Below are 50021 nucleotides of genomic sequence, written 5' to 3'. Positions count from 1 at the left end.
GCACCACCTTAACTACTTAACTCATTGAATCTCAAGGAGTTTGTCGTTCCGATGTCGCTGGAAGTGGGGCGCATTATAAGGGGATCTGGAAACGGGTCAAGGGTTAATTTCTGTTATTTGAAATATTCCCGGCGAAGGCCGTATCAAGGCCACCAAGTGCTCGGCACAACACGTTCAGCGCCTAGGAGATCGAGCGCCGCCCGCGCGGCGCATCGCGGCTGAAGCCGCTCCTACATTTGTTGCAACGTGCCATGGCCTGATAGGCCATAGTTGTCAGCCTTGTTGGCACGGCGCGATATTTCGGCTGGCGCTAGCGCCGCCCCGCCTGTCTTCAGCCATGCGCCAAGGGCGAACAACCATGGCCTGACTGGAATGGCACGTTGCAACAAATGTAGGAGCGGCTTTAGCCGCGATGCGCCGCGCGGGCGGCGCTCGATCTCAAGGGCGCTGAAGATCCCAAGGCAAGCGCTTCGCGATGCGCCGCGCCGGCGGCGCCCGATCTCATAACCACTGGAGATCTCAAGGCACACACCTGCCAGCCACCCCACTGTAAAAATGCCAAGCCCCCCTAAGAAGCCACCCTCCCCCGCCGCCCCAGGATCCGAGGCACTCGCCGCGCCACCGCAGGGATTCGCAACATCATCAACAAACCACCAACGCCTGCATAGATAGCCCACTCGCGCAGTTCCGAACGCACGATCCACAAGAAGTGCAGCAACCCCAACCCTAGAATCACATAGACCAGCTTATGCAGCTTTTTCCAACGCGCCCCCAGGCGTCGCTGGCTATAACGATTGGACGTGACCGCCAACGCCAGCAACCCCACGAACCCCAGCGCTCCCACAATAATGTACGGCCGCTTGCGCAGCTCGACCGCAAACTGCCCCCAGTCCAGCCCCAGAATGAAGAACAGGTAGCAAAGGATGTGCAGCACTATATAAGCAAAGCACCACAACCCCAGCTGCCGACGCACCACGACCCAGCCCGACCACCCTGTCAATTTCTGCAGCGGCGTCATGCTCAGGGTGATCAAAAGGAAGATCAACGCACCAAGCCCAAGTCGGTCCATGAGAATTTTCCCAGGATCCGGCCCCAGCAGGTTCATCGCCGCCTCATATAACCACCACAACGGAAACGCACATCCCACGATGAAGATGGCCAGGCGAAACCAGGGGTAACGCATCAGTAGTTTTTCCTCAGGTCGAGGCCGGCATACAGCGAAGCCACTTCATCGGCATAGCCATTGAACATCTGTGTTTGCCGCACATTGGGGCTGAACAAGCCACTGGGCAAGCGACGCTCACGCGCCTGGCTCCAGCGTGGGTGGTCGACTTCAGGGTTCACGTTGGCATAGAAGCCATACTCATCCGGCGCCAGCCCTTCCCAGGTGGTTTGCGGCTGCTCGGCCACCAGGCTGATACGCACGATCGACTTGATGCTCTTGAACCCGTACTTCCACGGCACTACCAAACGCAACGGCGCACCGTTCTGGTTGGGCAGCTCCCGCCCATACATGCCAACCGCAAGGATGGCCAGTGGGTTCATGGCCTCATCCAGCCGCAACCCTTCCTCGTAAGGCCACTTGATCAACGCAAAGCCCGAGCGCTGGCCGGGCATGTGCTGCGGGTCCTGCAGCGTTTCGAAGCGCACGTAACGCGCCTTCGAGGTCGGTTCGACCTGCTTGAGCACCTGGGCCAATGGAAAGCCCAGCCAAGGAATGACCATCGACCAGGCTTCCACGCAGCGCAGCCGGTAGATGCGCTCTTCAAGCGCGTAAGGTTTGACGAAGTCTTCCAACGCATAGCGCCCTGGCTTACCCACCTCACCATCGATAACCACCGACCAGGGCTCGGTCTTCAGGCTACCGCCATTGGCAGCCGGGTCGCCTTTATCCGGCCCGAACTCATAGAAGTTGTTGTAGTGGGTGGCATCCTTGCAAGGTGTGATCGCCTCATCCTTGACCGTTACCGCCTGCCAACGCGTGGCCGCCAGCTTGTCGCTGAACCAGGCCGGCGGGCTGCCCGGCTCGACATCCGCATACCGCGATGCCTCGGCAGCATGTGTTGCGAATGGCACAGCGCCCAAGGCCAGACCGGCGAGAGAGCCACCCAGCAGCGTGCGACGGGAAAGATAGATGCCTTCGGGGGTGATCTCCGATGCCTTGCAGTCGGACGACCGGGGAAGCTTGATGAGCATGGCGGGCTCCATAGCACTGGATAACGGATGTACCAGTAAGACTATGGAGCCGGAGGGTTATTCCACCATTAAATCATTGTCACGCTTTGCGACGGCGACCACGCAGCAGGTACTGGACCGGCCCGGATGCCGCGTAGGCAAGGAAGATCAGCAGCAGAATGCGCGGCGGGTCGCTGAACACCACGGCGAACACCAGGACCACGGCCAGGATCGCGACAAAGGGCACACGCCCCTTGAGATCCAGCTCCTTGAAGCTGTTGTACTTGATGTTGCTGACCATCAGCATGCCGGCCGCAGCAACCAGCAGCGCCACCAGGAACGACAGCTTGGAGCCCTGGATGCCATAGTCGCTGAATGCCCACACAGTGCCTGCGACAACACCAGCAGCAGCCGGGCTGGCCAGGCCGATGAAGTAGCGTTTGTCGGCAGTACCGACCTGCGTGTTGAAGCGCGCCAGGCGCAGCGCTGCGCCGGCCACATAGATGAAGGCGACCATCCAGCCGACCTTGCCCATGTCACCCAGTGCCCAGCCGAAGGCCAGCAAGGCCGGGGCCACGCCAAAGGCGACCATGTCCGACAGCGAGTCGTACTCGGCACCGAAAGCACTTTGCGTATTGGTCATGCGGGCGACACGGCCATCGAGGCCGTCCAATACCATGGCCACGAAGATGGCGATGGCGGCAAAGGCGAAATACTTGCTCGCCTCGCGCGGGTCACCCGCACTCAGCGCACTCTGGGCGCTCATCGAATTGATGATGGAATAGAAGCCGGCAAACAGGTTGGCGGTGGTAAACAGGTTGGGCAACAGGTAGATGCCGCGATGGCGCACCTTGCGCCCTTCGGCGTCATGCCCTTCTTCAACGTGCTCATCGACAGGTAGCAGGCTTTCGGCGTCGGAGGGCTTGTTCGGCTCTTCGGGACGTTCGCTCATGGAGGGTACCTTGCAACAGGATGGAAAATGTTCGACACGGGCCCGCGAAACAGGTTCTGACGGCAGGCCACTGGTCTGCTTTATACCAGATGCTGAACGCCAGAACGAAAAAACGCGGCCGAAGCCGCGTTTTTCATCTATCGATAAGACTCAGTTCTTGGTCTTGTCGACGATTTTGTTAGCCGAGATCCACGGCATCATCGAACGCAGTTGCTCGCCGATGACTTCGATGCCGTGAGCGGCGTTGTTGCGACGCTTGGCGGTCATCGATGGGTAGTTGGTAGCGCCTTCGGAGATGAACATCTTCGCGTATTCGCCGTCCTGGATGCGCTTCAGAGCGTTGCGCATGGCCTTGCGGGATTCTTCGTTGATGACTTCCGGGCCAGTGACGTACTCACCGTATTCGGCGTTGTTGGAGATCGAGTAGTTCATGTTGGCGATGCCGCCTTCGTACATGAGGTCAACGATCAGCTTCAGTTCGTGCAGGCACTCGAAGTAGGCCATTTCTGGCGCGTAGCCAGCTTCAACCAGGGTTTCGAAACCGGCTTTGACCAGCTCGACGGTACCGCCGCACAGAACAGCCTGCTCACCGAACAGGTCGGTTTCGGTCTCGTCCTTGAAGGTGGTTTCGATGATGCCGGTACGGCCGCCACCAACGCCCGAAGCGTAGGACAGGGCGACGTTCTTGGCGTTGCCCGAGGCGTCCTGGTAGATCGCGATCAGGTCAGGGATACCGCCGCCCTTGACGAACTCGGAACGCACGGTGTGGCCCGGGGCTTTCGGCGCGATCATGATCACGTCGAGGTCGGCACGAGGAACAACCTGGTTGTAGTGGATCGAGAAGCCGTGGGAGAAGGCCAGGGTAGCGCCCTTCTTGATGTTCGGCTCGATCTCGTTCTTGTACAGCGCGCCCTGGAACTCGTCCGGGGTCAGGATCATGACCAGGTCGGCCGCAGCGACAGCGGTAGCAACGTCGGCAACTTTCAGGCCGTGGGCTTCTGCCTTGGCAACGGTGGCCGAACCTTTACGCAGACCGACGGTAACGTCTACACCGGAGTCTTTCAGGTTGCACGCTTGGGCGTGGCCCTGGGAACCGTAACCGATGATGGCGACTTTCTTACCCTGGATGATGGAAAGGTCGCAGTCTTTATCGTAGAAAACTTTCATGAAAATACCCCTGGTTATATCTCGGCCCCTGCGGAGCCATCGCTAATTTTTGAATTTAGATGCTGAGCACTTTGTCGCCACGGGCAATGCCGGTGACGCCACTGCGCACGGTTTCGAGAATCGATGCAGTGCCGATGGCCTGGATGAAGCTGTCCAGTTTGTCGCTGGTACCGCTCAGCTGTACGGTGTACACGCTGGCGGTCACATCGACGATCTGGCCACGGAAGATATCCGTGGTGCGCTTGATCTCGGCACGCTGGGCACCGGTGGCCTTGACCTTGACCAGCATCAGCTCACGCTCGATGTGAGCGCTTTCCGACAGGTCGACAAGCTTGACCACTTCGACCAGCTTGTTCAGGTTCTTGGTGATCTGTTCGATCACTTCGTCATGGCCAACGGTGGTCAGCGTCAGACGCGACAGGGTCGGGTCTTCGGTCGGCGCCACGGTCAGGCTTTCAATGTTGTAGTTGCGCTGGGAGAACAGGCCGACCACACGGGACAGAGCACCGGGTTCGTTTTCCAGCAGCAGGGAAATGATGTGCCGCATATCAGGTACGCTCCGTCTTGCTCAGCCACATGTCACGCATCGAGCCATCCTTGATCTGCATCGGATAGACGTGCTCGGTACGGTCGACCGCGATGTCGATGAACACCAGGCGGTCTTTCATCGCGAAGGCTTCTTCCAGCTTCGGCTTGAGGTCTTTCAGGCTGGTGATGCGGATACCCACATGACCATAGGCCTCGGCCAGCTTGATGAAGTCCGGCAGCGACTCGACGTAGGAGTGCGAGTGACGACCGTTGTAGGCCATGTCCTGCCACTGACGGACCATGCCCAGCACACCGTTGTTCAGGTTGACGATCTTCACCGGCAGGCCGTACTGCATGCAGGTGGACAGCTCCTGAATGTTCATCTGGATGCTGCCTTCGCCAGTGACGCAGGCCACGTCCTGATCCGGGAAGTTGAGCTTGACGCCCATGGCCGCCGGGAAGCCGAAGCCCATGGTGCCCAGGCCACCGGAGTTGATCCAGCGGTTCGGCTTGTTGAAGCGGTAGTACTGCGCAGCGAACATCTGGTGCTGACCCACGTCAGAGGTGACGAAGGCATCGCCATGGGTCACTTCGCAGAGGGTCTCGATTACGGTTTGCGGCTTGATGACGCTGCCGTCGCCCTTGTTGTAAGGGAACAGGTCGCCGTCACCACGCCACTCGTCGATCTGCTTCCACCAGGCCTCGGTCGCAGCCTTGTCTGGCTGCTCGCCGATTTCCTTGAGGATGCCGAGCATTTCGGTCAACACGCTGTCGACCGGGCCAACGATCGGCACGTCGGCCTTGATCATCTTGGAGATCGACGCCGGGTCGATGTCGATGTGGATGATCTTGGCGTTCGGGCAGAACTTGGCCGGGCCGTTGACCACGCGGTCATCGAAGCGCGCACCCACCGCGAAAATCACGTCGGCATTGTGCATTGCCATGTTGGCGGTGTAGCTGCCGTGCATGCCGAGCATGCCGAGGAACTGGCGGTCGGTACCCGGGAAGCCGCCAAGGCCCATCAGGGTATTGGTGACTGGCAGGTTCAGCGACTTGGCGATTTCGGTCAGGGCTTGCGAGCCACCGCCGAGGATGACGCCGCCACCGGCATAAACGATCGGGCGCTTGGCAGCCAGCAGCATCTCGGCGGCCTTGCGGATCTGGCCGGAATGGCCACGAACCGCCGGGCTGTAGGAGCGCAGCTTGACCTTCTTCGGGTAGACGTATTCGAACTTCTCGGCCGGGTTGGTCATATCTTTTGGAATGTCGACCACGACCGGGCCTGGACGGCCGGATTGCGCCAGGTAGAAGGCTTTTTTCAGAACTTCAGGGATCTCGGTGGCATTCTTGATCATGAAGCTGTGCTTCACGATCGGCCGCGAGATACCGATCATGTCGGTTTCCTGGAAGGCATCGGTACCCACCATGGTGCTAGGCACCTGGCCGGACAGGATGACCATCGGAATCGAGTCCATGTAGGCAGTGGCAATACCGGTGATGGCATTGGTTGCGCCCGGGCCGGAGGTTACCAGCACCACACCGGCCTTGCCGGTGGCGCGGGCGTAGCCGTCCGCCATATGGGTTGCGGCCTGTTCGTGACGAACCAGGATGTGCTCGACTTCCGGTTCCTTGAACAGGGCGTCGTAAACATGCAGGAGAGCACCACCAGGGTACCCGTAGATGTGCTTAACGCCTTCGTCACGCAAGAAGCGGACGACCATCTCAGCGCCAGATAAAAGCTCCACGTTGTTCACCTCTAAAACGCCAGAATACCGTCCCTAGTGGACGGGTCTTAATAGGTTTACTGCCAAGCAGAGCATGAGCGAAAACGTCAGCACTGACTGAGCAAGTATTGGGAGCGCCCCAGAGTGTTGCGGGGTTTTCCCACCCAGCGCGAGGTAACGCGTTGCGGGGTGTAACAGGTCGGCGCGGGTGTGCACCTCATGATCTGCTTAGCGGGTCTGCTTCTGGCAGTCCCTCTACAGCGGAATCTGGATTCTTGTGATTTGGCGGCTACAAGTCAAGAAAAATTATTGCCAATTTTTCCTCAAGATGAATTTCTGCCACCACTAAAAACCGAGTCAGCAGCAGAATAAATAAGATTTCCACAAAAAAGGGCCACAATCTGCGGCCCTTCATGGAAAAAGAGAAGAAATCAGGCGCAAGCTTCGATCAATTTATCGAACTCTGCTAGCAGGCGGCGTAACTCCCGGCTCTGCTCCGGCCGGTCGACGAACACCGACTCGGCCATCACCAGAATGCCCGAGGCATTGGGCAGTGGATGACCGAGCTCGATGATGATTTTCATGCGCGGCAGGAAGATCCACTGCAGCCACTGCTCGAAGTTCATGGTATCGACGGCAAATGGCACTGTGCTCTCCAGCGCCTCATCGCTGGGCGGCTCGTCCTGCCACCAGCCTTGCACGATCAACTCACGCTCGATCAGCAGCAGGTGGTCGGCGATGTCCAGGATACGTTGCTCGACCATTACGAATTGACCCGTGCTTTTTGCCGAGCAAGGGCAGCGCCAGCGCTGTCACCCTGCTTTTCGCGGGCCTGGGCGATGGTGTTCCACAGTTCGGCCTGCAGGTTCGGGCGACCGTTGGCGTAAGTGAGCGCGCGGCGGGCCAGCTGTTCGGCTTGCGGAGCATCGCCCTGCGACAGGCGCACCTGGGCCAGGCGGAACAGCACCTGCGGCTCGCGCGGGGCGATGCGCTGGGCGCGCTCCAGGCTGGAGGCGGCACCGTTGAAATCACCGCTGCCCTGCTGCGACTGGGCAGTGGTCAGCAGCGCCAGCACTGGGCCATCGAGCTGCTCGTCTGCCGACAGGCCACCGGAGGCCGCACCGCTGCGTGGGATGCCGGTTGGCGCGCTGGTTGCGGCCGGGGTGCTGGTCATCGAGGCGATGTCGAAAGGTTCGTCGGCGATCGGGTTCGGGTTGGTCGTCATCGGCGCCGATGTAGCCGGCCCGGTGCTGATCGGCGCAGTACTGATCGGCGCCACGCCGTTACCCGCCGGGAACGTCTGAATGCCCGTGGCGCCGGCGCCTTGCGGAATCATCACGGTCACGCCGGAGTCTTCGGGCAGCGACTGTGCCTGCGTAGTGCCGTTGTTCATGCCGGCCGCCGAGCGGTTGGCGGTCATGCGCTCGCTGTTGGACACACGCGTGCTCGAATCCACCACCGGGATGTTGCCACGCTGAACGCTGGAGCAACCCTGGAGCACAACCAGTGCCGTCACGGCAGGAAACAACCACTTATTCACTTCACACCTCATCAATGCTGCCAGGGCTTAATTCATCCAGCCTTTGACCCAGTCCATGACCGATTCTGCCGGATTTTGCTCGCCGCCACAGGTTGCGCCGGCGGGCGGTTCGCTCCCGCGAATATACGGCATCTGCACAGCGCCTGGACAACTTCCGTCGGAACCTTGCCCGCTGTAGGGGTCGATCCAGGCCTGCACCACGTTGTCCGGCTGAGGCATGTCCAGCGGCAGCGGGTCGGCCTTCTTCATGAAGCTGGTCCACACCTGCAAGGCGCCGGTGGCACCGGTAAACGGCGTTTTGCCGTTATCGTCGCGGCCCATCCACACGACGGCCAGCAGGTCCTGGCTGAAGCCGGAGAACCAGCTGTCACGCGAGTCGTTGCTGGTACCGGTCTTGCCTGCCAGGGTCAGCGAGTTGGGCAGCACGTTGTACACGGAACGGCCAGTACCTTCGCGCATCACCCGCTGCATGGCGTTCTGCACCAGGTAGATGGAACCTGGGTCGAAGGTTTGCTGGATCTGGAACGGGTAACGCTTGAGCGGCTCGCCTTCGGCCGTAAGCACACTGCGGATACCGCGCATCGGCGTGTTGAAGCCACCGTTGGCAATGGTCTGGTACATGGTCGCGACCTGCATCGGCGACATGCCACCTGCCCCCAACAGCATCGCCGGGAAGGCCGGCCAGTCGACGCTCACACCCAGCCGACCGATGGTCTTGATCACGTTGGGCACGCCGACTTCCAGGCCGATCTTGGCGGTCGAAAGGTTGTAGGAGTTGGCCAGGCCCTGGTAGAGATAAATGGTGCCATGAGGCCGACGGTCGTAGTTTTGCGGGCGCCAGACTTGACCATTGGCACCTTTGACCGAGAACGCCTCATCCTGCACCCGGCTGGTCAGGGTGTACTTGCTCGGCTGCTCCAGCGCAGTCAGGTACACCGCCGGCTTCACCAGCGAGCCAATGGGCCGCACGGCGTCGATGGCACGGTTGAAGCCGGCGAAACCGGACTGACGGCTACCGATCAGCGCCTGCACCTCACCGGTTTCCGGGTTGGTCACGACCATTGCCGATTCGACTTCATCAGCCCCTTTGCGCCCAGACAGGCGCTTGAAGGTCTCATTCATCGATGTTTCGGCCTTCATCTGCAGGATCGGGTCGAAACTGGTGAAGATGCGCAGGCCTTCTTCGGTCAAGTCTTCATCACGGTAGTCCTGGCGCAGCTGACGCTTGACCAGGTCGAGGAAGGCCGGGAACGAACTGTCGGCCAGGCTGCCGCGCTTGGTCACGCCCAGCGGCATCTTCTTCGCCGCATCGACAGCTTCCTGGCTGGCAACGCCCTGCTCTGCCACCAGGTCGAGGACCAGGTTACGCCGCGCCAGCGCGCGCTCGGGGTAGCGCCGCGGGTTGTAATAGGACGGCCCCTTGACCATGCCCACCAGCAAGGCGATCTGGTGCAGCTTGAGCTCCGACAGCGGCTGGCTGAAGAAGAACTGGCTGGCCAGACCGAAGCCATGCACGGCGCGCTGGCCATCCTGGCCGACGAAGACCTCGTTGAGGTACGCCTCGAGGATTTCGCGCTTGTCGTAGTGCATTTCCAGCAGCACGGCCATCATCGCTTCGGTCAGCTTGCGGCTGAGGCTGCGCTCGCTGGTCAGGTAGAAGTTTTTCACCAGCTGCTGAGTCAGGGTACTGCCGCCCTGGCGCATGGAACCGGCCGATGTGTTCACCCACACCGCGCGGGCGATGGACTTGGGCGACACTCCGAAGTGGCTGTAGAAGTCACGGTCTTCCGTGGCCACAAGGGTTTCGAGCAGGTACGGCGGTACCTGGTCGATCTTGATCAGAATGCGGTCCTCGAGGTTTTTCGGGTAGATACCGCCGATCATCAACGGTTCGAGGCGCACCACATCGAGCTTGCCGTTGCTGGCACCCGAAAGCCCTGCAACATAATCGCCGGAGAAGCGCACACGCACGAACTGCGCAGGCTCCATGCCCTCGTAGAACTGGAAGCCGCGGGTATTCAGGTCGACGGTATTGCCGTTGACAGCTGCCGCGCCAGGGCCATTGGCCGCGCTTTCACGCCGGTAGCCGAGCGCGTCGAGCTCGGTGAGGAAGTCGTTCTTGCTCAGTTTCTGGCCGACGAACAGCTCCAGCGGCCGGGCGTACACCTTGGCCGGGATGGTCCAGCGCTTGCCGGAGAACTTCTCCTGCACGACGGCATCGAGGTAAACCGCGAAGCCGGCGACGATCACCAGGCCGACCAGGCTGAGCTTCAAAGCCCAGCCCAGCCAGGCGCGCGAGCGGCCGGTCGGGCGTTTCTGAGGGGTACGGGAATTTCGGGTTCGAGTCATGGCGGCGGATTATACGCACTTTGTAAAGGCTGGGCAGGCGCCCTCTGGCGGTATGCAGGGGCGGCACCATTGACCATAATGGCGCCTTCGAATTCCCTGCCCCCGGAAGGATTTCCCGTGAGCCAAGCCTTGATCAACGCATTGCAGAACCCTGCCCTCTACCCTCACCCCGTGAAAGGCTTCGAGCTGATCGAGACGCACATCTCTTGGGTTCTGCTGACCGGCGAGTATGCCTATAAGATCAAGAAGCCGATGAATTTCGGTTTTCTCGACTTCACCGAGCTGGGCCAGCGCGAGCATTTCTGTAACGAAGAACTGCGCCTGAACCAGCGCCTGACCGAAGGCCTGTACCTTGAAGTGCTGCCGATCACCGGCAGCGCCGAAGCGCCGCAGATCGCCGGTGAAGGTGCGGCAATCGAATACGCACTGAAGATGCGCCAGTTCCCTCAGGGGCAGATGCTCACCACCCTGCAGGCCAACGGCGAGCTGGATGCTGGCCACATCGACCAGATGGCGCGGCAGATCGCCGAGTTCCACCTGCAAACCCCCAAGGTGCCCGCCGAGCAACCGTTTGGTTCGCCGGAAAGCGTCATGGCGCCGGTTGAGCAGAATTTCGAGCAGATCCGCCCGTTCTTGAGCGACAAGGCCGACCTGCAGCAACTGGACAACCTGCAGGCCTGGGCACGCAGCAGTTTCGAGCGCCTCGAGGGCCTGTTCGCCGCGCGCAAGGCCAATGGGTTCACCCGCGAATGCCATGGCGACATTCATTTGGGCAACGCCACCGTGATCGACGGCAAGGTCGTGATCTTCGATTGCATCGAGTTCAACGAGCCGTTCCGCAAGACCGATGTATGGGCTGACACCGCTTTCCTCGCCATGGACTTGGAAGACCGCGGCCTGAAGTGCCTGGCGCGCCGCTTCGTCAGCCAGTACCTGGAACTGACCGGCGACTACGAAGGGCTGGAAGTACTCAACTTCTATAAAGCCTACCGCGCCCTGGTCCGCGCCAAGATCGCCCTGTTCAGCATGCCGGCCAATGCCGACGGCGTGCAACGCGCCACCAGCCTGCGCACCTACCGCAATTACGCCAACCTGGCCGAAAGCTACAGCGCCATCCCGTCGCGCCTGCTGGCCATCACCCATGGTGTGTCGGCGGTGGGCAAGAGCCACGTGGCCATGCGCCTGGTCGAAGCTTTGGGCGCCGTACGTGTACGGTCGGACGTGGAGCGCAAGCGCCTGTTCGGTGAGCAGCAGCAAGCAGAAGCCGGACAGCTGCAAACCGGCATCTACGACCAGGACGCCAGCGCCGCCACCTATCAACGCCTGCAGCAGCTGGCGGCAACCATCCTGCGCGCCGGCTTCCCGGTGGTGCTGGATGCCACTTACCTCAAGCAGGCACAACGCCAAGCCGCCGCAGAGGTTGCCAGCAGCACCGGCGTGCCGCTGCTGATCCTCGATTGCCAGGCGCCGGAGGCGGTGATCGCCAGCTGGCTGGCACAGCGCCAGGCACAAAATACCGACCCATCGGACGCCACCCTGGAAGTGGTCAAGGCCCAGCAGGCCAGCCGTGAGCCGCTTGATGAAGTGGAACTGCAGCAGAGCACGCGCGTGGATACCCAGGATGCCAGCAGCATGAACCAGGTGATCGACCAGATCCGTCAGCGCTTGCCGGGCCTGTAAGCGCACTGCATGTTCGGGCCGGCGACTGGCCGGCCCGAACAGCTGATCCCTCCGCAAACAGGGCATCTCGTCGCCCCCAATGGCAAAAGGCCGCGCATTTTCCAACCCCCGCTACACTCCTTTCTGACCTGCTCGCGATTTATCCCCCAAGACACGTTCAGCCATCGCAAGGAGGCTCGATGAACGATGAATTGCAGCATCTGAAGAATCTTGGCAAGACCTCCGCGCAGTGGTTGCATGCGGCCGGTATCCACAGTGCATCGGATTTGCGTCGGCTCGGCGCGGTCGGTGCCTACCAGGCCGTCAAAACGCGAGGATTCCGGGCGTCGAAGGTGTTGCTGTACGCCATTGAAGGCGCGCTGTTGGACATGCACTGGAACGATTTGCCGGCCGAACGCAAGGAGGCGCTCAACCAACAACTCGACGCGAAATGCGCTACGGCAAAAAAAATATGAAATAAACACGGGAAGGGGATTGACGTCGAAATGAGAATCGTTATGATTATCACAACTGGTCGCGAGACTGGTTGGGTAAACTGAAAGCCCCTGGTTCGGGCTCTCAGATTATCTCCTCATCAGGCTAATCACGGTTATTGACCCGGCTTTTTGCCGGGTCTTTTTTTTGCGCGAAAAATGCGTTGTGGCTGCCGGGGTTCGTCATGACGTTTGGGGCGCCCTTGAGATCGAGCGCCGCCCGCGCGGCGCATCGCGGGCAAGCCCGCTCCTACATTCGTTGCAACGTGCCGTTTCAGTGAGGCCATGGTTGTCAGCCTTGGCGCACGACTAAAGGCTTGCGGGGCGGCCTTAGCGCCAGCCGATCTTTTTCGTCGTACTGACAAGGCTGACAACTATGGCCTCACAGGCCATGGCACGTTGCAACAAATGTAGGAGCGGGCTTGCCCGCGATGCGCCGCGCGGGCGGCGCTCGGTCTCAAGGGCGCCCTAACCTCTATGGCGAGCACCCGGTAACCCTCACCCAATCAACAGACAGACACATCCCCCAGCCTTCCATTCACCTACGCAGCTGAGCGCAATAATCCTGCGTCGGCATCGCCGCCGTGTACCACACATAATCCGCCATCCCCGCCTCGACCTCCTCCCCCACCTCGGCCAACAGCAGCACTTTGCTTTCCCCTTTCGCGCCCAGGTCGGCCAGATGCAACGGCACACCCAAATCCTTGCGGGCGTGATACGCCCCGGTAAGCAACAACGCCGGCTCCGGCGCGGCCAGCAGCCGCTCGGCGATACGCCGGTCACGCTGTTGCTGCACGGCCAACATCGCCGGCAACTGGCTTTCGGGCAGTAAATTGCAGTGCCCTGCCCTGACCTGCTCGAGCAACGCCGCCTTCACCGTGGGGGCGTTGGACTGCGCGCCTTGCAAGGCGGTCGGCTGGCGATAGGCTTGGCGCATCTCGCCGAGTGACAAATTGGCCGCCAGAAGCGGTACATGGCTGCTTAACGCCTCACGCACGATTGGCCCGTATAGCTGCCAGTCCCACCCCTCCTGCCAGCCCAGCGCCTTGGGCAGGTCATTCGGTAGTTGTGCCAAGTCTTCGACGGCATCCACCCGTGCCTGCTGCTCCGGTTGCAGCATCTCCAGCAGCAGGCTGCCCTGCGTACGCTGGGCCTGCAGTGCCCGCATCAGCCACAGTTGCAAAGCGTGATGATCGGGGTTGTCGTGTTTTTCCCCCACCAGCACGCGCGGCACCGCCGCCAATTGCCGCACCAGCTGTGCGGGGGTAATCACCTGGCCGCTGGCCAGATCGTGGATTTGCCCCAGGGCCGCGTCGTCACGCCCTTCGCTGCTCTGCCAGGCGGGCAACGCCGGCAGGCTGGCCTGACAGCCCCCCAGCACCAATACCAGGCACAGCGACAAACCCGACAGTAATGGACGCCGCATCGGCAATGCCTCCTAACGCGTGATGATCAGCGGGTGGCCGCGCTCCGGGTGGGCCTGTACCAGCACGTCAATGCCAAATACCGCCTTCAACGCTTCGGGCGTCAGCACCTGCTCGGGTACTGCGACGGCATGACAACGGCCCTGTTCGAGCAGCAGGATACGATCACAGTAGCGCGCCGCCAGGTTCAGGTCATGCAGGATCACCAAAACGGCGGCGCCGCGATCGGCAAAACTGCGTACAGCCTGCAAGGTGGTGTGCTGGTGCAATGGGTCGAGCATTGAGGTCGGCTCGTCAAGCAGCAGGGTGGTGCCCTCCTCGCCCGGCCATAGCTGGGCCAGTACGCGCGCCAGGTGCACACGCTGCCGCTCACCACCCGACAACGCCAGGTAACTGCGGCCCAGCAAGTGCCAGGCATCGGCGGCACGTAGCGCTTCCTCGACGATCTGGGCATCACGCAGCTGGCCACTGTCATGGGGCATGCGCCCCATGCCCACCACTTCTTCGACCTTGAACGAAAACCCCAGGCTGGACACCTGCGGCAACACCGCCAGCCGCCTGGCCCGCTCCTGCCCGGCCCAGTTGGCCAAAGGCCGGCCTTGCAAGGTGACGCGCCCGTGGCCAGGCAGCAGTTCGCCACACAGCACGCCCAGCAGGCTGCTCTTGCCGGCGCCATTGGGGCCGAGCACGCCCAGCACCTGCCCCGGCTGCAGCTGCAGGTGGATGTCATGCAGTACTTCATTGCTCCCGCGCCGCAGGTGCAGGCCTTCGACTTGCAACATCAGTTGCGCCCCCGAATCAGCAGAACCAGGAAAAACGGTGCACCGATAAACGCCGTGACGATACCGATCGGCAGTTCGGCAGGTGCCAGCGCCAAGCGCGCCACCAGGTCGGCCAGCAGCATCAGCACGCCACCGGCCAGCAACGATGCAGGCAGTACTACGCGATGGTCCGGCCCGGCCAGCAAACGCACCAAGTGCGGCACCACCAGGCCGATGAAGCCGATCAGCCCCGCCGCCGCTACTGCCGCCCCCACCCCTAGCGCGGTGCAGAACACCAGTTCGCGCTTGAGCCGCTCCACTTCGATGCCCAGGTGCCGCGCCTCGGACTCGCCCAGCAGCAAGGCATTCAGCGCCCGTGCCCGGCGCGGCAGCCACAGCGCCACGCCCGCGGCCACCAGCAACAGCGGCCATAACCGGTCGTAGCTGGCACCATTGAGGCTGCCCAGGTTCCAGAAGGTCAGTGTGCGCAATGTGGCGTCATCCGCCAGATAGGAAAACAGGCCCACCGCCGCGCCGCCCAGCGCGGTCATCGCCACCCCGGCCAGCAACATGGTGGCAACGTTGGTCTGCCCGTCGCGACGGCCCAGGCGATAGACCAACGCGGTCACGCCAAGCCCACCGACAAAGGCACACAGCGACAACAGGTAAGGCGCAAGCGCTTCCGGCATGCCGCCGAACCAACCGCCGCCAACAATCGCCACCGCCGCGCCCATCGCCGCCCCGGCGGAAACCCCAACCAGCCCGGGGTCGGCCAGCGGGTTGCGAAACAGCCCCTGCATGGCCACCCCGGACAGCGCCAGCACCGCGCCAACCGCCAGCCCCAGCAATGTACGGGGCAGGCGAATCTGGCCGAGGATCATTTCCGCCTGCTGCAGGCCGTCGCCCGCGATGGGCAGCCCCAGCAACCGCAGGCCAGCGCGCAAGGTATCGAACAGGGGCAGGCTGACCGGGCCCAGGGCAAGTGATAGCCAGACCGCCAAGAGGCACAGCAGGCTCAGGCAGATGATCAGCGTACGCGGTTGAACTCGCTGCTTCATTGGGTGAGGCTGACCTTTGCCGTTGGGTAGAAGGCCGCCGCCAAATCCTGCAGCGCCATCGGCAAGCGAGGGCCCAGGCCACCGACCAGCAGCGTCGGGTCAAGTGACACCAGGCGTTTATCATGGGCCGCACGGGAGGCAGCCAAGGCCGGGTTTTCCTTGAGCAAAGCCTGCAACGCCTGGTCGCCGACCAGAGCACGGTCAGAGAACACCACCACATCCGGGTCCAGCGCGGCCAATGCCTCATTGGAGAAATTCTTGTAGCCCTGGTGCTCGGCCAAATTGCGCGCCCCGGCCTGGCGCAGCAGCCAGTCACCCGCAGTGCCCTGCCCGGCAATCAGCGGTTTGGCCCCAGCATGGCCCACCAGCAAAAGCACGCCCGGCGCTTTGTGGCTCGCCTGGGCCTGCTTGACCTGCACCTGCAATGCCTCAAGCTGCTGGTGATAACCCGCAGCGAGTTGCGCAGCCTTCTGTTCGGCACCCAGCAGCGTCCCCAGCTGTTTGAGGTTGGCATCGACGGCCGCGAGATCAGCCTTGCTGGACAGCAATTCCACGCGAACACCGGCTTTGCGGATCTGTGCCAGCACCGGGGGCGGGCCCATTTCTTCGGTGCCTACCAGCAAATCCGGGCGCAGGCTGAGAATGCCCTCGGACGACAATTGGCGCTGATAACCGATGCTTGGCAGCGCCTTCAACGACTCAGGGTGCTGGCTGGTGGTATCCACCCCCACCAGGCGCGGCTCGCCGCCCAGCGCACTGATCCACTCGCTCAAGGCGCCGCCAGCGCTGACCCAACGCTGCGGCAGGTCAGCGGCCAGGGCCTGGGTGGAAGCAACAAGCGCTGCGCACAAGGCGAGCAAGGCAGCAGGACGACGCATCATCGGATTCCTTCTGGAGGCGAGCCACACGCCTTGTGGCGAACGGCGGAACTGCGCACCATAGACAGCCGGGCGCAGCAAATGCAGGCAATTTGATAATTATTCGCATTGACGCGTCAAGCCATCACTTTGTTTCGAGAGTCGTCCCTGCAATGCACTTTCTTTGTATTTCTTCGGCACTGGCCGAAGGCCACAGCCGCGCCTTCAGCGTAGCTGGCAGCGAACTGTTCGGCGTGCGTCGCCAGGGCCAGGTGCACCTATACCGCAACCGCTGCCCGCACCGGGGTATCCCGTTGAACTGGCAGGGGGACGCGTTTCTCGACGACAGCGCCAGCCTGATCCACTGCGCCCATCACGGCGCATTGTTCCTGATCGAAAGCGGCGAATGCGTGGCCGGCCCGTGCGAAGGGGAAGCGTTGCAGGCCCTGGACTGCCTGGAAGACAGCCAGGGCATCTGGCTCAAGGGGTGAGCAGCACCGGTAGCGGGCGGTCGATGACGATGTGCTCGGCGTCCAGCCGCGCGCCGTAGGCCAACACCTCTACCCCATCCGCCACTGCGGCGCGCAGTGCTTTGGCATAAGCTGCATCAATTTCCTCCGCGGGCCGTACCGCCTCGATACCGGTGAGGTTGACGCAGTACAGCTGCACAGCGCGAATACCTTGCCGGGCCAGCGCTGCCAGCTCGCGCAGGTGTTTGGAACCGCGCTGGGTGACAGCATCCGGGAAGGCCGCCACGGCCGTATCCGGGTAGCCCAGGGTCACGCTTTTCACCTCGACGTAGGCCGGCCCGTCTGCAAATTCCAGGCGAAAGTCGATGCGGCTACCTTCTTCGCCGTAGGCCACTTCACGCTTGAGCGCGGTGAAGCCCGCCAGCTCGCGGATCACCCCGGCGCGCAGCGCTTCTTCGACCAACGCGTTGGCCCGGCCGGTGTTGATGCACGCCAGCCGGCCCTGGGGCGTTTCACTGATTTCCCAGGTGCCGGGCAGCTTGCGCTTGGGGTCGTTGGACCGGCTGAACCATACCTGCCCACCTTCGCGCATGCAGTTGAGCATGGAGCCGGTGTTGGGGCAGTGGATGGTCAGCTGCTCGCCGCTGGACAGTTCGATATCGGCCAGAAACCGCTTGTAGCGGCGCAGCAGGCGCCCCTGTTCGAGTAAAGGAAAGAACATCATCTAGGCCTTCCAGCTCCGCAGACCACGGGCGATGCGCTGCACCGCTTCCTCCAGGCGCGGCAGGCTCTGGGTGTAGGCAAAGCGCACATGATGGCCGGCCAGGTGGCGGCCGAAGTCCAGGCCAGGCGTGAAGGCCAGGTGTTCGGTTTCCAGAAAGTGCCGGCAGAACGCGAAGGCATCGCCGCCGAAGGCGCTGATGTCGGCATATAGATAGAACGCGCCCTGCGGCTCGACGGCAATACGGAAACCCAGTTCGCGCAGGGCGGGAAGCAGGTAGTCTCGGCGGCGGGCAAACTCGGCCCGGCGCGCTTCGAAAATCGCCAGGGTTTCTGGCTGGAAACACGCCAGGGCCGCGTACTGGGCCATGCTCGGTGCACTGATATAGAGGTTTTGCGCGAGCTTTTCCAAGTCGGCTACGGCATCAGGCGGGGCGACCAGCCAGCCCAGGCGCCAGCCGGTCATGCCGAAATACTTGGAAAAACTATTAAGGACGAAGGCCGAATCGTCCACCTCGAGGACGCTTGGCGCATCCATGCCGTAGGTCAGCCCGTGGTAGATCTCGTCTACCACCAAGTGGCCGTTGTGCGCACGGGTAGCCTTGGACAGGCTGGCCAGTTCGTCACGGTCGAGCACTGTGCCGGTCGGGTTGGCAGGCGACGCGACCAAGGCACCTACGGTGTCCTGGTCCCAGTGACGGTCAACCAGGTCGGCGGTCAGCTGGTAGTTCACTTCAGGGCCCACCGGTACCAGCTGCGCACCGCCCTCGACCAGGCGCAGGAAGTGGCGGTTGCACGGGTAACCCGGGTCTGCCAACAGCCAGTGCTTGCCTGGGTCGACCAGCAGGCTGCTGGCCAGCAGCAGTGCACCAGAGCCGCCCGGGGTGATCAGGATACGTTCAGGGTCGACCGTCACGCCATACCGCTGGCCATAGAAGCCGGCGATTGCCTCGCGCAAGGCCGGCAGGCCCCGTGCGGCGGTGTAACGGGTATGTCCGGCAGCCAACGCGGCTTGGCCGGCCTCGACGATTGGTGCGGCGGTGGTGAAGTCCGGCTCGCCGATTTCCAGGTGGATCACGTCGTGGCCGGCCGCCTGCAGCTCGTTGGCCCGTGCCAGCAACGCCATGACGTGAAAGGGTTCGATGGCGCGGCTGCGCGCACTGTAGGGGTGGGCCATGACCTTCTCTCAATTGGGTCTAAACTGGTGATTCTACCTTCGCACGGCACCGAACGTACGCCGCATGGCGCTGTCAACACGTAGGATCGGGCGGGCTAGCGCACCCCCGATCTATCTGGTAAGTTCGGCGGCTCGCAGTCGCAGGGCCGGCGGGTGCCGGAGATGGAGCATCCTGCGCATTGGATCAGATGAGTAAGAGGCGGTCTATTCATGTCCACCGTAGAAAAGCAGAAAACCAATCAGACCATGTACGGTGTAGAGCCCTATAAAGAGACCAAGGGCGAAGAGTACATGGGCGAGCCCATGCGCAAGCATTTCATCAAGCTTCTGGGGGCCTGGAAGCTCGAGCTGATGACGAGCGTGGACCAGACCGTAACGCATATGAAGGACGAAGCGGCCAACTTCCCCGACCCGGCTGACCGCGCCAGCCAGGAAGAGGAATTCGCCCTCGAGCTGCGCAACCGCGATCGCGAGCGCAAGCTGATCAAGAAAATCGACAAGACCCTGCAGAAGATCCAGGACGAAGAGTACGGCTGGTGCGATTCCTGTGGCATCGAGATCGGCCTGCGTCGCCTGGAAGCACGCCCCACCGCGGACCTGTGCTTCGACTGCAAGGAAATCGCCGAGAAAAAGGAAAAGACAGTCGGCAAAGGCTGATCCTTCTCTCCTCCGAACGGGGCGCATCATGCGCCCCGTTTCATTTTCAGACACACCACTGCCCATGAACGACTCGCGCTACATCGGACGCTTCGCCCCCACCCCCAGCGGTTTCCTGCACTTCGGCTCGCTGGTCGCCGCCCTCGCCTCCTGGCTCGACGCCCGCGCGGTCAATGGCCGCTGGTTGCTGCGCATGGAAGACACCGACCCGCCCCGGGAAATGCCCGGTGCCCGCGATGCCATCCTGCAAACCCTGGAACGCTACGGGCTGGAATGGGATGGCGAGGTGGTGTTCCAGAGCCAGCGCCACGACGCTTACGGCGAGGTGGTAGACCGCCTGTTCAACATGGGCCTGGCCTACGCCTGCACCTGTTCGCGCAAGCAGCTGGAAGGCTACAACGGCATCTACCCAGGTTTTTGCCGCAACGCCGGGCATGCGCGCGAAGGCGCCGCAATCCGCCTGCGGGTGCCTGAGCTGATCTACCGCTTCAACGACCGCGTGCAAGGTGCTTACGAACAGCATCTGGGGCGGGAAGTGGGCGACTTCGTGATCCAGCGCCGTGACGGGCTTTATGCGTACCAGCTGGCAGTGGTGCTGGACGACGCCTGGCAAGGTGTTACCGATATCGTGCGCGGGGCCGACCTGCTCGACAACACGCCGCGCCAGCTGTACCTGCAGGAGTTGCTGGGCTTCGCCCAACCGCGGTACCTGCACATACCGCTGATCGTCCAGCCAGATGGGCACAAACTGGGCAAGTCGTACCGTTCGCCGCCGCTTGAGGTTGATCAGGCAACGCCGTTGCTGTTGCGGGCGTTGCGCGCATTGGGCCAGGAAACTGACCCTCGGCTGCTGGCGGCGACGCCGGCAGAAGTACTGGCAACAGCACGGCAAAAGTGGCGGCCGGAGGCGATTGCGAAACGCACGACGGTGCCTGAGGCTGATCTGTACTGAGGTATCACCGGCCTCATCGCGGGTGAACCCGCTCCTACAGGTTACGGCGGTGTACCTTGAGGCTGCGGCGCCACAAAAACAAAAGCCCAATAATTTCAAACCCTTGGCTAACCCTGTCGATTCCCGCTAGCATCGGCCCCGCCATTTGCACCAATAATAAGTCCAAGCCCGCAGCGCCCAACCATCGAGGCCAGCATGTACATCTATCGTTTGGTCCTGCTTCTGGTCGTGGGGATCTACCTGTTCTCCCCGGCCATCATGGACTGGTGGATCGAACCGACCGGAGCCTGGTACCGCCCCTACCTGCTCTGGCTGATCCTGATCGTCGTCACCTTCATCCTGCAGAGCCAACGAGATGCCGATGAGCTTTAGCCTGACCCAGATGATCCTGATCAGCGCCGCGTACCTGATGGTGCTGTTCGGCGTGGCCTGGATCAGCGAGCGCGGGCTGATCCCCCGCTCGATCATTCGCCACCCGCTGACCTACACCCTGTCGCTCGGCGTCTACGCCAGCGCCTGGGCCTTCTACGGCTCGGTGGGCCTGGCCTATCAATATGGCTACGGCTTCCTTGCCTGTTACCTGGGGGTGTCGGGGGCCTTCCTGCTGGCGCCGGTATTGCTCTACCCGATTCTCAAGATCACCCGCACCTACCAGCTGTCGTCACTCGCCGACCTGCTGGCCTTCCGCTTCCGCAGTACCTGGGCCGGCGCACTGACCACCATCTTCATGCTGATCGGCGTGCTGCCCTTGCTGGCCCTGCAGATTCAAGCGGTGGCCGACTCGATCAGCATCCTCACCGGCGAACCGGTCAAGGCCCGGGTGGCCTTCGCCTTCTGTACGCTGATCATCCTGTTCACCATTTTCTTCGGCTCACGCCACATCGCCACGCGCGAGAAGCATGAAGGCCTGGTGTTCGCCATCGCCTTTGAGTCGGTGATCAAGCTGGTGTCCCTCGGCGGCGTTGGCCTGTACGCCCTGTACGGGGTGTTCGGCGGCCCCCACGGGCTGGAAGTGTGGCTGCTGCAGAACCAGACCGCCCTGGCAGCGCTGCACACCCCGTTGCAGGAGGGCCCTTGGCGCACCCTGTTGCTGGTGTTCTTCGCCTCGGCCATCGTCATGCCGCACATGTACCACATGGCCTTTACCGAAAACCTCAACCCACGCTCGCTGGTCAGCGCCAGTTGGGGCCTGCCGCTATTCCTGCTGCTGATGAGCCTGGCCGTGCCACTGGTGCTCTGGGCCGGCCTGCGGCTGGGCGCCAGCACCAACCCCGAGTACTTCACCCTGGGGCTGGGCATCGCCGCCAACAACGAGGCCTTGGCATTGCTGGCCTACGTTGGGGGGCTGTCGGCTGCCAGCGGGCTGATCATCGTCACCACCCTGGCACTGTCCGGCATGGCGCTCAACCATCTGGTACTGCCGCTGTACCAGCCACCGGCCGAAGGCAACATCTACCGCTGGTTGAAATGGACCCGCCGCGCACTGATCGTCGCCATCATCACCGCCGGCTTCATGTTCTACCTGACCCAGAACAACCACCAGAGCCTGGCCAACCTGGGTATCGTCGCCTTCGTCGCCACCCTGCAATTCCTGCCTGGCGTGCTGTCGGTACTGTACTGGCCCACCGCAAACCGCCGCGGCTTCATCGCCGGCCTGCTGGCCGGGATGCTGGTGTGGATGGTGACCATGCTGCTGCCGCTGTTGGGCAACCTGCAGGGCTTCTATATTCCGCTGCTGGACATGATCTATGTGCTGGACGACACCAGTTGGCACATGGCGGCGATCGCCTCGCTGGCCGCCAACGTGCTGTTGTTCACACTGATTTCGTTGTTCACCAATGCCAGCAGCGAAGAAGTCAGCGCCGCTGAGGCATGCGCCGTGGACAACGTGCGCCGCCCACAGCGCCGCGAACTGCATGCCGCCTCGCCGCAGGAGTTCGCCACCCAGCTGGCCAAGCCATTGGGCGCCAAGGCCGCACAGAAGGAGGTCGAACAGGCGCTGCGTGACCTGTACCTGCCGTTCGACGAGCGTCGCCCGTACGCCCTGCGCCGCCTGCGCGACCGCATCGAGGCCAACCTCTCGGGCCTGATGGGCCCAAGTGTCGCGCAGGACATGGTCGAGACCTTCCTGCCGTACAAGTCCGGTAACGAAAATTACGTGACCGAAGACATCCACTTCATCGAAAGCCGCCTGGAAGACTACCACTCGCGCCTCACGGGCCTGGCTGCCGAGCTCGATGCCCTGCGCCGCTACCACCGCCAGACCCTGCAGGAGCTGCCCATGGGCGTCTGCTCGCTGGCCAAGGACCAGGAAATCCTGATGTGGAACAAGGCCATGGAAGAGTTGACCGGCATCGCCGCCAAGCACGTGGTCGGCTCGCGCCTGGTGACCATCGGTGAGCCTTGGCGCGGCTTGCTGCAGGGCTTCATCGATGTGCCCGACGAACACTTGCACAAGCAACGCCTGGCGCTGGATGGCCAACCGCGCTGGCTGAACCTGCACAAGGCGGCCATCGACGAACCGCTGGCGCCGGGCAATAGCGGCCTGGTGCTGCTGGTCGAAGACCTTACCGAAACCCAGGCCCTCGAAGACAAACTGGTGCACTCCGAACGCCTGGCCAGTATTGGCCGCCTGGCCGCAGGGGTGGCCCACGAGATCGGCAACCCGATCACCGGCATCGCCTGCCTGGCGCAGAACCTGCGCGAAGAGCGCGAAGGCGATGGCGAGATCACCGAGCTGTCGAGCCAGATCCTCGAACAGACCAAACGGGTCTCGCGCATCGTCCAGTCACTGATGAGCTTCGCCCACGCTGGCGGCAGCCACCAGAACAGCGAAGAGCCGGTATGCCTGGCCGAAGTGGCGCAGGATGCCATCGGTCTGCTGGCGTTGAACCGGCGCAATTTCGAAGTACAGTTCTTCAACCTCTGCGACCCCGACCATTGGGCCGAGGGGGACCCGCAACGCCTGGCCCAGGTATTGATCAACCTGCTCTCCAACGCCCGTGATGCCTCGCCGCCCGGCAGCGCCGTGCGCGTACGCAGCGATGTCAGCGAGCACACCGTCGACCTGATCGTCGAAGACGAGGGCAGCGGTATACCCAAAAGCATCATGGACCGCCTGTTCGAACCCTTCTTCACCACCAAGGACCCAGGCGAAGGAACCGGACTGGGGCTCGCTCTGGTCTATTCCATCGTGGAAGAGCATTATGGGCAAATCACCATCGACAGCCCTGCCGACATCGAACGGCAACGTGGCACACGGATCCGCGTGACCCTGCCCCGGCATGTCGTAGCGACGTCCCCTGAAATTCGAGACCGTCGAGAGAATTGAATCAATGCCGCACATTCTGATCGTCGAAGACGAAACCATCATCCGCTCGGCCTTGCGTCGTCTGCTCGAGCGGAACCAGTACCAGGTCAGCGAAGCCGGCTCGGTGCAGGAAGCCCAGGAACGCTTCAGCATTGCGACCTTCGACCTGATCGTCAGTGACCTGCGCCTGCCCGGCGCGCCAGGCACCGAGCTGATCAAGCTCGGCCAGGGCACTCCAGTGCTGATCATGACCAGTTACGCCAGCCTGCGCTCGGCGGTGGACTCGATGAAAATGGGCGCGGTGGACTATATCGCCAAGCCTTTCGACCACGACGAGATGCTCCAGGCGGTCGCGCGCATTCTGCGCGACCGGCAGAACGCTCCGGCGCCAGCCCCGGTTGCCGAGGCCCGTGGCAACGGCAAGGCCGCGCCTGCTGAAAAAGCCAGCCCGGCGTCGGCCAATGGCGAGATCGGCATCATCGGTTCGTGCCCCCCCATGCAGGACATGTACAGCAAGATCCGCAAGGTGGCGCCTACCGACTCCAATGTGCTGATCCAGGGTGAGTCCGGCACCGGTAAAGAGCTGGTCGCCCGCGCCCTGCACAACCTGTCGCGGCGCGCCAAGGCACCGATGATCTCGGTGAACTGCGCGGCCATTCCCGAAACCCTGATCGAGTCGGAGCTGTTCGGCCACGAAAAAGGCGCGTTCACCGGCGCCAGCGCCGGGCGGGCAGGCCTGGTGGAGGCCGCGGACGGCGGCACGCTGTTCCTCGACGAAATCGGCGAACTGCCACTGGAAGCCCAGGCCCGTCTGCTACGGGTGCTGCAGGAAGGCGAGATTCGCCGGGTCGGTTCGGTACAGTCGCAAAAGGTCGATGTGCGCCTGATTGCCGCGACCCACCGTGACCTGAAGAACCTGGCCAAAGCTGGCCAGTTCCGCGAAGACCTTTATTACCGCCTGCATGTGATCGCCCTGAAGTTGCCAGCCCTGCGCGAGCGTGGCAGCGACGTCAACGAGATCGCCAGTGCCTTCCTCGCCCGCCAGAGCGCACGCATCGGCCGTGACGATCTGCACTTCTCGGCCGAGGCGGAGCAAGCCATTCGTCATTACAGCTGGCCTGGTAATGTGCGCGAACTGGAGAACGCAGTGGAGCGTGCGGTTATTCTGAGCGAGAGCGCAGAAATTTCCGCCGAGCTGCTGGGCATCGATATCGAACTGGGCGACCTCGACGATGACGACCTGCTGGACACCGCCCTGATCGCGGCTGGCGCCGGTGCCAATAACGCCAGCCATGAGCCGACCGAGGACCTGTCGCTTGAAGATTACTTCCAGCACTTCGTGCTCGAGCACCAGGACCACATGACCGAGACCGAGCTGGCCCGGAAACTGGGTGTCAGCCGCAAATGCCTGTGGGAGCGCCGCCAGCGCCTGGGCATCCCACGGCGCAAGAGCAACGCCACGAGCGAGTGATTGATCTGTGGCCCCCGCAGGCATCGCCGTTACCCGACGATGCCTGCGGGGCATCACGCTTCCCCGGTAACACATCAGTTCCCGCAAAAATCTGTTACCCACCCTTCCCCGACGTAACAGTCCCGAGGCATACGGTAACGAAATCCTTCGGATTTCCACCGTCCCGTTTTCGCCAAATACGCTCAAACCCCTGATTTTATTGGGTTTCGCAAAGTTGGCACGCCATCTGCTATATCCTTAGTACAAGAACAATAACAAGCACTGCAACTCAGAATAAGAACAAGACGAAACGGCTCACGCACAATAAAAACAAGACGGCGGAGGCGCAGCTAACTGATTCTTTTGGAGAGGATGCGTGTTTGGGGCTTGCCCCACGACCAGGCAGAGAACAACAAAAACTGCACTAAAAAGCAGCGCCTGAACTGGTTGGATCGAAAGGTCAACGTGACATCAGCGGCCAAAGCAATCCGTTTGCTCTTAACCCCTGGATTGGGGGTCGTCCACAAGCTTTGAGATTTGTGGGCAGGGCACTCAACAAAAACAAGAAGCCCGGCAAAAAAACAATAAGAGCACGCAACGACTTCTTGGGGAGCTTAGGCTCCCCTTGTCGTTTCTCCCTTCTGGCAGACCACCCTGCTACCGCCTACACCATTCCCCGAGTAAATGCTAGAATCCCCGCCCATCATGCGGCCATTCTCCTATTCTTGGCCGAACATTCCTTCACACAGTGCATCCCATGCTGAAGAAGCTGTTCCAGTCTTTCCGCCCTCCCGTAGCGGGCCAGCACCACAAGCGCACCACGCCTGAGGTGATCAACAAGAGCCAACATTCGCTGCAGCGCCACCAGTTCAGCCGCCATGCGGTGAACATCGTCGAGCGCCTGCAGAGCGCGGGCTATCAGGCCTACCTGGTCGGTGGCTGCGTCCGCGACCTGCTCCTGGGCATCACGCCCAAGGACTTCGACGTCGCCACCAGCGCCACCCCCGAACAGGTCCGTGCCGAGTTCCGCAATGCGCGCATCATTGGCCGCCGCTTCAAGCTGGTCCACGTGCATTTCGGCCGCGAGATCATCGAAGTCGCCACCTTCCGCGCCCACCACTCTGACGACGACCAGGGCGACAGCCACCGTTCGTCGCACAATGCCAGTGGTCGCATCCTGCGTGACAACGTGTACGGCAGCCTGGAAGAGGACGCGCAACGCCGCGACTTCACCATCAATGCCCTGTACTACGACCCGGTCAGCGAGCGCATTCTCGATTACGCCAACGGCGTGCACGACATCCGCAACCGCCTGTTGCGCCTGATCGGCGACCCGACCCACCGCTACCAGGAAGACCCGGTGCGCATGCTGCGCGCCGTGCGGTTCGCGGCCAAACTCGACTTCGGTATCGAGAAGCACACCTTCCAGCCGATCCGCGGCCTGGCCCCGCTGCTGCGCGAAATCCCGCCAGCGCGGCTGTTCGAGGAATGCCTCAAGCTGTTCCTCAGCGGCCAGGGTGCCATGGCCTTCGAGATGCTGGTCGACCTGGAGCTGTTCGAACCGTTGTTCCCTGCCAGTGCGCAGGCCTTGGACGAACGCCCGACCTACACCCACACCCTGATCAGCCAGGCGCTGAACAATACCGACCTGCGCGTCAAGCAAGGCAAGCCGGTGACCCCGGCGTTCCTGTTCGCCGCGCTGCTGTGGCCAGCCCTGCCAAGCCGTGTGCTGCACCTGCAGAACCAAGGCGTGCCGCCGATCCCGGCAATGAACGGTGCAGCTCACGACCTGATCGCCGAGCAGTGCGCGCGCATCGCCATTCCGAAGCGTTTCACCCTGCCAATCCGCGAGATCTGGGACATGCAGGAGCGCCTGCCGCGCCGCAGCGGCAAACGCGCCGACATGCTGCTCGACAACCCGCGCTTCCGCGCCGGCTACGACTTCCTGTTGCTGCGCGAAAGTGCTGGCGAAGAAACCGATGACCTCGGCCAGTGGTGGACCGACTACCAGGACGCCAACGAAAGCCAGCGCCGCGAGATGATCCGCGAGCTGGGCAGCCGTGATGAAAGCACCGGTGCTGGCCCGCGCAAGCGCAAACGCAGCAGCAGCAAGCGCAAACGAGGCGGCGAAGAGGCGTTCGAGTGATCACTCGCGCCTACATCGGCCTGGGCAGCAACCTGGATGCTCCGGCCGAGCAACTGAACAGCGCGCTGCAGGCGCTGGATCAGGTCGACGGCACCCGCCTGGCGGCTGCCTCGGCCTTGTACACCAGCGACTCGCTGCTGCCTGGCCAACCGCGTTACACCAACGCCGTCGCGGCTCTGGACACCCAGCTCGAACCCCTGGCCCTGCTCGACGCCCTGCAAGCCATCGAGAATGGCCAAGGCCGCGTGCGCAAGGAACGCTGGGGCCCGCGCACGCTCGACCTGGATATTCTGCTGTTCGGTGACCAAGTCATCGATGTGCCGCGCCTGCAGGTGCCGCACTACCACATGCACGCACGCCCTTTCGTGCTGTATCCGCTGGCTGAGCTGGTGGCAGACGACTTCCACCTGGCAGATGGCCGCCCCCTGGCGCAGCTGCTCGCAGCCTGCCCATTCGTCGGCCTGGAACGCCTGTAATACGGGGCTTCCAGCCGAAGGTAACGCCAGTAACACCCTGTTAGTAACAATGCGGTAACAGGGTGATTGACTTCCCCCACCTCGCTCACGACTATAGGCGTCCCGTGTGGCACCAAAGTGCCGCGTACCCGTATTTAGGCCCGGACGGACCTGTGCCCGAACATCACACGCGATGATGTGCCGCTCCGGAAGATGACTACACGCGTTGTTCGCAGTCGTTTTTCACAGCGCCTGAACGAGGATTTCCTACATGCCTGAAGTAACCCTGACCACCCTTCACGGCCTCAAGGCCAAGGGTGAAAAGATCACCATGCTGACCTGCTACGACGCGACCTTCGCCAAGGCCGCCAGCCAGGCCGGTGTCGAAGTGTTGCTGGTGGGCGACTCGCTGGGCATGGTCCTGCAAGGCCATGACAGCACGCTGCCCGTCACCACTGCGGAAATGGCCTACCACACTGCCTGCGTCAAACGCGGCAACGATGGCGCGCTGATTCTCGCGGACCTGCCGTTCATGGCCCACGCCACGCCGGAGCAGGCGTTTGCCAACTGCGCCACACTGATGCAGGCCGGCGCCCACATGATCAAGCTGGAGGGCGCCGCCTGGCTAGGCGAAACCATTCGCCTGCTGGCCGAGCGAGGCGTGCCAGTGTGCGCGCACATGGGCCTGACCCCACAAACCGTCAACGTGCTGGGCGGTTACAAGGTACAAGGGCGCCAGGAAGCACAGGCCCGTCAGATGCGTGCCGATGCCATCGCACTGGAACAGGCCGGTGCAGCCATGCTGCTGCTGGAGTGTGTGCCCAGCGAGCTGGCGGCCGAAATCACCCAGGCGGTGGGCATCCCGGTAATCGGCATTGGCGCCGGCAGCGCCACCGATGGCCAGGTATTGGTACTGCACGACATGCTTGGCCTGTCGCTCAGCGGCCGGGTACCGAAGTTCGTGAAGAACTTCATGGCCGGCCAGCCAGACATCGCCAGCGCCCTCGCGGCCTACGTGAAGGCCGTCAAAGGCGTCAGTTTCCCAGCGAGTGAGCACGGATTCAGCGCATGAACACAGTCAAGACCGTCCGTGAACTGCGCGCCGCCGTCGCGCGCGCCCGCGGTGAAGGCAAGCGTATCGCTTTCGTGCCGACCATGGGCAACCTGCACAGCGGCCACGCCGCGCTGGTGACAAAAGCAGCCCAGCGCGCCGACTTCGTCGTCGCCAGCATCTTCGTCAACCCGCTGCAGTTCGGCGCCAACGAAGACCTCGACAAGTACCCGCGCACCCTCGCTGCCGACCAGGAGCGCCTGCTTCAGGCCGGCTGCAACCTGTTGTTCGCACCCACTGTCGAGGAAATGTACCCCGACGGCATGGCCGTGCAGACCCGCGTCAGCGTGCCAGCCCTTTCTGAAGGCCTGTGCGGCGCCAGCCGCCCAGGCCATTTCGAGGGCGTGGCGACCGTGGTCAGCAAGCTGTTCAACATGGTGCAGCCTGACCTCGCCGTCTTCGGTGAAAAGGACTACCAGCAATTGGCAGTGATCCGCGCCATGGTGCGGGACCTGAACATGCCGATCCAGATCATCGGCGAGCCAACCGTGCGCGCCGATGACGGCCTGGCACTGTCGTCGCGCAACGGTTACCTGACTGCTGAACAGCGCGCCACCGCACCGGTCGTGTACCGTACGCTGCAGCAGATTGGCGAGGCCATCAAGCGTGGCCAGCGCGATTTTGCCGCGCTGGTTGCCCAAGGGCAGGCTCAACTGACAGCAGCCGGGCTGCGCCCGGACTACCTGGAAGTGCGCCATGCGCTACACCTGCGCCCGGCCATGCTCGATGACCGTGACCTGGTCATTCTGGTTGCCGCCTACCTCGGTAACACCCGGTTGATCGACAACCTGTACCTGCATCTGGACGAAACGACCGCGTGACGGTCAGGGGGCTGCTTTCGCGGCCCCCAAAATCCCCTCCCCGCCCCATTCCCTGCTTCAAACCATTGCCTATAATGATGGCCAGCCTGAACCCGGCAACCACTGCCCTGTCCAAGCACCACCACGCATTAAGGAACTCTGCGCAATGGCGTATTACCGTACACCCCACGATGTTACGGCCCTGCCCGCCTGGCAGGCCCTTCAGCAGCACCGCGACGCCATGCAAGGTTTCAGCATGCGCGAAGCCTTTGCCGCCGACGCCAAGCGCTTCGACCAGTTCTCGCTGAGCAGCTGCGGCCTGTTCCTGGACTATTCGAAAAACCTGATCAACGACGAAACCCGCGACCTGCTGGTGAACCTGGCCGAACAAGTCGGCCTGCAGGATGCGATCAAGTCGATGTTCAGCGGTGAGATCATCAACGCCTCGGAAGGCAGGCCCGTGCTGCACACCGCGCTGCGCCGCCCGGTGGGTGACAAGCTGAGCGTGAACGGTGTCAACGTGATGCCCGAAGTGCACAAGGTGCTCAACCAGATCACCGAGCTGGTGGGGCGTATTCACGACGGCCTGTGGCGTGGTTACAGCGAAAAGCCTATTACCGACGTGGTCAACATCGGCATCGGCGGCTCGTTCCTCGGCCCGGAACTGGTGTCCGAAGCCCTGCTGCCCTACGCCCAGCGTGGCGTACGCTGCCATTACCTGGCGAACATCGACGGCAGCGAATTCCATGAGCTGTCGGCCAGCCTGCGCGCCGAAACCACCCTGTTCATCGTCTCGTCCAAGTCGTTCAACACCCTCGAGACACTCAAGAACGCCATGGCCGCGCGTACCTGGTACCTGGCCCAGGGCGGTTCGGAAGCCGAGCTTTATCGCCACTTCATCGCGGTTTCCAGCAACAAGGCCGCCGCAGTGGCCTTCGGCATCCGCGAAGAAAACATCTTCCCGATGTGGGACTGGGTGGGCGGGCGTTATTCACTGTGGTCGGCCATCGGCCTGCCGATTGCCCTGGCCATCGGTACCGCCAACTTCAAGGAACTGCTGTCTGGCGCCTACACCATGGACCAGCACTTCCAGACCGCGCCGTTCGACAAGAACATGCCGGTGCTGCTGGCCCTGCTTGGCGTCTGGTATGGCAACTTCTGGGGAGCTCGCAGCCACGCGATCCTGCCGTACGACCATTACCTGCGCAACATCACCAAGCACCTGCAGCAATTGGACATGGAGTCCAACGGCAAGAGCGTGATGACCGACGGCACGCCGGTGAAGACCGACACTGGCCCGGTGATCTGGGGTGGCGTTGGCTGCAACGGCCAGCATGCCTACCACCAGTTGCTGCATCAGGGCACCCAGCTGATCCCGGCGGACTTCATCGTCCCGGTGGTGAGCTTCAACCCGGTGGCCGACCACCACCAGTGGCTGTACGCCAACTGCCTGTCGCAGAGCCAGGCGCTGATGCTGGGCAAGACCCGCGAAGAGGCCGAGGCCGAACTGCGCCAGAAGGGCCTGAACGAAGCCGATATCGAAAAGCTCGCGCCGCACAAGGTGATCCCGGGCAACCGCCCGAGCAACACCTTGGTGGTCGAGCGCATCAGCCCACGGCGCCTAGGCGCGCTGGTGGCGATGTACGAGCACAAGGTCTTCGTGCAGAGCGTCATCTGGGGTATCAATGCCTTCGACCAATGGGGTGTGGAGCTGGGCAAGGAGCTGGGCAAAGGTGTCTACCAGCGCATCGTCGGTAGCCTGGAAGACAGCGCCGAAGACGGCTCTACCCAAGGCCTGATCAACTACTTCCGCGGCCGTCACCGCGGCTGACCGCCTCCGACGCCTTCGCCAGCAACTGGCGAGGGCGTCGGCACGGGTTGAACAGCGCTTGCAGCTACACTGTCCAATCGAATAGCCGTTGCAGTCCATCGCCCCCACAAGCGCAAAGGACCCCCTGCCATGTTCGATATCCGCGACTACCCCGAGGCCCTGGCCGTCAGCCAGTCCGCCGCCCTCTCCAGCGAACAATACCGCCGCCTCTATCGCGAGTCGGTGGACGCCCCTGACACTTTCTGGGCCGAACAGGCCAAGCGCCTGGACTGGATAAAGCCGTGGTCCAGCGTGCAGCAATGCGACCTCACAACCGGCAAGGCCCGCTGGTTCGACGGTGCCCAGCTCAACGTCAGCTACAACTGCATCGACCGCCACCTGGCCCAGCGTGGTGAGCAGACTGCCCTGCTGTGGGAAGGCGATGACCCGAATGATTCCAAGCCCATCACCTACCGCGAGCTGCACCGGCAGGTCTGTCGCTTGGCCAATGCACTCAAGGCACGGGGTGTGAAGAAAGGCGACCGGGTATGCATCTACATGCCGATGATCCCTGAAGCCGCCTACGCCATGCTCGCTTGCACACGCATCGGCGCCATCCACTCGGTGGTGTTTGGCGGGTTCTCCCCGGATGCCCTACGCGATCGTATCCTCGACGCCGACTGCCGCACCGTCATCACCGCCGATGAAGGTATCCGCGGCGGCAAGCGCATCCCGCTCAAGCAGAACGTCGACAAGGCCCTGGCCAGTTGCCCGGACGTCAGCAGCGTGTTCGTGGTGCGCCGCACCGGTGGCGATGTAGCCTGGAGCGAAGGCCGTGACCTGTGGTACGACCAGGCCACCGAAAAAGCCGGTGACGACTGCCCGCCTGAACCGATGGAGGCCGAAGACCCGCTGTTCATCCTCTATACCTCCGGCAGCACCGGCAAGCCCAAAGGCGTGCTGCATACCACCGCCGGCTACCTGCTGCAGGCCACCCTGACCTTCAAGGTGGTGTTCGACTACCGCGAGGGCGAAGTGTTCTGGTGCACCGCCGACGTGGGCTGGGTGACCGGCCACAGCTATATCGTCTATGGCCCGCTGGCCAATGGCGCGATCTCACTGATGTTCGAGGGCGTGCCCAACTACCCGGATACCTCGCGGTTCTGGCAGGTGGTGGACAAACATCAGGTCAATATCTTCTACACCGCCCCCACCGCACTGCGCGCGCTGATGCGCGAGGGCTCCGGGCCACTGCAAGGCACCTCACGCAAGAGCCTGCGCCTGCTCGGCAGCGTCGGCGAGCCGATCAACCCGGAGGCCTGGGAATGGTACTTCGAAGAAGTCGGGCAAAAACGCTGCCCCATCGTCGACACCTGGTGGCAGACCGAAACCGGCGGCATCATGCTCACCCCGCTGCCCGGCACGCAGACGCTCAAGCCTGGCTGCGCGACCCAGCCCATGTTCGGCGTGCAGCCCGTGCTGCTGGATGAAAGAGGCCAGCTCATTGAAGGCCCCGGTGCGGGCCTGCTGGCGATCAAGGCCAGTTGGCCGGGGCAGATCCGCAGCGTTTACGGTGACCACCAGCGCATGGTCGACACCTACTTCAAACCCATGCCCGGCTACTACTTCACCGGCGACGGCGCCCGCCGTGACGCCGATGGTGATTACTGGATCACCGGCCGCATCGATGATGTGATCAACGTCTCCGGCCACCGCATCGGCACCGCTGAAGTGGAAAGCGCGCTGGTGCTGCACGACAGCGTCGCTGAAGCGGCCGTGGTCGGTTACCCGCATGACCTCAAGGGCCAGGGCGTGTACGCGTTCGTCACCACGATGAACGGCGTGACGCCGGACGATGCGCTCAAGGCCGAACTCCTGGCGCTGGTCAGCAAGGAGATCGGCAGTTTCGCCAAACCCGAACTGATCCAGTGGGCCCCGGCCTTGCCCAAGACCCGCTCCGGCAAGATCATGCGGCGTATACTGCGCAAGATCGCCTGCAACGAGCTCGACAGCCTGGGCGATACCTCGACCCTGGCCGACCCGAGCGTGGTACAGGGGTTGATCGACACACGCCTCAATCAATAGCCGGCGGCACCTGTTCATGGCCGCCCTGAACGACAGGTCGCCATGGAAGCCCTACGCCGCCGCATCGAAACCCAGGTCATGAGCCTCACCGGGCTGGCCCTCGGCCAGCTCGACCTGGAATCCCCCAAAGGGGACCCTGGCCTGTTTGGCCCGCACAGTATCAGTTGGCGTGTACATGGCGACTTTCCCAGCATGTTGGTGGGCGGCATCAGCGCCCTGATGCTGCAGGTCCTGCACCCGCTGGCGCTCGCAGGGGTATGGGACCACTCCAACTTTCGCCAGGACCTGCTCGGCCGGCTGCGCCGTACCAGCCAGTTCATTTCCGGCACCACATTCGGCTCGACCCGCGACGCCGAGTGGCTGATCGAAAAAGTGCGCACCATCCATCTGCAGGTGACCGGAACAGCCCTCGATGGCCGCCCGTATGCTGCCAGCGACCCCGACTTGCTGACCTGGGTACACGTGGCCGAAGTCAGCAGCTTCCTGGCAGCCCACCTGCGTTATCGTGACCCAGGCCTGTCGCGCGCCGACCAGGATGCCTACTACCATGAGATCGCCCTGATTGCCGAGCGCCTGGGTGCCCGCGATGTACCGCGCTCCTGCCAGCAGGTCGAGGACTACCTGCAGCACATGCGCCCAGCGCTGCAATGCGACGCACGCAGCCTGGAGGTGGTCAGGATCCTGCTCGCAGCGCCGGCCCCGAGCCGGCTGGCAGAACCGGTAGGCAAGCTGATGCTGCACGCCGGCATCGACCTGTTGCCCGGCTGGGCGCAGACCATGCTCGGCCTGCATCAGGGCCCGCTGCAACAGCGCATGATCCGCCTGGGGCTCAAACGCACCGCGCCAGTATTGCGCTGGGCCATGCGTGACGGTTCGGCGCACCGGGCCAAGCGCCGCATGGGCATCGAGTGAGGGCGAATGAGCGCATCAGCGGAACCGATTTAACCTGCCATACTCCAAGCACTCCGGCTTAGACAGACGAAGCGACACATGTACAAAGGATTGACTCGCGCCCTTGGCGCACTGCTGGCTCTCGTGGCCCTCTACAGCCTGCTTGGCTTCCTAATCGTTCCGGGTGTCGCCTTGCGCATCGCCAACCAGCAGCTGGCGCAATACGCCACCGTGCCGGCGCACCTGCAACGCATCGAACTCAACCCGTTCAGCCTGGAACTCACGCTGTGGGGCTTGCAGATCGGCGAGCCGGGCAAGGAGCAGGTCGGCTTCGAACGCTTGTACGCCAACCTTGCGCTGGACAGCCTGTGGAGTGGGGCCCTGCGCCTGCAGGCCGTGGAGCTCGACAAACCCCGCAACGAAGTGCTGTTCGCCAAGGACGGTACGCTCAACCTGACCCAGTTGTTCAAGCTGCCGGCCAGCGAAGCCAAGCCCGACCAGCCGCCCAGTGATCCATTCCCGCTGCGCATCGGCAGCATCAAGCTCAGCGGTGGTTACCTGCACTTCGAGGACCAGCGCCCGAGCGAGCCGATCGAGTTCCTTTACGACGACATGAACCTGGAGCTGAAAAACCTCAGCACGTTGCCCGACGACAATGCCGACATGACCCTGGTGGCGCGAGGCCCGAACGGTGGCCGCATCGACTGGAGCGGCACCCTGGGCCTGGCGCCGATTGCCTCGCAAGGTACGCTGAAAGTCACCGATGGCAAGATGAAGCTGTTCTGGCCCTACGTGCGTGACGCCGTGCCGCTGGTACTTGAGGATGGCGTGTTCAGCCTCGACACCCATTACACGCTCAACCTGTCGAAAACCACCGAAGTGCGGCTCGACAACACGTCGCTGCGCGTCGCCCCGTTTGCCATCAAGGCCCCCGATGGTCGCCCGCTGGCCCGTCTGGCCAGCCTGGAAGTCAGTGAAACCTCCATCGATCTGGCCAAACAACTGGTCACCGTCGGCAAGGTCCGTAGCGAAAAACTGGAAACCTGGGCAGCGCTGGAGCAAGACGGCCAGCTCGACTGGCAGAAGCTCTTTGCCAGCCAGCCGGCCAAGGCCACGACGAAAGAAAAAGAGGCACCGGCAGCGGCCGAGCCCACCCCCGAAGAGAAAGCTGCGAAGGAGCCGAACAAACCCTGGCAGGTACTGCTCAAGGACGTGCAACTGCGCAACTACCAGGTGCATCTGGCTGACCGTAGCCAGAAAGAACCGGTAGCGCTGGACGTCGGCCCGTTGAACCTGGACATGCAAGGCTTCGACAGCCTCAACAAGTCCCCCTTCACCCTCAAGCTCGACACGGGTATCGGCAAGCAGGGCAAGCTACAGGCCACCGGCGAGGTCAACCTGGCCCCGGTCACCGCCAAGCTCGATGTCAGCACGCGCGACATCGACCTGCGTGTCGCCCAGGCCTATATCAGCCCGTTCATCCGCCTTGAGCTGCGCAGCGGCATGCTCGCCAGCGACCTCAAGGTCGACCTGAAAAGCACCGAACCACTGGCCTTCACCGTGGCCGGCAAGGCGCAGGTCAATCAGCTGCATACCCTCGACACCATCAAGGACCGGGACTTCGTCAAATGGCAGCAGGTGAATGTGGACGGCCTGGCCTACGTGCATGGCGATGCCCTGTCGATCGACAAGGTGACCCTGTTGCAGCCCTATGCCCGCTTCATCATCAACGAAGACCGCACCACCAACGTCGATGACCTGCTGATTCCGCAGCCTGCCGACGCACCTGCACCCCGCCAGGCCAAGCCGGCCAGCGCCACCAACAGCAAGCCGCTGGGTATCCGCATCGGCCAGATCAGCATCAACGACGGTTCGGCCAACTTCGCCGACCTTACCCTGACGCCCAACTTCGCCACGGCCGTACAGCAGCTCAATGGCCAGGTCGGCACCATCGACAACCGCAAGCCGGCGCCGGCCAAAGTGGATATCAAAGGCAAGGTCGACCGGTATGCACCGGTGACTATCAAAGGTGCGCTGAACCCCTTCAACCCAATGGCCAGCCTGGACATCGCCACCAGCTTCAAACGCGTCGAGCTGACCACCCTGACGCCCTACTCCGGCAAGTTCGCCGGGTTCCGCATCCGCAAGGGGCGCCTCAATCTCGACCTGCACTACTTGATCACCAATGGCCAGCTGAAGGCCGAAAACAAGGTCGTGGTCGAGCAGCTTCAGCTGGGTGAAAAGGTCGACAGCCCAGACGCGGTCGACCTGCCGATTCGTCTGGCAGTCGCACTGCTGAAGGACACCGAAGGCAAGATCTCGATCGAGCTGCCGGTGACCGGCGACCTCAATAACCCTCAGTTCAGCGTGATGCCAATCGTCTGGCAGACCCTGCGCAACCTAGTGCTGCGTGCAGCACAGGCTCCGTTCAAGTTCATCGGCGGGCTGATTGCCGGTGGCGGCTCGCAAGACCTCGGCAACGTCTCGTTCGCCCCAGGCTCCAGCGAGCTCTCGGGCGATGCCCAGTCGGCGCTTGACAAACTCGCCTCGGCACTCAAGGAGCGCCCAGAGCTGCGCCTGGAGATCGAAGGCACCAGCGCGCAGAGCAGCGATGGCCCGCTGATCGCCCAACAGCGCCTGGAGCGCGAATACCAGGCTACCTGGTACAAGATCCTGCAACGGCGTGGCGACAAGGTGCCGGCCAATGCCTCGATGCTGGTGGTCGACGACAGCGACAAACCGGCCATGCTCGAAGGTATCTACCGTACCCGCCTGAAGCAGCAGCCCCCGGCAGAATGGCAACAACTGGGCCGCGAAGAGCGCACCGCCAAGCTGCGCGATGCCGTGATCAAGTCATGGGCCGAAAGCGCCCCACTGCTGCGTACCTTGGGCCAGGAGCGAGCCAGCAGCATCAAGGACTACCTGGTCGACAAGGGCAAGTTGGAGGACGATCGGGTGTATTTCATCGATACCACGCTGGGGCAGGCCGAGAAAGATGGCCGGGTGATTACCCCGATGCATCTGGATGCCGAGTAATCTCCGTTTGCAGGTCCGGCCTCTCGCGGCTGAAGCCGCTCCAACAGGTACTCTGCAGGCCTGTAGGAGCGGCTTCAGCCGCGAAGGACCGGTACAGGCTCAACCCAACCGCTGCCCCGACACCGCCGGGTGATACAGGGGCTGCACCTTGTTCCCCGCTGGGTCGAGCAGGTGGAAGCTGCGCGCACCATCCCCATGATTGAACGGCCTGTCCAGCAAGGTCACGCCATGAGCCTTGAAGTACTGATACCAGGCTTCCAGCTCCTCGACGCTGTCGACGATAAACCCATAGTGATCCAGCGTCTGCAGGCCATTCGCAGCCCCTGCCCCACGCCCCAGCGACAGGTTGTCGTTGCCGCAGGTCAGGTAGACCAAGTCCTCGTTGGCCCTGTTCAGCACTTCCATCCCCAACACGTCGACATAGAAGCGCTCACACTCCTCCAGGTTGGGCACCAGCAAGGCAATGTGGCGAAGGCCGTTCAGGCGACCAGGGCGAGCAGGTAATTCGGACATTGGCGCGACTCCATTTTTGTATACAATTCATTAACGAATGTAAAACAAAAGGAAAGCCTTGTGTACAGTCTGTTCATCAAAACGCGCGTCAAACCGGGTTGCGCCGAACAATTTCTCAGCGCCATCCAGGTCAATGCCGCCGCTTCCGTCGCTACCGAGCCGGGCTGCCTGGTGTTCGATGTCTCCCAGGACCGCGCAGATCCTGACGTGATCTACCTCTATGAGATCTACCAGGATGACGAGGCCTACGAGGCGCATACCCGCACAGCGCATTTTCGCGACAGCCGCCCGCTGGTGGAGCCACTGATCGCCGATCAGGAATGCTTCGAAAGCGAGGTAGTTGCCCGCAACCCGGTATTCTGAGCCCCAATGAAAAGCCCCGGCCTGGGCCGGGGCTTTGTGTATAAGTGGCCAACTCCGTTTGGCCTACGGGACAATCCTTATTCTGCTTTCAGGCCATCAGCCGAAACGGCTTTCACGCCTTTGATTTTCTTGGTGATGGCTACGGCCATCTCTTTCTGCGATTCGGTCACAGCGGTGGTCGACGACAGCGATACCACACCTTTGTTGGTCTCTACCTTGATGTCAGAGCCCGGAATGCCCTTCTCGGTCAGCAGGTCGGATTTGACCTTGGTGGTGATCCAGGTATCGGAAGTAGCTTCCTTGGCTTGGGTCATCTCACCTGCCGCGAGCGTCATTGGGGCCTGGGTGGACTGCTGTGCGAAGGCCGCATTAGCCATGGTCAGGGTCAGAGCGGTAGCAGTAGCGGCAGCAATGGCGAACTTCTTCATGTGGGTCACTCCTGTTTATTCGAAAGGTCTGCGCCGTTAGTCCTGGCGGCAGGTATGAAGGTAGTTGCACGGCCTGTGCCAGGTTTTCCGCTTCGCTTGTTCCCTTATAAATCAATGACTTAACCAAAATCCCCACAAACCCCTGTCGTGCAATTTGCAACCTGCCGCGTAAATCTGCGTGCAAGATGCAAGTCCGCAAAAGGTTCCGTGCAGGCAATAAAAAAGGGCCCCATCAAGGGGCCCTCTTCGTCCAGCATGGCAGTCGCTTAGACGCCCGAAGCCTTGGCCGCGGCTACGTCCTTGATCGACAGCTTGATACGGCCGCGGTTGTCCACGTCCAGTACCAGCACTTCGACTTCCTGGCCTTCCTTCAGGATGTCGGTGACCTTCTCTACACGCGCATCGCTGAGCATGGAGATGTGCACCAGGCCATCCTTGCCAGGCAGGATGTTGACGAAGGCGCCGAAGTCGACGATACGCTCGACCTTGCCCACGTAGATCTTGCCGATCTCGGCCTCGGCGGTGATACCCAGAACGCGCTGGCGAGCTGCCTCTGCCGCTTCTTTGGTTTCGCCGAAGATCTTGATCGAACCGTCGTCTTCGATGTCGATCGAAGCCTTGGTCTCTTCGCAGATCGCGCGGATGGTGGCGCCGCCTTTACCGATGACGTCACGGATCTTGTCGGTGTCGATCTTCATCGCGATCATGGTCGGCGCGTTGGCCGACAGCTCGGTACGCGATTGACCGATGATCTGGTTCATCTGGCCGAGGATGTTCAGGCGCGCTTCCAGGGCTTGGCCCAGGGCGATTTCCATGATCTCTTCGGTGATGCCGTTGATCTTGATGTCCATCTGCAGCGCGGTTACGCCTTTGGCGGTACCGGCAACCTTGAAGTCCATGTCGCCCAGGTGGTCTTCGTCACCCAGGATGTCAGTCAGAACGGCGAACTTCTCGCCTTCCTTGACCAGGCCCATGGCGATACCGGCTACCGGTGCCTTCATCGGCACACCAGCGTCCATCAGGGCCAGGGAAGCGCCGCAGACCGAAGCCATGGAGCTGGAACCGTTGGACTCGGTGATTTCCGACACTACACGGATGGTGTACGGGAACACGTCGGCGGCAGGCAGCATGGCCTGAACCGAACGGCGGGCCAGACGGCCGTGGCCGATTTCACGACGGCCAGCACCGCCCATGCGGCCACACTCGCCCACCGAGAACGGTGGGAAGTTGTAGTGCAGCATGAAGGGGTCTTTCTTCTCGCCTTCCAGGGTGTCCAGCAGCTGGGCGTCACGGGCAGTACCCAGGGTCGCGACGACCAGGGCCTGGGTTTCGCCACGGGTGAACAGTGCCGAACCGTGAGTCTTCGGCAGAACGCCGACTTCGATGTTCAGCGGGCGAACGGTCTTGGTGTCACGGCCGTCGATACGTGGCTTGCCGTTGACGATGTTTTCGCGAACGGTGCGGTATTCGATTTCGCCAAAGATTTCTTTGACCTCGGCAGCCGATGGCTGGCCTTCTTCACCGGAGAACTTGGCGATCGCCTGATCGCGCAGCTCGCCCAGGCGCGCATAGCGGTCGGCCTTGACGGTGATGGTGTAGCCCTGCGAAACGCCTTCGCCGAATTCGGCGCGGATGGCGTTGAACAGTTCGGTGTTGGCAACGGCTGGTTTCCAGTCCCAGGTAGGCTTGGCAGCTTCGGCGGCCAGCTCTTTAACAGCCTGGATAACGGCCTGGAATTCGTCGTGGGCGAACAGTACGGCGCCCAGCATCTGGTCTTCGGTCAGCTCCTGGGCTTCCGATTCAACCATCAGCACGGCGTCGGAGGTACCAGCAACGACCATGTCCAGGCTCGAGGCAGCCAGTTGCTCGTAAGTCGGGTTCAGCAGGTAGCCGGTGCTTTCGTGGAAGGCAACGCGCGCAGCGCCGATCGGGCCTTCGAACGGAATGCCAGAGATGGCCAGGGCTGCCGAGGTACCGATCATCGCAGCGATGTCCGGATCGGTCTTCTTGCTGGTGGACACCACGGTGCAGACGACCTGGACTTCGTTCATGAAGCCTTCAGGGAACAGCGGACGGATCGGACGGTCGATCAGGCGCGAGGTCAGGGTCTCTTTCTCGGAAGGACGGCCTTCACGCTTGAAGAAGCCACCTGGGATCTTACCGGCAGCGTAGGTCTTTTCCTGGTAGTGGACTGACAGCGGGAAGAAGCCCTTGCCTGGATCGGCCTGCTTGGCACCGACCACGGTCACCAGCACAGTGACGTCGTTGTCGACGGTAACCAGCACGGCGCCGGTTGCCTGGCGGGCAATGCGGCCCGTCTCGAGAGTAACGGTCGATTGACCGAACTGGAATTTCTTGATTACCGGGTTCACGGTTTCCTACCTTTTTCAGTGGCTCTGGGGGAACTGGTTTCTTGCGAATTCTTGGGCAGAACAGGGAATCGGCCCCGTTGACCGTCCAGATACAACACGAGGCTGGGAGCCTGGCGCCGAGCGGGTAATCCGCTCAACATTGCCAGGCTGCCAACCTCGGAGATACGCGTGGCGTGTCCGACAGGAACGCTGCAAGGCAGCGCCCCCGAAGCATGCAACACGCCATGCACACCACTGACCAGGCCGCTATTAGCGACGCAGGCCCAGGCGACCGATCAGGGCGCTGTAACGAGTGGTGTCTTTGCCCTTCAGGTAGTCCAGCAGCTTACGACGCTGGTTAACCATACGGATCAGGCCACGACGCGAGTGGTGGTCTTTACCGTTGGCCTTGAAGTGGCCTTGCAGCTTGTTGATGTTCGCGGTCAGCAGAGCAACCTGAACTTCCGGGCTACCAGTGTCGCCAGCAGCTTGCTGGTAGTCGGTAACGATTTGAGCTTTTTCTTCAACGCTGAGGGCCATTTGGCTTCTCCTGATAACGGACCCCGCGGACGGGTTCCAATAGGCCAGGGACTGCTCCCTGTATTAATAAAAAAGGTGTGACCGTGCCTACTGACAGCCACCCTTGTATCCGCGGGTCTCAGCCAAAGCCTTGACCCGTGGTTCCGGTCATTCCGACCGAATCAGTCGACGCGGCGCTATGCGCCCGTCTTCGCTCACTTCACCGATACCGATGAAGCGACCATTGTGATCCTGTACCCGGACCATGCCGAACTGCGGCGCATCCGGCGCGCGTACTGCCTGGCCATGCAGCCAGTAGAAGGCGCTGTGTTCGGAAAGGCTCAACAACGGCCAGTCCTGCAGGCCACTGTCGGAAGGCATCAGGAAGCGATCGAGCGCTTCGTTGCCACCTTCGGCGTGGGCCTGTTCGAGTTCCTCGAGGGTCACGGTCTGGGCCAGCTCGAAGGGCCCGGCGTGGGTCCTGCGCAGCTCGGCAACGTAGGCGCCACAGCCAAGAGCCTCGCCAATATCCTCCACCAGGGTACGGATATAGGTGCCTTTGCTGCATCCTACGCTCAGCCGTGCACGGGTGCCTTCGCACTCGAGCAACTCCAAGCGGTTAATAGTAACAGAACGCGCCTCGCGCTCCACTACCTCTCCTGCACGTGCCAGTTTGTACAGCGGCTGGCCATCGCGCTTGAGCGCCGAGTACATCGGCGGTATCTGGCTGATCGGGCCGCGAAAACGAGGCAGCAGGGCCTCGATATCGGCACGACCAACGGTCACCTCGCGGGTCTGCAGAACCTCGCCTTCAGCGTCGGCAGTGTTGGTAGTCTGCCCCAGCTGCATGACGGTTTCGTAGCCCTTGTCGGAATCGAGCAGGTACTGCGAAAACTTGGTCGCTTCACCGAAGCACAGCGGCAGGACGCCCGTTGCCAGCGGGTCGAGGCTGCCGGTGTGGCCGGCCTTTTCCGCATTGAGCAACCAGCGGACCTTCTGCAGCGCCGCGTTGGAGGTGAACCCCAGTGGCTTGTCGAGCAGGATGATGCCGCTGACGTTGCGGCGGATACGTTTGACCTGGGCCACCGCTTACTCCTTGGTGTCCTGCTCGTCGGTATCCTTGTGCTGGCGGTCTTCGGCCACAGCACGTTCGATCAGCGCCGACAGGTGAACACCACGGCTGACGCTTTCATCGAAGTGGAAGTGCAGCTGCGGCACGCTGCGCAGTTGCATCGAGCGGCCCAGGTGCAGGCGCAGGAAGCTGGCTGCGCTGTTCAGCGCCTTCAGCGACTGCTTCACGGCGTCCGGGGTTTCTTCACCCATGACGGTGATGAACACCTTGGCATGGCCCAGGTCGCGGCTGACGTCCACGGCGGTGATGGTCACCAGACCGACGCGTGGATCCTTGACTTCACGGCGGATCAGTTCTGCCAGCTCGCGCTGCATCTGATCACCGATACGTTGGGTACGGCTATATTCTTTGGCCATTCTTGCTACCTGTATCTTAAAGCGGCAAACGCCCGGTCAGGCTGAAGCCTGACCGGGCGCTACCTACTGAGGCGCTGCCCACCGCCTTGGGGCGGGGGCTGGCACCCTGCTCGCCCTTAGAGGGTACGAGCAACCTGGACTTTCTCGAAGACTTCGATCTTGTCGCCGACCTTGACGTCGTTGTAGCTCTTGACGCCAATACCGCACTCCATGCCCGAACGTACTTCTGCAGCGTCGTCCTTGAAGCGACGCAGCGATTCCAGCTCGCCTTCGAAGATCACAACGTCGTCGCGCAGTACGCGGATCGGACGGTTGCGGTGCACGGTACCCTCGATGACCATACAGCCAGCGATGGCGCCGAACTTCGGCGAACGGAACACGTCACGCACTTCGGCGACACCCAGGATGTTCTCGCGAACATCGCTGCCGAGCATGCCGGTCAGGGCCTTCTTGACGTCTTCGATGATGTCGTAGATCACGTTGTAGTAACGCATATCCAGACCTTCCTGCTCGACGATCTTGCGCGCGCCGGCATCGGCACGCACGTTGAAGCCGAACAGCACCGCATTGGACGCCAGCGCAAGGTTGGCATCGCTCTCGGTGATACCACCGACGCCGCCACCGATGACGCGAACCTGAACTTCGTCGTTGCCCAGGCCGCCGAGCGAGCCGTTCAACGCTTCCAGGGAACCGCGTACGTCGGTCTTGAGGACGATGTTGAGCGTCTTCTTCTCTTCCTGACCCATGGTCTCGAAGATGTTTTCCAGCTTGCCGGCGTGAGCACGGGCCAGCTTGACCTCGCGGTATTTGCCCTGACGGAACAGCGCAACTTCGCGGGCTTTCTTCTCGTCGGCAACCACGGACAGCTCGTCACCGGCTTCCGGAGTGCCATCCAGGCCGAGGATCTCGACCGGGATCGACGGGCCGGCTTCCTTCACAGGCTTGCCGTTCTCGTCGAGCATGGCACGTACGCGGCCGTAGTTGGAGCCGCACAGGACCATGTCGCCCTGGCGCAGCGTACCGTCCTGAACCAGGATGGTCGCCACAGGGCCGCGGCCCTTGTCCAGGCGCGATTCGACGACGACACCACGACCAGGAGCGGTCGGAGTAGCGGTCAGCTCAAGCACTTCGGCCTGCAGCAGGACGGCTTCGAGCAGTTCGTCGACGCCGGTACCCATCTTCGCCGAAACCTTGACGAACGGCGTGTCACCACCCCATTCCTCGGAGGTCACGCCTTCGACGGACAGCTCGTTACGAATGCGATCGAGGTCGGCACCGGGCTTGTCGATCTTGTTCACCGCAACCACCAGTGGAACGCCAGCTGCCTTGGCATGCTGAACAGCTTCACGGGTCTGCGGCATCACGCCGTCGTCCGCCGCCACCACCAGGATGACGATGTCGGTCGCCTTGGCACCACGAGCACGCATCTGGGTAAACGCAGCGTGGCCCGGGGTATCGAGGAAGGTGACCATGCCGCGGTCGGTTTCCACGTGGTAGGCACCGATGTGCTGGGTAATACCACCGGCTTCGCCAGCGGCAACCTTGGCACGACGGATGTAGTCGAGCAGCGAGGTCTTGCCATGGTCAACGTGACCCATGACGGTAACGACCGGGGCGCGCGATTCGACTTGGCCTTCGAACTTCAGCGATTCGGCCAGGGAATCTTCCAGGGCGCTATCGCTGACCAGAGTGACCTTGTGGCCCAGCTCTTCTGCGATCAGCTGAGCGGTTTCCTGGTCGAGCACCTGGTTGATGGTGACCGGAGTACCCATCTTGAACATGAACTTGACCACTTCAGCGCCCTTGACGGACATCTGGTTGGCCAGCTCGGAGACGGTGATGGTCTCGCCGATGGTCACGTCACGGATGACGGGGCCGGTCGGGTTCTGGAAGCCGTGCGCATTGCGCTTCTTCAGCTTGCCCTTGCCACCACGACCACGACGAGCGCCATCGCTCTCTTCGTCGGTAGTGCGCGGCGCGGCACGCGGCGTCGGAGCTTTTTCTTTCTCCTTGACCTTGACCTTGATCGACACACGTGGAGCCTCGCCACGACGACGGTCGTCATCGCGAGTGCGGCTTTCGTTGCGACGGGTCTCGTCCTTCTTGCGCTCGGCGGCACGAGCAGCGGCGTCTTCGGACGCTGGTGCGTCGGCGACTACCGGAGCCGGAGCAGCAGGTGCCGGCTCAGCCTTGGCAGCTGGCGCAGGCGCAGCGGCGGCAGTTTCGGTCGACTGGCGACGAGCCTGCTCTTCGTTGCGCTGGCGAACATCGGCCTCGACCTTGTCACGAGCGGCATTTTCAGCCGCACGGCGCTCGTCCTGCTCACGCTTCTGCTCAGCCTGGATCTCTTCCGGGCTGCGCTGAACGAATACTTTCTTCTTGCGTACTTCTACGCTGATGCTTTTGCTACCGGCGACACGCAGCGTGCTGGTGGTCTTGCGCTGCAAGGTAATCTTGCGCGGCTCTTCCGCCTTGCTTTTGTGGCTGCTTTTCAAATGAGTCAGCAGAGTCTGCTTCTCATTGTCGGTCACTACCTGACCGGCGTCGGTGTGCGGCAGACCTGCCTCACGCATCTGCTGCAGCAGGCGCTCTACCGGTGCCTCGACCTCTTGGGCCAGTTCTTTCACCGTGACTTGCGTCATGCACTTCTCTCCTCAGGCCGCGCCTAATTACTCGAACCAGTGGGCTCGGGCGGCCATGATCAACTTGCCGGCACGCTCTTCGTCGATGCCGTCGATGTCGAGCAGGTCGTCAATCGACTGCTCGGCCAGGTCTTCGCGGTTAACCACGCCGCGCACCGCCAGTTCCGCCGCCAGGTCCTTGTCCATGCCCTCAAGGGAGAGCAGGTCTTCGGCCGGATGGGCGTCTGCCAGTTTTTCTTCGGTAGCGATGGCCTTGGTCAACAAACGGTCCTTGGCTCGAGCGCGGAGCTCATTGACGATATCTTCGTCAAAGCCATCGATGTTGAGCATTTCTTCCAACGGTACGTAGGCAATTTCTTCGAGGCTGGTAAAGCCTTCGTCGACCAGCACTTGGGCCAGCTCCTCGTCGACTTCCAGTTCATCGATGAAATTGCGCAGGATGTCACCGGTTTCTGCCTGCTGCTTGGCCTGGATGTCCTTCTCGGTCATCACGTTCAGGGTCCAGCCAGTCAGCTGACTGGCAAGGCGAACGTTCTGACCACCACGGCCAATGGCCTGGGCCAGGTTGTCCTCGGCAACGGCGATGTCCATTGCATGGGCATCTTCATCAACGATGATCGCCGCGACTTCGGCCGGCGACATGGCGTTGATGACAAATTGCGCCGGGTTATCGTCCCACAGGACGATATCCACACGCTCACCACCCAACTCTCCGGATACGGCCTGGACGCGCGAACCACGCATGCCGATACAGGCACCTTGCGGATCGATACGCTTGTCCTTGGAGCGGACGGCGATCTTGGCACGCGACCCCGGATCACGGGAGGCGGCCATGACTTCGATGAGGCCTTCAGCGATTTCCGGCACTTCGATGCGGAACAGCTCGATCAGCATCTGTGGCGCGGTACGCGACAGGATCAGCTGCGGGCCGCGGTTCTCGGTGCGGATTTCCTTGAGCAGCGCACGCAAGCGCACGCCAACACGGAAGGTCTCACGTGGAATGATGTCTTCGCGGGCCAGCAGCGCCTCGGCGTTGTTGCCCAGGTCGACGATGACGTTGTCGCGAGTGACCTTTTTGACGGTACCCGAGATGATCTCGCCAACGCGTTCGCGGTAAGCGTCAACCACCTGGGCGCGCTCGGCCTCGCGGACCTTCTGCACGATGACCTGCTTGGCGGTCTGGGCGGCGATACGACCGAATTCGATGGACTCGATCTTCTCTTCGATCACGTCACCTACCTTGGCTTCAGGGTGGGTCTCGTGAATCTTGGCCAGCCAGGTCTCGATAGCCGGATCGTCCAGATCGGCTTCGTCGACAACTGTCCAGCGACGGAAGGTCTCGTAGCTACCGGTGTGGCGGTTGATTTCCACACGCAGATCGACTTCGTCTTCAAAACGTTTTTTGGTTGCAGTAGCCAGGGCCACTTCCAGCGCTTCGAAAATGACGCCGGGCGGTACACCTTTTTCGTTGGATACCGATTCAACAACCAGCAGTACTTCTTTGCTCATCGTACGCCTCGCCTTGCGCAAGCCATTGGGCCCGGATAGTCCGCCGGGCCCGGCACGTCTCAGTCAAAACTGGGAATAATATTGGCCTTGTCGATCGAGTCGATCGGCAACAGGAACTCTTGATCGTCCACCTGGACCACCACATCCTGCTCCTCCACACCGCGGAGAAGGCCCTGGAAGTTACGACGACCCTCGAAGGGTGAGCGCAGCTTGATCTTCACTTGTTCGCCGGCATGCGAGGCAAACTGTTCGAGCGTGAACAGCGGGCGTTCCATGCCAGGAGAAGAAACCTCTAGGGTATATTCAGAGCTGATCGGATCTTCCACATCGAGAACGCTGCTGACCTGACGGCTGACTTCAGCACAGTCGTCCACCAGAATCCCGCCTTCCTTGTCGATGTAGACACGTAGTACCGAATGCTTGCCTTGGGAGACGAATTCAATCCCCCAGCATTCGAAGCCCAGCCCCGTGACCACCGGGGCCAACAAGGCCTGCAACTGTTCTAGCTTGCTCGACACCTGAACCCCCTCGTGCATGCTGTGCAAATGAAAAATGGGCGAAGCGCCCATCCCTGAAAGCGCCGTTGGACAACGACGCCGATAACTGTTCGGCTAGCAAAAAGCCCCTGAAAAGGGGCTCCGCTGAAGCTGGTTGCGGGGGCTGGATTTGAACCAACGACCTTCGGGTTATGAGCCCGACGAGCTACCAAGCTGCTCCACCCCGCGACAAAGCTGGGGCGAAAGTATAAGACCGAACCCGTTGCTGGGTCAATCCGACCTCCACCTACAAGAAAGCCCGCATAAAGCGGGCTCTCTTGCTTCAATTGGTACCGAGAAGGGGACTCGAACCCCTACACCCTATGGGCACAACCACCTCAAGGTTGCGTGTCTACCAATTCCACCACCTCGGCAATACTACTTCTTGAAACCCGTTACTTCTGCTCTTCGGTTGGAGGAGGTACATCACCAGCGTGGGTGGTTTCGCTCTTCTGCTCCTGGAGCACCGGTACATCATCATTTACTGCCGGCTTTGGCTTTTGCACTTCCAACACCGCTGGATCTGGAAGTCCCGCCTCGCTCAACTGGTGAGCTTGTTGCTTGGCGAAGTATCCTAACCCAAGTGCTGTCAGAAAGAAAGTGGCAGCAAGTATAGCAGTAAATTTACTCAGGAAGGTAGCAGAACCTTGGCTTCCGAACACAGTATTTGAAGCACCTGCGCCGAAAGATGCACCTGCTTCCGCACCTTTACCCTGTTGCAACAGAACCAGCACTACAAGCGACAGCGCTGCCAACAGATGAAAAACAACGATGACTGTTTCCAGCATTTGTTCAGTTTCCTGCGGCGCGACAAATTGCACCGAATTCGTCTGCGTTCAGGGATGCTCCACCAATGAGCCCCCCATCAATATCCGGCATGCCGAACAGTTCGGCCGCATTGGCCGCCTTCACGCTACCGCCGTAGAGAAGCTGCACATTTTCTGCAACTTCGGCGTCCTTCGCTGCCAACTGCTTGCGGATGGCGGCGTGCACATCCTGAGCCTGCTGCGGCGAGGCCGTCAAACCTGTACCGATGGCCCATACAGGCTCATAGGCAATGACTGCATTGGCAAAAGCGGCAATACCGAACGCGTCGATAACACTGCTTAGTTGACGCTCTACAACTTCTAGCGTCTTGCCTGCTTCGCGCTCTGCGAGAGTTTCCCCTATACAGAGCACTGGCGTCAAACCACTTTTCTGAGCGGCTGCAAACTTGTCATTCAGCACTTCTTCACGTTCGCCGATAATCTGGCGACGCTCAGAGTGGCCAATCAACACCAACTTGCAGCCTACTTCAGCCAACTGACTCGGTGCAATTTCACCGGTCAGCGCACCCTGTTCGGGCATTACTGCAGAATTCTGGGCTCCAACGGCGATCCCTTTGCCTTTCAGGCCATCAATGACTTCATTGATGAACAGGGCCGGTGGGAACACCGCAACTTCGACACCTTCGGGAATGAGCATTTTGCCCAAGCCTTGAGTCAGCTCAGCGACGCTGGCGCGGTTACCGTGCATCTTCCAGTTACCAGCTACCATAGGGCGACGCATGCTTTACCTCGTCGGTCAAAGTGGGCGCAGATCTTACCCAACCCGATCTGCGCTGGCAAGCCCAATTCAGATACAAACTTCAGCGACCAGCTTGGCCAGGGCTTCGGCGTGCGTGCGCACCTGGCTTTCGTCGTCACCTTCGACCATCACCCGGACCAGCGGCTCGGTGCCGGACTTGCGCAACAGCACACGCCCACGCCCCGCCATGTCCTCGGTAGCCTTGGCACTGGCCTCCTGCACCGCTGGGTGCTCCAGCGGGTCGACCTTGCTTGCGCCGAAGCGCACGTTGATCAGCACCTGCGGGCACTTGCGCAGGGCCTGACGGGCCTGTGCCAGGGTCTCACCGCGGCGCCTCAAGGCCAGCAG

At 62.0% G+C, this 50021-nt stretch carries 44 protein-coding genes and 2 tRNA genes (1 of these 46 only partly in view); 17 read left to right on the top strand and 29 right to left on the bottom strand.

Annotated features, from left to right (window positions below):
* Positions 1 to 568: 568 nt before the first annotated feature.
* The 9 genes from msrQ to mrcB form a co-directional block, all read right to left on the bottom strand.
* Complete coding sequence (msrQ, locus tag ACNQPL_RS18745) at positions 569 to 1183, bottom strand: protein-methionine-sulfoxide reductase heme-binding subunit MsrQ (RefSeq protein WP_416467536.1); 615 nt, start codon at positions 1181 to 1183, stop codon at positions 569 to 571.
* On the bottom strand, positions 1183 to 2196 hold the full coding sequence (gene msrP, locus ACNQPL_RS18740) for a protein-methionine-sulfoxide reductase catalytic subunit MsrP (RefSeq protein ID WP_346616222.1): 1014 nt from the start codon (positions 2194 to 2196) through the stop codon (positions 1183 to 1185). The genes msrQ and msrP overlap by 1 nt, the downstream gene beginning before the upstream one ends.
* A 79-nt stretch (positions 2197 to 2275) precedes the next feature.
* Complete coding sequence (pssA, locus tag ACNQPL_RS18735; protein WP_346616221.1) at positions 2276 to 3127, bottom strand: CDP-diacylglycerol--serine O-phosphatidyltransferase; 852 nt, start codon at positions 3125 to 3127, stop codon at positions 2276 to 2278.
* A 150-nt stretch (positions 3128 to 3277) separates the two neighbouring features.
* Positions 3278 to 4294 carry a ketol-acid reductoisomerase gene (ilvC, locus tag ACNQPL_RS18730; protein WP_012312686.1) on the bottom strand — a complete coding sequence of 339 codons (1017 nt, stop codon included), beginning with the start codon at positions 4292 to 4294 and terminating at the stop codon, positions 3278 to 3280.
* Positions 4295 to 4349: 55 nt separating this feature from the next.
* A complete protein-coding gene (gene ilvN, locus ACNQPL_RS18725) occupies positions 4350 to 4841 on the bottom strand; it encodes an acetolactate synthase small subunit (protein WP_003250040.1) in 492 nt (163 codons plus the stop codon).
* A 1-nt stretch (position 4842) separates the two neighbouring features.
* Positions 4843 to 6567 (bottom strand): acetolactate synthase 3 large subunit, encoded by a 1725-nt coding sequence (locus tag ACNQPL_RS18720; RefSeq protein ID WP_346616220.1) that lies wholly within the window; start codon positions 6565 to 6567, stop codon positions 4843 to 4845.
* Positions 6568 to 6977: 410 nt separating this feature from the next.
* Positions 6978 to 7310, bottom strand: coding sequence for a YqcC family protein (locus ACNQPL_RS18715; protein WP_346616219.1), 333 nt, complete (start codon positions 7308 to 7310; stop codon positions 6978 to 6980).
* On the bottom strand, positions 7310 to 8098 hold the full coding sequence (locus tag ACNQPL_RS18710) for a tetratricopeptide repeat protein (RefSeq protein ID WP_346616218.1): 789 nt from the start codon (positions 8096 to 8098) through the stop codon (positions 7310 to 7312). The genes ACNQPL_RS18715 and ACNQPL_RS18710 overlap by 1 nt, the downstream gene beginning before the upstream one ends.
* A gap of 15 nt (positions 8099 to 8113) precedes the next feature.
* A complete protein-coding gene (gene mrcB, locus ACNQPL_RS18705; RefSeq protein ID WP_416467535.1) occupies positions 8114 to 10435 on the bottom strand; it encodes a penicillin-binding protein 1B in 2322 nt (773 codons plus the stop codon).
* A gap of 117 nt (positions 10436 to 10552) precedes the next feature.
* Here mrcB and ACNQPL_RS18700 point away from each other — a divergent pair, with 117 nt between their 5' ends.
* Together ACNQPL_RS18700 and ACNQPL_RS18695 are read left to right on the top strand one after the other, a co-directional pair.
* Positions 10553 to 12115 (top strand): AAA family ATPase, encoded by a 1563-nt coding sequence (locus ACNQPL_RS18700; protein ID WP_416467533.1) that lies wholly within the window; start codon positions 10553 to 10555, stop codon positions 12113 to 12115.
* 179 nt (positions 12116 to 12294) lie between these two features.
* Positions 12295 to 12570, top strand: coding sequence for a TfoX/Sxy family protein (locus tag ACNQPL_RS18695; protein ID WP_346616215.1), 276 nt, complete (start codon positions 12295 to 12297; stop codon positions 12568 to 12570).
* A gap of 556 nt (positions 12571 to 13126) precedes the next feature.
* Here the strand turns inward: ACNQPL_RS18695 and ACNQPL_RS18690 are convergent.
* The 4 genes from ACNQPL_RS18690 to ACNQPL_RS18675 are packed head-to-tail and all read right to left on the bottom strand — an operon-like array spanning position 13127 to position 16712.
* The gene (locus ACNQPL_RS18690; protein WP_416467532.1) at positions 13127 to 14014 is read right to left on the bottom strand and encodes a ChaN family lipoprotein; all 888 of its coding nucleotides are present in this window, start codon (positions 14012 to 14014) and stop codon (positions 13127 to 13129) included.
* Between the two features lie 12 nt (positions 14015 to 14026).
* Positions 14027 to 14794 carry a heme ABC transporter ATP-binding protein gene (locus ACNQPL_RS18685; protein WP_416467531.1) on the bottom strand — a complete coding sequence of 256 codons (768 nt, stop codon included), beginning with the start codon at positions 14792 to 14794 and terminating at the stop codon, positions 14027 to 14029.
* On the bottom strand, positions 14794 to 15831 hold the full coding sequence (locus ACNQPL_RS18680) for a FecCD family ABC transporter permease (RefSeq protein WP_416467530.1): 1038 nt from the start codon (positions 15829 to 15831) through the stop codon (positions 14794 to 14796). The genes ACNQPL_RS18685 and ACNQPL_RS18680 overlap by 1 nt, the downstream gene beginning before the upstream one ends.
* Positions 15828 to 16712: a heme/hemin ABC transporter substrate-binding protein gene (locus ACNQPL_RS18675; RefSeq protein ID WP_346615355.1), complete on the bottom strand. Its 885-nt coding sequence runs from the start codon at positions 16710 to 16712 to the stop codon at positions 15828 to 15830. The genes ACNQPL_RS18680 and ACNQPL_RS18675 overlap by 4 nt, the downstream gene beginning before the upstream one ends.
* A 149-nt stretch (positions 16713 to 16861) precedes the next feature.
* Here ACNQPL_RS18675 and ACNQPL_RS18670 point away from each other — a divergent pair, with 149 nt between their 5' ends.
* The gene (locus tag ACNQPL_RS18670; protein ID WP_416467529.1) at positions 16862 to 17179 is read left to right on the top strand and encodes a Rieske (2Fe-2S) protein; all 318 of its coding nucleotides are present in this window, start codon (positions 16862 to 16864) and stop codon (positions 17177 to 17179) included.
* Here the strand turns inward: ACNQPL_RS18670 and sfsA are convergent.
* Positions 17169 to 17882 (bottom strand): DNA/RNA nuclease SfsA, encoded by a 714-nt coding sequence (gene sfsA, locus ACNQPL_RS18665; protein WP_416467528.1) that lies wholly within the window; start codon positions 17880 to 17882, stop codon positions 17169 to 17171. The two genes, ACNQPL_RS18670 and sfsA, sit on opposite strands and share 11 nt — an antisense overlap.
* A complete protein-coding gene (locus ACNQPL_RS18660) occupies positions 17883 to 19055 on the bottom strand; it encodes a pyridoxal phosphate-dependent aminotransferase (protein ID WP_346615352.1) in 1173 nt (390 codons plus the stop codon). It abuts the gene before it with no gap.
* A gap of 210 nt (positions 19056 to 19265) precedes the next feature.
* On the opposite strand from ACNQPL_RS18660, the gene dksA reads away from it, so the two are divergent.
* The 13 genes from dksA (at position 19266) to ACNQPL_RS18595 (ending at position 37758) form a co-directional block, all read left to right on the top strand.
* The gene (gene dksA, locus ACNQPL_RS18655; protein ID WP_346615351.1) at positions 19266 to 19712 is read left to right on the top strand and encodes an RNA polymerase-binding protein DksA; all 447 of its coding nucleotides are present in this window, start codon (positions 19266 to 19268) and stop codon (positions 19710 to 19712) included.
* Between the two features lie 64 nt (positions 19713 to 19776).
* Positions 19777 to 20664, top strand: coding sequence for a tRNA glutamyl-Q(34) synthetase GluQRS (gluQRS, locus tag ACNQPL_RS18650; protein ID WP_346615360.1), 888 nt, complete (start codon positions 19777 to 19779; stop codon positions 20662 to 20664).
* A gap of 195 nt (positions 20665 to 20859) precedes the next feature.
* On the top strand, positions 20860 to 21036 hold the full coding sequence (locus tag ACNQPL_RS18645; protein WP_003250005.1) for a hypothetical protein: 177 nt from the start codon (positions 20860 to 20862) through the stop codon (positions 21034 to 21036).
* On the top strand, positions 21020 to 23995 hold the full coding sequence (locus tag ACNQPL_RS18640; protein WP_346615350.1) for a sensor histidine kinase: 2976 nt from the start codon (positions 21020 to 21022) through the stop codon (positions 23993 to 23995). Before ACNQPL_RS18645 ends, ACNQPL_RS18640 begins: the two co-directional genes overlap by 17 nt.
* A gap of 4 nt (positions 23996 to 23999) precedes the next feature.
* Positions 24000 to 25445, top strand: a complete 1446-nt coding sequence (locus ACNQPL_RS18635) for a sigma-54 dependent transcriptional regulator (RefSeq protein WP_346615349.1) — start codon at positions 24000 to 24002, stop codon at positions 25443 to 25445.
* Positions 25446 to 26181: 736 nt separating this feature from the next.
* Positions 26182 to 27570 (top strand): polynucleotide adenylyltransferase PcnB, encoded by a 1389-nt coding sequence (locus ACNQPL_RS18630; RefSeq protein ID WP_416467526.1) that lies wholly within the window; start codon positions 26182 to 26184, stop codon positions 27568 to 27570.
* Positions 27567 to 28046 (top strand): 2-amino-4-hydroxy-6-hydroxymethyldihydropteridine diphosphokinase, encoded by a 480-nt coding sequence (gene folK / locus ACNQPL_RS18625; RefSeq protein ID WP_346615347.1) that lies wholly within the window; start codon positions 27567 to 27569, stop codon positions 28044 to 28046. The genes ACNQPL_RS18630 and folK overlap by 4 nt, the downstream gene beginning before the upstream one ends.
* 250 nt (positions 28047 to 28296) lie before the next feature.
* Entirely contained in the window at positions 28297 to 29097 is an 801-nt protein-coding gene (panB, locus tag ACNQPL_RS18620; protein ID WP_346615346.1) for a 3-methyl-2-oxobutanoate hydroxymethyltransferase, read from the top strand.
* Complete coding sequence (gene panC, locus ACNQPL_RS18615; protein WP_416467525.1) at positions 29094 to 29957, top strand: pantoate--beta-alanine ligase; 864 nt, start codon at positions 29094 to 29096, stop codon at positions 29955 to 29957. The genes panB and panC overlap by 4 nt, the downstream gene beginning before the upstream one ends.
* A 145-nt stretch (positions 29958 to 30102) precedes the next feature.
* Complete coding sequence (gene pgi / locus ACNQPL_RS18610) at positions 30103 to 31767, top strand: glucose-6-phosphate isomerase (protein ID WP_416467524.1); 1665 nt, start codon at positions 30103 to 30105, stop codon at positions 31765 to 31767.
* A 129-nt stretch (positions 31768 to 31896) separates the two neighbouring features.
* Positions 31897 to 33831 (top strand): acetate--CoA ligase, encoded by a 1935-nt coding sequence (gene acs / locus ACNQPL_RS18605; protein ID WP_416467523.1) that lies wholly within the window; start codon positions 31897 to 31899, stop codon positions 33829 to 33831.
* 42 nt (positions 33832 to 33873) lie between these two features.
* Complete coding sequence (locus ACNQPL_RS18600) at positions 33874 to 34743, top strand: oxygenase MpaB family protein (RefSeq protein WP_346615342.1); 870 nt, start codon at positions 33874 to 33876, stop codon at positions 34741 to 34743.
* Positions 34744 to 34821: 78 nt separating this feature from the next.
* Positions 34822 to 37758: a DUF748 domain-containing protein gene (locus ACNQPL_RS18595; protein ID WP_416467522.1), complete on the top strand. Its 2937-nt coding sequence runs from the start codon at positions 34822 to 34824 to the stop codon at positions 37756 to 37758.
* 99 nt (positions 37759 to 37857) lie between these two features.
* Here the strand turns inward: ACNQPL_RS18595 and ACNQPL_RS18590 are convergent, their stop codons facing one another.
* Entirely contained in the window at positions 37858 to 38271 is a 414-nt protein-coding gene (locus ACNQPL_RS18590) for a VOC family protein (protein WP_346615340.1), read from the bottom strand.
* A gap of 60 nt (positions 38272 to 38331) precedes the next feature.
* Between ACNQPL_RS18590 and ACNQPL_RS18585 the strand changes: the two genes are divergently transcribed.
* Positions 38332 to 38634: a putative quinol monooxygenase gene (locus tag ACNQPL_RS18585; protein WP_416467521.1), complete on the top strand. Its 303-nt coding sequence runs from the start codon at positions 38332 to 38334 to the stop codon at positions 38632 to 38634.
* A gap of 77 nt (positions 38635 to 38711) precedes the next feature.
* Here the strand turns inward: ACNQPL_RS18585 and ACNQPL_RS18580 are convergent, their stop codons facing one another.
* The 13 genes from ACNQPL_RS18580 to glmM all read right to left on the bottom strand — a co-directional run.
* On the bottom strand, positions 38712 to 39062 hold the full coding sequence (locus ACNQPL_RS18580; RefSeq protein WP_346615338.1) for a BON domain-containing protein: 351 nt from the start codon (positions 39060 to 39062) through the stop codon (positions 38712 to 38714).
* A gap of 266 nt (positions 39063 to 39328) precedes the next feature.
* Entirely contained in the window at positions 39329 to 41434 is a 2106-nt protein-coding gene (pnp, locus tag ACNQPL_RS18575) for a polyribonucleotide nucleotidyltransferase (protein WP_346615337.1), read from the bottom strand.
* Positions 41435 to 41683: 249 nt separating this feature from the next.
* Positions 41684 to 41953 carry a 30S ribosomal protein S15 gene (gene rpsO, locus ACNQPL_RS18570; protein ID WP_016489163.1) on the bottom strand — a complete coding sequence of 90 codons (270 nt, stop codon included), beginning with the start codon at positions 41951 to 41953 and terminating at the stop codon, positions 41684 to 41686.
* Positions 41954 to 42100: 147 nt separating this feature from the next.
* Positions 42101 to 43018, bottom strand: coding sequence for a tRNA pseudouridine(55) synthase TruB (gene truB, locus ACNQPL_RS18565; RefSeq protein WP_346615336.1), 918 nt, complete (start codon positions 43016 to 43018; stop codon positions 42101 to 42103).
* Positions 43019 to 43021: 3 nt separating this feature from the next.
* Positions 43022 to 43420: a 30S ribosome-binding factor RbfA gene (gene rbfA / locus ACNQPL_RS18560; RefSeq protein ID WP_346615335.1), complete on the bottom strand. Its 399-nt coding sequence runs from the start codon at positions 43418 to 43420 to the stop codon at positions 43022 to 43024.
* Between the two features lie 116 nt (positions 43421 to 43536).
* Positions 43537 to 46062, bottom strand: coding sequence for a translation initiation factor IF-2 (gene infB, locus ACNQPL_RS18555; protein WP_346615334.1), 2526 nt, complete (start codon positions 46060 to 46062; stop codon positions 43537 to 43539).
* Between the two features lie 27 nt (positions 46063 to 46089).
* Positions 46090 to 47571 carry a transcription termination factor NusA gene (nusA, locus tag ACNQPL_RS18550; RefSeq protein ID WP_346615333.1) on the bottom strand — a complete coding sequence of 494 codons (1482 nt, stop codon included), beginning with the start codon at positions 47569 to 47571 and terminating at the stop codon, positions 46090 to 46092.
* Positions 47572 to 47630: 59 nt separating this feature from the next.
* On the bottom strand, positions 47631 to 48089 hold the full coding sequence (gene rimP, locus ACNQPL_RS18545; protein ID WP_033702568.1) for a ribosome maturation factor RimP: 459 nt from the start codon (positions 48087 to 48089) through the stop codon (positions 47631 to 47633).
* A gap of 130 nt (positions 48090 to 48219) precedes the next feature.
* Positions 48220 to 48296, bottom strand: a tRNA-Met gene (locus ACNQPL_RS18540).
* A gap of 99 nt (positions 48297 to 48395) precedes the next feature.
* Positions 48396 to 48481: transfer RNA gene (locus tag ACNQPL_RS18535), tRNA-Leu, on the bottom strand.
* A gap of 21 nt (positions 48482 to 48502) precedes the next feature.
* Positions 48503 to 48895 (bottom strand): preprotein translocase subunit SecG, encoded by a 393-nt coding sequence (secG, locus tag ACNQPL_RS18530; protein WP_346615332.1) that lies wholly within the window; start codon positions 48893 to 48895, stop codon positions 48503 to 48505.
* A gap of 4 nt (positions 48896 to 48899) precedes the next feature.
* The gene (gene tpiA / locus ACNQPL_RS18525; RefSeq protein ID WP_416467520.1) at positions 48900 to 49655 is read right to left on the bottom strand and encodes a triose-phosphate isomerase; all 756 of its coding nucleotides are present in this window, start codon (positions 49653 to 49655) and stop codon (positions 48900 to 48902) included.
* A 66-nt stretch (positions 49656 to 49721) separates the two neighbouring features.
* Positions 49722 to 50021, bottom strand: the 3' portion of a protein-coding gene (glmM, locus tag ACNQPL_RS18520; protein ID WP_346615330.1) for a phosphoglucosamine mutase. It continues 1041 nt past the right edge of the window; only the last 300 of its 1341 coding nucleotides appear in the window; its start codon lies off the right edge, out of view; it ends in the stop codon at positions 49722 to 49724.

It is taken from the genome of Pseudomonas sp. LFS044 (assembly GCF_047978245.1).
GTDB lineage: Bacteria > Pseudomonadota > Gammaproteobacteria > Pseudomonadales > Pseudomonadaceae > Aquipseudomonas.
The sequence above is the reverse complement of the archived record's forward strand: the minus strand, read 5'-3'. Positions and strand labels throughout refer to the sequence as shown.

Bases quoted from the DNA above. Each gene is read 5' to 3' on its own strand.
- ACNQPL_RS18640 (WP_346615350.1), top strand. From the start codon at position 21,020: ATGCCGATGAGCTTTAGCCTGACCCAGATGATCCTGATCAGCGCCGCG.
- ACNQPL_RS18630 (WP_416467526.1), top strand. From the start codon at position 26,182: ATGCTGAAGAAGCTGTTCCAGTCTTTCCGCCCTCCCGTAGCGGGCCAG.
- msrP (WP_346616222.1), bottom strand. From the start codon at position 2,196: ATGCTCATCAAGCTTCCCCGGTCGTCCGACTGCAAGGCATCGGAGATC.
- ACNQPL_RS18710 (WP_346616218.1), bottom strand. From the start codon at position 8,098: ATGAGGTGTGAAGTGAATAAGTGGTTGTTTCCTGCCGTGACGGCACTG.
- ACNQPL_RS18715 (WP_346616219.1), bottom strand. From the start codon at position 7,310: ATGGTCGAGCAACGTATCCTGGACATCGCCGACCACCTGCTGCTGATC.
- ACNQPL_RS18675 (WP_346615355.1), bottom strand. From the start codon at position 16,712: ATGATGCGTCGTCCTGCTGCCTTGCTCGCCTTGTGCGCAGCGCTTGTT.
- panC (WP_416467525.1), top strand. From the start codon at position 29,094: ATGAACACAGTCAAGACCGTCCGTGAACTGCGCGCCGCCGTCGCGCGC.
- pgi (WP_416467524.1), top strand. From the start codon at position 30,103: ATGGCGTATTACCGTACACCCCACGATGTTACGGCCCTGCCCGCCTGG.
- ilvN (WP_003250040.1), bottom strand. From the start codon at position 4,841: ATGCGGCACATCATTTCCCTGCTGCTGGAAAACGAACCCGGTGCTCTG.
- ACNQPL_RS18595 (WP_416467522.1), top strand. From the start codon at position 34,822: ATGTACAAAGGATTGACTCGCGCCCTTGGCGCACTGCTGGCTCTCGTG.
- ACNQPL_RS18690 (WP_416467532.1), bottom strand. From the start codon at position 14,014: ATGCGGCGTCCATTACTGTCGGGTTTGTCGCTGTGCCTGGTATTGGTG.
- dksA (WP_346615351.1), top strand. From the start codon at position 19,266: ATGTCCACCGTAGAAAAGCAGAAAACCAATCAGACCATGTACGGTGTA.
- pssA (WP_346616221.1), bottom strand. From the start codon at position 3,127: ATGAGCGAACGTCCCGAAGAGCCGAACAAGCCCTCCGACGCCGAAAGC.
- sfsA (WP_416467528.1), bottom strand. From the start codon at position 17,882: ATGATGTTCTTTCCTTTACTCGAACAGGGGCGCCTGCTGCGCCGCTAC.
- infB (WP_346615334.1), bottom strand. From the start codon at position 46,062: ATGACGCAAGTCACGGTGAAAGAACTGGCCCAAGAGGTCGAGGCACCG.
- gluQRS (WP_346615360.1), top strand. From the start codon at position 19,777: ATGAACGACTCGCGCTACATCGGACGCTTCGCCCCCACCCCCAGCGGT.
- panB (WP_346615346.1), top strand. From the start codon at position 28,297: ATGCCTGAAGTAACCCTGACCACCCTTCACGGCCTCAAGGCCAAGGGT.
- acs (WP_416467523.1), top strand. From the start codon at position 31,897: ATGTTCGATATCCGCGACTACCCCGAGGCCCTGGCCGTCAGCCAGTCC.
- rpsO (WP_016489163.1), bottom strand. From the start codon at position 41,953: ATGGCCCTCAGCGTTGAAGAAAAAGCTCAAATCGTTACCGACTACCAG.
- ACNQPL_RS18590 (WP_346615340.1), bottom strand. From the start codon at position 38,271: ATGTCCGAATTACCTGCTCGCCCTGGTCGCCTGAACGGCCTTCGCCAC.
- ACNQPL_RS18635 (WP_346615349.1), top strand. From the start codon at position 24,000: ATGCCGCACATTCTGATCGTCGAAGACGAAACCATCATCCGCTCGGCC.
- ACNQPL_RS18680 (WP_416467530.1), bottom strand. From the start codon at position 15,831: ATGAAGCAGCGAGTTCAACCGCGTACGCTGATCATCTGCCTGAGCCTG.
- ACNQPL_RS18580 (WP_346615338.1), bottom strand. From the start codon at position 39,062: ATGAAGAAGTTCGCCATTGCTGCCGCTACTGCTACCGCTCTGACCCTG.
- ACNQPL_RS18645 (WP_003250005.1), top strand. From the start codon at position 20,860: ATGTACATCTATCGTTTGGTCCTGCTTCTGGTCGTGGGGATCTACCTG.
- secG (WP_346615332.1), bottom strand. From the start codon at position 48,895: ATGCTGGAAACAGTCATCGTTGTTTTTCATCTGTTGGCAGCGCTGTCG.
- ACNQPL_RS18685 (WP_416467531.1), bottom strand. From the start codon at position 14,794: ATGTTGCAAGTCGAAGGCCTGCACCTGCGGCGCGGGAGCAATGAAGTA.
- ACNQPL_RS18695 (WP_346616215.1), top strand. From the start codon at position 12,295: ATGAACGATGAATTGCAGCATCTGAAGAATCTTGGCAAGACCTCCGCG.
- msrQ (WP_416467536.1), bottom strand. From the start codon at position 1,183: ATGCGTTACCCCTGGTTTCGCCTGGCCATCTTCATCGTGGGATGTGCG.
- mrcB (WP_416467535.1), bottom strand. From the start codon at position 10,435: ATGACTCGAACCCGAAATTCCCGTACCCCTCAGAAACGCCCGACCGGC.
- ilvC (WP_012312686.1), bottom strand. From the start codon at position 4,294: ATGAAAGTTTTCTACGATAAAGACTGCGACCTTTCCATCATCCAGGGT.
- tpiA (WP_416467520.1), bottom strand. From the start codon at position 49,655: ATGCGTCGCCCTATGGTAGCTGGTAACTGGAAGATGCACGGTAACCGC.
- rbfA (WP_346615335.1), bottom strand. From the start codon at position 43,420: ATGGCCAAAGAATATAGCCGTACCCAACGTATCGGTGATCAGATGCAG.
- ACNQPL_RS18660 (WP_346615352.1), bottom strand. From the start codon at position 19,055: ATGGCCCACCCCTACAGTGCGCGCAGCCGCGCCATCGAACCCTTTCAC.
- ACNQPL_RS18670 (WP_416467529.1), top strand. From the start codon at position 16,862: ATGCACTTTCTTTGTATTTCTTCGGCACTGGCCGAAGGCCACAGCCGC.
- nusA (WP_346615333.1), bottom strand. From the start codon at position 47,571: ATGAGCAAAGAAGTACTGCTGGTTGTTGAATCGGTATCCAACGAAAAA.
- ACNQPL_RS18600 (WP_346615342.1), top strand. From the start codon at position 33,874: ATGGAAGCCCTACGCCGCCGCATCGAAACCCAGGTCATGAGCCTCACC.